The sequence below is a fragment of the Aquimarina rhabdastrellae genome, assembly GCA_947387485.1.
Taxonomy (GTDB): domain Bacteria; phylum Bacteroidota; class Bacteroidia; order Flavobacteriales; family Flavobacteriaceae; genus Aquimarina.
In genome coordinates, this window is sequence record CANDNT010000011.1 from 57,672 (window position 1) to 115,342 (window position 57,671).

65 protein-coding genes and 4 tRNA genes (2 of these 69 cut by a window edge) are annotated in these 57,671 nt (G+C 31.1%); 17 read left to right on the forward strand and 52 right to left on the reverse strand.

Annotation, left to right across the window (positions count from 1 at the left end; all coding sequences use genetic code 11):
* The 3 genes from ACYEKI_RS15360 to ACYEKI_RS15370 form a co-directional block, all read right to left on the reverse strand.
* Nucleotides 1–56, reverse strand: the beginning of a protein-coding gene (locus ACYEKI_RS15360) for a MipA/OmpV family protein (protein ID WP_459212085.1). It extends 727 nt beyond the left edge of the window; 56 of the gene's 783 nt are visible here — the first part of the coding sequence; the start codon lies at nt 54–56; its stop codon lies beyond the left edge, outside the window.
* 13 nt (nt 57–69) lie between these two features.
* Nucleotides 70–654 (reverse strand): SRPBCC family protein, encoded by a 585-nt coding sequence (locus ACYEKI_RS15365; RefSeq protein WP_459212086.1) that lies wholly within the window; start codon nt 652–654, stop codon nt 70–72.
* Between the two features lie 108 nt (nt 655–762).
* Complete coding sequence (locus ACYEKI_RS15370) at nt 763–1,035, reverse strand: hypothetical protein (RefSeq protein ID WP_459212087.1); 273 nt, start codon at nt 1,033–1,035, stop codon at nt 763–765.
* 378 nt (nt 1,036–1,413) lie between these two features.
* On the opposite strand from ACYEKI_RS15370, the gene ACYEKI_RS15375 reads away from it, so the two are divergent.
* Nucleotides 1,414–1,926, forward strand: coding sequence for a hypothetical protein (locus tag ACYEKI_RS15375; protein ID WP_459212088.1), 513 nt, complete (start codon nt 1,414–1,416; stop codon nt 1,924–1,926).
* 51 nt (nt 1,927–1,977) lie between these two features.
* Here the strand turns inward: ACYEKI_RS15375 and ACYEKI_RS15380 are convergent, their stop codons facing one another.
* The 14 genes from ACYEKI_RS15380 to ACYEKI_RS15445 all read right to left on the reverse strand — a co-directional run bounded on the left by ACYEKI_RS15380 (nt 1,978) and on the right by ACYEKI_RS15445 (nt 11,648).
* Nucleotides 1,978–2,592, reverse strand: a complete 615-nt coding sequence (locus ACYEKI_RS15380; protein ID WP_459212089.1) for a DUF4304 domain-containing protein — start codon at nt 2,590–2,592, stop codon at nt 1,978–1,980.
* 29 nt (nt 2,593–2,621) lie between these two features.
* Nucleotides 2,622–3,158 carry a DUF2199 domain-containing protein gene (locus tag ACYEKI_RS15385; protein WP_459212090.1) on the reverse strand — a complete coding sequence of 179 codons (537 nt, stop codon included), beginning with the start codon at nt 3,156–3,158 and terminating at the stop codon, nt 2,622–2,624.
* The gene (locus ACYEKI_RS15390; protein WP_459212091.1) at nt 3,155–3,406 is read right to left on the reverse strand and encodes a hypothetical protein; all 252 of its coding nucleotides are present in this window, start codon (nt 3,404–3,406) and stop codon (nt 3,155–3,157) included. The genes ACYEKI_RS15385 and ACYEKI_RS15390 overlap by 4 nt, the downstream gene beginning before the upstream one ends.
* 13 nt (nt 3,407–3,419) lie before the next feature.
* Complete coding sequence (locus ACYEKI_RS15395; RefSeq protein WP_459212092.1) at nt 3,420–3,944, reverse strand: hypothetical protein; 525 nt, start codon at nt 3,942–3,944, stop codon at nt 3,420–3,422.
* Between the two features lie 20 nt (nt 3,945–3,964).
* Nucleotides 3,965–4,525 (reverse strand): hypothetical protein, encoded by a 561-nt coding sequence (locus ACYEKI_RS15400; protein ID WP_459212093.1) that lies wholly within the window; start codon nt 4,523–4,525, stop codon nt 3,965–3,967.
* Nucleotides 4,526–4,631: 106 nt separating this feature from the next.
* Complete coding sequence (locus ACYEKI_RS15405) at nt 4,632–5,357, reverse strand: DUF2071 domain-containing protein (protein WP_459212094.1); 726 nt, start codon at nt 5,355–5,357, stop codon at nt 4,632–4,634.
* 61 nt (nt 5,358–5,418) lie between these two features.
* Nucleotides 5,419–6,867 (reverse strand): alpha/beta hydrolase family protein, encoded by a 1,449-nt coding sequence (locus ACYEKI_RS15410; protein ID WP_459212095.1) that lies wholly within the window; start codon nt 6,865–6,867, stop codon nt 5,419–5,421.
* Nucleotides 6,868–7,019: 152 nt separating this feature from the next.
* Nucleotides 7,020–7,907: a ketopantoate reductase C-terminal domain-containing protein gene (locus ACYEKI_RS15415; protein ID WP_459212096.1), complete on the reverse strand. Its 888-nt coding sequence runs from the start codon at nt 7,905–7,907 to the stop codon at nt 7,020–7,022.
* 31 nt (nt 7,908–7,938) lie between these two features.
* Nucleotides 7,939–8,814, reverse strand: coding sequence for a hypothetical protein (locus tag ACYEKI_RS15420; RefSeq protein WP_459212097.1), 876 nt, complete (start codon nt 8,812–8,814; stop codon nt 7,939–7,941).
* Between the two features lie 38 nt (nt 8,815–8,852).
* On the reverse strand, nt 8,853–9,203 hold the full coding sequence (locus tag ACYEKI_RS15425) for a hypothetical protein (protein WP_459212098.1): 351 nt from the start codon (nt 9,201–9,203) through the stop codon (nt 8,853–8,855).
* A 46-nt stretch (nt 9,204–9,249) separates the two neighbouring features.
* Complete coding sequence (locus ACYEKI_RS15430) at nt 9,250–9,774, reverse strand: GNAT family N-acetyltransferase (protein WP_459212099.1); 525 nt, start codon at nt 9,772–9,774, stop codon at nt 9,250–9,252.
* Nucleotides 9,775–9,853: 79 nt separating this feature from the next.
* Nucleotides 9,854–10,495, reverse strand: a complete 642-nt coding sequence (locus ACYEKI_RS15435) for a hypothetical protein (protein WP_459212100.1) — start codon at nt 10,493–10,495, stop codon at nt 9,854–9,856.
* A 25-nt stretch (nt 10,496–10,520) separates the two neighbouring features.
* A complete protein-coding gene (locus ACYEKI_RS15440; protein ID WP_459212101.1) occupies nt 10,521–11,270 on the reverse strand; it encodes a hypothetical protein in 750 nt (249 codons plus the stop codon).
* Nucleotides 11,271–11,291: 21 nt separating this feature from the next.
* Nucleotides 11,292–11,648, reverse strand: coding sequence for a winged helix-turn-helix transcriptional regulator (locus ACYEKI_RS15445; protein WP_459212102.1), 357 nt, complete (start codon nt 11,646–11,648; stop codon nt 11,292–11,294).
* Nucleotides 11,649–11,739: 91 nt separating this feature from the next.
* On the opposite strand from ACYEKI_RS15445, the gene ACYEKI_RS15450 reads away from it, so the two are divergent.
* Complete coding sequence (locus tag ACYEKI_RS15450) at nt 11,740–12,336, forward strand: NADPH-dependent F420 reductase (protein WP_459212103.1); 597 nt, start codon at nt 11,740–11,742, stop codon at nt 12,334–12,336.
* 48 nt (nt 12,337–12,384) lie between these two features.
* The gene (locus tag ACYEKI_RS15455; protein ID WP_459212104.1) at nt 12,385–12,750 is read left to right on the forward strand and encodes a YybH family protein; all 366 of its coding nucleotides are present in this window, start codon (nt 12,385–12,387) and stop codon (nt 12,748–12,750) included.
* Between the two features lie 19 nt (nt 12,751–12,769).
* Here the strand turns inward: ACYEKI_RS15455 and ACYEKI_RS15460 are convergent, their stop codons facing one another.
* Together ACYEKI_RS15460 and ACYEKI_RS15465 are read right to left on the reverse strand one after the other, a co-directional pair.
* On the reverse strand, nt 12,770–13,609 hold the full coding sequence (locus tag ACYEKI_RS15460) for an alpha/beta hydrolase (RefSeq protein ID WP_459212105.1): 840 nt from the start codon (nt 13,607–13,609) through the stop codon (nt 12,770–12,772).
* 30 nt (nt 13,610–13,639) lie between these two features.
* The gene (locus tag ACYEKI_RS15465; RefSeq protein WP_459212106.1) at nt 13,640–13,936 is read right to left on the reverse strand and encodes a hypothetical protein; all 297 of its coding nucleotides are present in this window, start codon (nt 13,934–13,936) and stop codon (nt 13,640–13,642) included.
* A 282-nt stretch (nt 13,937–14,218) separates the two neighbouring features.
* On the opposite strand from ACYEKI_RS15465, the gene ACYEKI_RS15470 reads away from it, so the two are divergent.
* The 3 genes from ACYEKI_RS15470 to ACYEKI_RS15480 all read left to right on the forward strand — a co-directional run bounded on the left by ACYEKI_RS15470 (nt 14,219) and on the right by ACYEKI_RS15480 (nt 16,542).
* Nucleotides 14,219–15,043, forward strand: a complete 825-nt coding sequence (locus tag ACYEKI_RS15470) for an MBL fold metallo-hydrolase (protein ID WP_459212107.1) — start codon at nt 14,219–14,221, stop codon at nt 15,041–15,043.
* Between the two features lie 75 nt (nt 15,044–15,118).
* Nucleotides 15,119–15,988, forward strand: coding sequence for a helix-turn-helix domain-containing protein (locus ACYEKI_RS15475; RefSeq protein ID WP_459212108.1), 870 nt, complete (start codon nt 15,119–15,121; stop codon nt 15,986–15,988).
* 125 nt (nt 15,989–16,113) lie between these two features.
* On the forward strand, nt 16,114–16,542 hold the full coding sequence (locus tag ACYEKI_RS15480) for a nuclear transport factor 2 family protein (RefSeq protein ID WP_459212109.1): 429 nt from the start codon (nt 16,114–16,116) through the stop codon (nt 16,540–16,542).
* 209 nt (nt 16,543–16,751) lie between these two features.
* On the opposite strand, the gene ACYEKI_RS15485 is transcribed toward ACYEKI_RS15480, so the two are convergent.
* The 6 genes from ACYEKI_RS15485 to nrfH form a co-directional block, all read right to left on the reverse strand.
* Nucleotides 16,752–19,685 carry an RNA-directed DNA polymerase gene (locus ACYEKI_RS15485; RefSeq protein ID WP_459212110.1) on the reverse strand — a complete coding sequence of 978 codons (2,934 nt, stop codon included), beginning with the start codon at nt 19,683–19,685 and terminating at the stop codon, nt 16,752–16,754.
* 176 nt (nt 19,686–19,861) lie between these two features.
* Nucleotides 19,862–20,620, reverse strand: a complete 759-nt coding sequence (locus ACYEKI_RS15490; protein ID WP_459212111.1) for an SDR family oxidoreductase — start codon at nt 20,618–20,620, stop codon at nt 19,862–19,864.
* Nucleotides 20,621–21,134: 514 nt separating this feature from the next.
* Nucleotides 21,135–21,935, reverse strand: coding sequence for a cytochrome c biogenesis protein CcsA (gene ccsA, locus ACYEKI_RS15495; RefSeq protein WP_459212112.1), 801 nt, complete (start codon nt 21,933–21,935; stop codon nt 21,135–21,137).
* The gene (locus tag ACYEKI_RS15500) at nt 21,932–23,182 is read right to left on the reverse strand and encodes a cytochrome c biogenesis protein ResB (RefSeq protein ID WP_459212113.1); all 1,251 of its coding nucleotides are present in this window, start codon (nt 23,180–23,182) and stop codon (nt 21,932–21,934) included. Before ACYEKI_RS15500 ends, ccsA begins: the two co-directional genes overlap by 4 nt.
* Nucleotides 23,183–23,381: 199 nt before the next feature.
* The gene (gene nrfA / locus ACYEKI_RS15505) at nt 23,382–24,878 is read right to left on the reverse strand and encodes an ammonia-forming cytochrome c nitrite reductase (protein WP_459212114.1); all 1,497 of its coding nucleotides are present in this window, start codon (nt 24,876–24,878) and stop codon (nt 23,382–23,384) included.
* Nucleotides 24,871–25,518 carry a cytochrome c nitrite reductase small subunit gene (gene nrfH / locus ACYEKI_RS15510; RefSeq protein WP_459212115.1) on the reverse strand — a complete coding sequence of 216 codons (648 nt, stop codon included), beginning with the start codon at nt 25,516–25,518 and terminating at the stop codon, nt 24,871–24,873. Before nrfH ends, nrfA begins: the two co-directional genes overlap by 8 nt.
* A 376-nt stretch (nt 25,519–25,894) precedes the next feature.
* Between nrfH and ACYEKI_RS15515 the strand changes: the two genes are divergently transcribed.
* The 6 genes from ACYEKI_RS15515 (at nt 25,895) to ACYEKI_RS15540 (ending at nt 34,058) form a co-directional block, all read left to right on the forward strand.
* Entirely contained in the window at nt 25,895–28,156 is a 2,262-nt protein-coding gene (locus tag ACYEKI_RS15515; RefSeq protein ID WP_459212116.1) for a tyrosinase family protein, read from the forward strand.
* A gap of 5 nt (nt 28,157–28,161) precedes the next feature.
* Entirely contained in the window at nt 28,162–30,348 is a 2,187-nt protein-coding gene (locus ACYEKI_RS15520) for a LodA/GoxA family CTQ-dependent oxidase (protein ID WP_459212117.1), read from the forward strand.
* 6 nt (nt 30,349–30,354) lie between these two features.
* Entirely contained in the window at nt 30,355–30,804 is a 450-nt protein-coding gene (locus tag ACYEKI_RS15525; protein ID WP_459212118.1) for a hypothetical protein, read from the forward strand.
* Nucleotides 30,797–31,954 (forward strand): NAD(P)/FAD-dependent oxidoreductase, encoded by a 1,158-nt coding sequence (locus ACYEKI_RS15530; RefSeq protein ID WP_459212119.1) that lies wholly within the window; start codon nt 30,797–30,799, stop codon nt 31,952–31,954. The genes ACYEKI_RS15525 and ACYEKI_RS15530 overlap by 8 nt, the downstream gene beginning before the upstream one ends.
* A complete protein-coding gene (locus ACYEKI_RS15535; protein WP_459212120.1) occupies nt 31,944–33,572 on the forward strand; it encodes a hypothetical protein in 1,629 nt (542 codons plus the stop codon). The genes ACYEKI_RS15530 and ACYEKI_RS15535 overlap by 11 nt, the downstream gene beginning before the upstream one ends.
* Nucleotides 33,573–33,638: 66 nt before the next feature.
* Nucleotides 33,639–34,058: a hypothetical protein gene (locus ACYEKI_RS15540; protein ID WP_459212121.1), complete on the forward strand. Its 420-nt coding sequence runs from the start codon at nt 33,639–33,641 to the stop codon at nt 34,056–34,058.
* Between the two features lie 13 nt (nt 34,059–34,071).
* Here the strand turns inward: ACYEKI_RS15540 and ACYEKI_RS15545 are convergent, their stop codons facing one another.
* The 9 genes from ACYEKI_RS15545 to ACYEKI_RS15585 form a co-directional block, all read right to left on the reverse strand.
* The gene (locus ACYEKI_RS15545; RefSeq protein ID WP_459212122.1) at nt 34,072–34,458 is read right to left on the reverse strand and encodes a VOC family protein; all 387 of its coding nucleotides are present in this window, start codon (nt 34,456–34,458) and stop codon (nt 34,072–34,074) included.
* 17 nt (nt 34,459–34,475) lie between these two features.
* Nucleotides 34,476–35,243 carry a hypothetical protein gene (locus ACYEKI_RS15550; RefSeq protein WP_459212123.1) on the reverse strand — a complete coding sequence of 256 codons (768 nt, stop codon included), beginning with the start codon at nt 35,241–35,243 and terminating at the stop codon, nt 34,476–34,478.
* Nucleotides 35,244–35,351: 108 nt separating this feature from the next.
* On the reverse strand, nt 35,352–35,912 hold the full coding sequence (locus ACYEKI_RS15555; RefSeq protein ID WP_459212124.1) for an ASCH domain-containing protein: 561 nt from the start codon (nt 35,910–35,912) through the stop codon (nt 35,352–35,354).
* A gap of 84 nt (nt 35,913–35,996) precedes the next feature.
* On the reverse strand, nt 35,997–36,410 hold the full coding sequence (locus ACYEKI_RS15560; protein WP_459212125.1) for a hypothetical protein: 414 nt from the start codon (nt 36,408–36,410) through the stop codon (nt 35,997–35,999).
* 12 nt (nt 36,411–36,422) lie between these two features.
* Entirely contained in the window at nt 36,423–36,920 is a 498-nt protein-coding gene (locus tag ACYEKI_RS15565; RefSeq protein ID WP_459212126.1) for a DinB family protein, read from the reverse strand.
* 99 nt (nt 36,921–37,019) lie between these two features.
* Nucleotides 37,020–37,613, reverse strand: a complete 594-nt coding sequence (locus ACYEKI_RS15570) for a CDP-alcohol phosphatidyltransferase family protein (protein WP_459212157.1) — start codon at nt 37,611–37,613, stop codon at nt 37,020–37,022.
* 42 nt (nt 37,614–37,655) lie between these two features.
* Nucleotides 37,656–37,784 carry a hypothetical protein gene (locus ACYEKI_RS15575; RefSeq protein ID WP_459212127.1) on the reverse strand — a complete coding sequence of 43 codons (129 nt, stop codon included), beginning with the start codon at nt 37,782–37,784 and terminating at the stop codon, nt 37,656–37,658.
* Nucleotides 37,748–38,743, reverse strand: coding sequence for a hypothetical protein (locus ACYEKI_RS15580; RefSeq protein WP_459212128.1), 996 nt, complete (start codon nt 38,741–38,743; stop codon nt 37,748–37,750). The genes ACYEKI_RS15575 and ACYEKI_RS15580 overlap by 37 nt, the downstream gene beginning before the upstream one ends.
* A gap of 98 nt (nt 38,744–38,841) precedes the next feature.
* On the reverse strand, nt 38,842–39,849 hold the full coding sequence (locus tag ACYEKI_RS15585; protein WP_459212129.1) for a hypothetical protein: 1,008 nt from the start codon (nt 39,847–39,849) through the stop codon (nt 38,842–38,844).
* Nucleotides 39,850–40,059: 210 nt separating this feature from the next.
* On the opposite strand from ACYEKI_RS15585, the gene ACYEKI_RS15590 reads away from it, so the two are divergent.
* The 3 genes from ACYEKI_RS15590 to ACYEKI_RS15600 are packed head-to-tail and all read left to right on the forward strand — an operon-like array spanning nt 40,060 to nt 43,997.
* The gene (locus ACYEKI_RS15590) at nt 40,060–42,333 is read left to right on the forward strand and encodes a TonB-dependent receptor domain-containing protein (protein WP_459212130.1); all 2,274 of its coding nucleotides are present in this window, start codon (nt 40,060–40,062) and stop codon (nt 42,331–42,333) included.
* A 59-nt stretch (nt 42,334–42,392) separates the two neighbouring features.
* Entirely contained in the window at nt 42,393–43,514 is a 1,122-nt protein-coding gene (locus tag ACYEKI_RS15595; RefSeq protein WP_459212131.1) for a PQQ-dependent sugar dehydrogenase, read from the forward strand.
* A gap of 42 nt (nt 43,515–43,556) precedes the next feature.
* Complete coding sequence (locus ACYEKI_RS15600; protein ID WP_459212132.1) at nt 43,557–43,997, forward strand: c-type cytochrome; 441 nt, start codon at nt 43,557–43,559, stop codon at nt 43,995–43,997.
* A gap of 9 nt (nt 43,998–44,006) precedes the next feature.
* Here ACYEKI_RS15600 and ACYEKI_RS15605 read toward each other — a convergent pair whose 3' ends face one another.
* The 6 genes from ACYEKI_RS15605 to ACYEKI_RS15630 all read right to left on the reverse strand — a co-directional run bounded on the left by ACYEKI_RS15605 (nt 44,007) and on the right by ACYEKI_RS15630 (nt 48,715).
* Entirely contained in the window at nt 44,007–44,465 is a 459-nt protein-coding gene (locus ACYEKI_RS15605) for a hypothetical protein (protein WP_459212133.1), read from the reverse strand.
* Nucleotides 44,466–44,601: 136 nt separating this feature from the next.
* Complete coding sequence (locus ACYEKI_RS15610) at nt 44,602–45,825, reverse strand: cytochrome-c peroxidase (protein ID WP_459212134.1); 1,224 nt, start codon at nt 45,823–45,825, stop codon at nt 44,602–44,604.
* A 155-nt stretch (nt 45,826–45,980) separates the two neighbouring features.
* Nucleotides 45,981–47,000, reverse strand: a complete 1,020-nt coding sequence (locus ACYEKI_RS15615; RefSeq protein ID WP_459212135.1) for a hypothetical protein — start codon at nt 46,998–47,000, stop codon at nt 45,981–45,983.
* Nucleotides 47,001–47,026: 26 nt separating this feature from the next.
* Entirely contained in the window at nt 47,027–47,152 is a 126-nt protein-coding gene (locus ACYEKI_RS15620) for a hypothetical protein (RefSeq protein WP_459212136.1), read from the reverse strand.
* Between the two features lie 36 nt (nt 47,153–47,188).
* Nucleotides 47,189–47,488 carry a 4'-phosphopantetheinyl transferase family protein gene (locus tag ACYEKI_RS15625; RefSeq protein ID WP_459212137.1) on the reverse strand — a complete coding sequence of 100 codons (300 nt, stop codon included), beginning with the start codon at nt 47,486–47,488 and terminating at the stop codon, nt 47,189–47,191.
* A gap of 276 nt (nt 47,489–47,764) precedes the next feature.
* A complete protein-coding gene (locus tag ACYEKI_RS15630) occupies nt 47,765–48,715 on the reverse strand; it encodes a hypothetical protein (RefSeq protein ID WP_459212138.1) in 951 nt (316 codons plus the stop codon).
* Between the two features lie 561 nt (nt 48,716–49,276).
* Here ACYEKI_RS15630 and ACYEKI_RS15635 point away from each other — a divergent pair.
* Nucleotides 49,277–49,358 (forward strand) — tRNA-Ser (locus tag ACYEKI_RS15635).
* Between the two features lie 18 nt (nt 49,359–49,376).
* Nucleotides 49,377–49,451 (forward strand) — tRNA-Pro (locus tag ACYEKI_RS15640).
* A 119-nt stretch (nt 49,452–49,570) separates the two neighbouring features.
* Here ACYEKI_RS15640 and ACYEKI_RS15645 read toward each other — a convergent pair.
* The 12 genes from ACYEKI_RS15645 to ACYEKI_RS15700 all read right to left on the reverse strand — a co-directional run.
* Nucleotides 49,571–50,251, reverse strand: coding sequence for a DUF4386 domain-containing protein (locus tag ACYEKI_RS15645; protein ID WP_459212139.1), 681 nt, complete (start codon nt 50,249–50,251; stop codon nt 49,571–49,573).
* A 272-nt stretch (nt 50,252–50,523) separates the two neighbouring features.
* A complete protein-coding gene (locus ACYEKI_RS15650) occupies nt 50,524–50,778 on the reverse strand; it encodes a phosphopantetheine-binding protein (protein WP_459212140.1) in 255 nt (84 codons plus the stop codon).
* 114 nt (nt 50,779–50,892) lie between these two features.
* Entirely contained in the window at nt 50,893–51,555 is a 663-nt protein-coding gene (locus ACYEKI_RS15655; protein WP_459212141.1) for a 4'-phosphopantetheinyl transferase family protein, read from the reverse strand.
* A gap of 2 nt (nt 51,556–51,557) precedes the next feature.
* Nucleotides 51,558–52,487: a phosphoglyceromutase gene (locus ACYEKI_RS15660; protein ID WP_459212142.1), complete on the reverse strand. Its 930-nt coding sequence runs from the start codon at nt 52,485–52,487 to the stop codon at nt 51,558–51,560.
* A gap of 7 nt (nt 52,488–52,494) precedes the next feature.
* Complete coding sequence (fabD, locus tag ACYEKI_RS15665) at nt 52,495–53,679, reverse strand: ACP S-malonyltransferase (RefSeq protein ID WP_459212143.1); 1,185 nt, start codon at nt 53,677–53,679, stop codon at nt 52,495–52,497.
* Nucleotides 53,680–53,714: 35 nt separating this feature from the next.
* Complete coding sequence (locus tag ACYEKI_RS15670; protein WP_459212144.1) at nt 53,715–54,989, reverse strand: beta-ketoacyl synthase N-terminal-like domain-containing protein; 1,275 nt, start codon at nt 54,987–54,989, stop codon at nt 53,715–53,717.
* Between the two features lie 52 nt (nt 54,990–55,041).
* The gene (locus ACYEKI_RS15675; protein ID WP_459212145.1) at nt 55,042–55,299 is read right to left on the reverse strand and encodes an acyl carrier protein; all 258 of its coding nucleotides are present in this window, start codon (nt 55,297–55,299) and stop codon (nt 55,042–55,044) included.
* A gap of 59 nt (nt 55,300–55,358) precedes the next feature.
* Nucleotides 55,359–56,084, reverse strand: a complete 726-nt coding sequence (locus ACYEKI_RS15680) for an MBL fold metallo-hydrolase (protein ID WP_459212146.1) — start codon at nt 56,082–56,084, stop codon at nt 55,359–55,361.
* 34 nt (nt 56,085–56,118) lie between these two features.
* A tRNA-Cys gene (locus ACYEKI_RS15685) sits at nt 56,119–56,193 on the reverse strand.
* 53 nt (nt 56,194–56,246) lie between these two features.
* A tRNA-Cys gene (locus tag ACYEKI_RS15690) sits at nt 56,247–56,324 on the reverse strand.
* A 54-nt stretch (nt 56,325–56,378) separates the two neighbouring features.
* Nucleotides 56,379–57,329 (reverse strand): acyltransferase domain-containing protein, encoded by a 951-nt coding sequence (locus ACYEKI_RS15695; protein WP_459212147.1) that lies wholly within the window; start codon nt 57,327–57,329, stop codon nt 56,379–56,381.
* Nucleotides 57,330–57,429: 100 nt separating this feature from the next.
* Nucleotides 57,430–57,671, reverse strand: the 3' end of a protein-coding gene (locus ACYEKI_RS15700; protein ID WP_459212148.1) for a DUF1302 family protein. Its footprint extends 1,156 nt past the window's final position; 242 of the gene's 1,398 nt are visible here — the last part of the coding sequence; its start codon lies beyond the right edge, outside the window; the stop codon is at nt 57,430–57,432.

The following is a 57,671-nucleotide window of genomic DNA, read 5'->3' on the forward strand; positions in this document are numbered from 1 at the left end:
TGGTGTATTGTAAAACCAAAACACACCAACATGATGATTAATTGTATCTTTTTCATTGTATTTTTTTTTTTAATTAAACCTGCGTTCTACTTCGGCTTTTAACTCACTATTAAAGGTTTGGTAATCCATTAGAAGTAAATTTGCCAGTCCTATTGCGGGTACATTTTCGTTATTCCCTACAAATTCATCTGTTTGGATAAATATAGTTTCACTACCGCAAGGTTCTATGGTATAAAAATGATTATCCACTATTCCTGGTAGCGTAAGAATTTCATCAGACCAACCAAAACGCAATCCTTCTTCATAAGTTAATTCATGCGGAAAACTAAGTACTTGTCCTTGATTTAAAAAGAGTGCGTTAATCTGTCCGCCATTTGTAATATCTCCCTCTAATCCTTGGAACGTTGAACTCCAATTAGGCATGGTTGTAAAATCCGTTAAAACTTCCCAAACTTGCCCTGGTGTAGCATTTATTACAATGGAGATATACACATGAGCTTCTGCATCGTTAATTGGAGTCACCGTTCCTGTTTCTAATATTGCAGTACAGGCAACAAAATCATTATTTTCTATCGTATCGTCATCATCACTACACGATACAATTAATACACTTATACTAACGGCAATAAACAATGTTCTAAATTTTCTTAGCATTTTTTTTCTTTTTTAAAGTTGAAATTGATTTTTAATATTTTGGATAAAAACATCTTCACCCATAGTCTTTCTAGCATCTAATAATTGATCTGTATCTTTGCTAATTCGTTAACTCATTTTATTTGTATTGTCTATGGCAGCATTGTAGATAACCTCGGCTACCACTTCTGGAATTGAAGCATTTTCACCAACACTCGCAAAGGCCTGAGGTACCTTTGTCACGATCTCTTGGTATTCGTACATAGTAGTGTCGCTTTGAAAATCAAAAGATCTTCCTATAAAAATTGTAGTTATCGTATTCCAATCTTGGGATTGAAATTTTTTGGCTGTAGTCTTGCCTATACCAGAACTTGTTCCTGTTGTACATAACGTTTTATTCATCCTCTTTCTTTACTATTTTTTCACATAGCAAAATTCTGAATGAATAGTTGTACGGATGTATATATTTTACGGAAGCTTGTATATATTTTGAAGAAAAGAGTTTTTTTGATAAGGTTTTTTACAGTATGTTATTTTATCTAATATAGTTAATTACTCTTTATACCATTTATCTTACCTCTAATAGCAAATTTATTACTGTTTAGTATCTTATCTATAATCTACATTAGATAATTCTTCAATTTTGAAATGTCAAAAAGCTAATTAGACACTAAAAAACAACCTAAATAACCATACGATTTTCATTTGATTAAGTAGCTACTTTCTTTGGTTATAAAGATGGAATCTAAATACTAATATTTAAAAAAAATAAAATTAATTATGGCAAAAGTTTTCACAACTCTTAATGAGCTCGGGGCAGAATACAGTTCTATTTATTATCTAGATACTGCTAGAAAATTACTTCTAAGATTTAAATATGCAAAAGGAAAAGTTTATGTAGAAGATAATCCCAATGTATTATTTTTTGAAGGTGTTGAGGAACGTTCTAAGAAACAACCTTCAACTAAGACGCATTACTACCGAAAATCATCTACAAATGGTGATTATGTTGCTTATTCTAAAGCAAAAACATCTTCTACTCCTAAAAAAGGAGCAAAAGTAATTGAAGTTGATCATAACGATTATGTTGTGCATCCAGGTCATAAGGTTGACCAAGTTGATATTTCATTAAATAATTTTGAAACTCCAGTTATCGAAACTTATAAAAGTAAAGGAGGTAACGGAATTATTACAATGAAAGATCTTAAATCTGGAAAGTCTTCTTTATCTAAAATCACAAGAGAAAATCAAAAAGGTGATCCTATCAAAAGATCTGATATCGTGAAAAATTAGATTCATTATACGTTATATTTATCATATTAATGCCTCTAGTTTATAGAGGCATTAGTTATTAAAATCTATTGTAAACACAGCTTTTTCTTCTTTGAGTATTGCCATAAATTGCTGTTTAAAAAAGTTATTCCATCTTTTTTCGTCTATATTCTTTTTACATAGATCTACTATGTTTTTAGCTTCTTTAGTCAATTCTTTTTTTACACAATATCTAAATACTTCTTCTTGTTTTAAGGTACCTTCTTTTGACATATGTAAAACGAATGAATTCGTATCTTTAATTGATTCAAAGTAACTCAACACATCATTGATCGATAATGTTATTTGTTTTTTTAAAGCTGCTAAATCAGTATCATGGTTAATCACAAATTTTTCCGAAGCATTATTAGATATACTTTCGATACGTTTCCTAAAATGACATTCGTATTCTTTGGGTTGTGTTATTGTTTCTTCTTTTAAGACTTCTTCTATGTTATTTGAATGGATACAACAATTGATATAAAAACCGAGTTCCTGACTTGTATTGCCGTGACTTTTTTGGATATTAATCAAATAGACTAAATCATTTTCATTTTTATAGAAACTCAGTGTTTTCTTCTTAAAACCAGCTGGTTTCATTATAGGTTTTACAACTTGGTTTATGATTTCTTTAAATGCATTTTCCATGATATATTATTCGTTTTTTGATTTTTGGATCAAGTCTTGTGTTCATTGCTAAGAATGCATTGTACTATCTCTTTTGCTCTAGCTAACTTAATTCCATTTTCTTGATCAAAAGTTAGTTGATGTCCTTCTTCTCCTATTTCTATTTTAACAATCGAACCTACATGTTGTTCTATTGCTCTAGATTTAATATTAATTGTATTCTCATATGTTGGAATCTGGTTTTGTAACCAACCAAAATATGGTTCATTCTCAATTCTTTTAGGATCATTCCAGTCCTCCTTTCTTTTTTCAAAGTTTTCTCGACTTATTGATGTCCAAATATCAAAACATAAATTCTCAGAATGATCTATTATAGGAATAGTTAATCTACCTCTATGAAAAAAATGTTTTTCATCTATAACACAGAGGCTTTTTTCAAGAATTATTCTTTCATCTCTTTCTTCAGGAGGAATTGAAAAATAATAATCAGGAAGAGTTGATCCAAAACACAATGGTATCTGATCATATTCAGTTCCACAACATTTACATTTAAACTTTTTCTTATTAAAAAAATTATTTAGTTTCATTTTATTTTCTTCCAATCAGGCTTGCCTTCATTTTTGTATTTTTCAAATGCTTCATTCCAATATTCTATCATACTATTGTCTGCAGGAACTTTAACTTTACTTCCATTCCAATCCATTGGTTCAATAAAACTTAACAAATCACTTATTTCTATTGTATTATTTGAAAGTTCATAATGCTTTTGTAAAAAATTCTTCATTACCCAAAAAGCATCTTCTACAGTTAAATTCTCTTTTTTAAACTCAATCATTATATCTCTCTTATTATATTTTATCTATTATCCTCAAAAACGCAAATATTTCATTTTTATGAATTTCACCACAATCAGTTGCAATCTCTTGTACTTTATTTAAAAAGTCTTGGGTAAAAAATAGATCAATGAGGTATTCTTTTTTACTGGTCATGAATACCCCTTTTAATTCTTCTTTATAAAATAGAGCATTGGTGACCTTGTCTCTTCCTGAAGTTACAAATCCAAAAGTAATTTTCTTAAGCGCTTCAAATGCTATTGCTATGGGTTCTGTTTTGATTATTTGGACTAACAATTCTAATTTTATTGCTATATAATCATCATCATTAAGATTGATTTGCCCTACGATAAGTGACTTTATATTAGTTGATTTATCCTTATAGTGCTGTTGTATTAGTTTCCAATCGTTTTTGGTAAACTTTTGAACTATTTTTTTGTCTATATCTTGAGCTGCCCATTCTGCCCAATGCATATCATCTGTTCCTTGATCTTCGTATTTTTCTAATGCAGTAAAAAATTGTTTAATGATTGAATTCATGTTTTTGATGATGATTGTGTTTATTTCACTAATATATCTAATTTAAAAATTACTATATCATCAAAAAGTATTTCAAGTTTAAAATCCTTTGTATATCTCATAAACCAACTACTTTGATTAAGGTCTTCACAAATCGCTTTTATATACTTTCCGATAACCATCATTAATACTACTTTTATTTCATTATGATAAATATCAAAATTCGAAAAAATTCCCTGCATATTCCATTCTGTATTTTCATCCTTAGTTACATCAGGTTTATATTTCATATTAATACTATTTCTATTTTTAGAATCATATATAACATCTATTAAAGCTTCATTAATATTAGTTTTGACATTAATTCTTGCTTTTTCGATGATTTCAGGCTCTTTTAAGAAAATAACCCCTCCAGCAAATGTATTTTGAATCAAATATCTTCCTTTAATTTTAAAGGACTCAAAATCATTTTTAATTAACAACTTATGATCTTCTTTTATTTCTTTCAAAATCAATTTTAATATCTCATCTAACGCTAAAAAAAGTGTTTCTTTATCTCGAGTTAAATCGATCTCTTTTATTTCATCAATTAATTTTTTCATAAACACATAAACTTCTCTATCTAATTTATAATCCAATGCATATAAAACTAATCAAACAACGCTTAACTATATTTTTATTAACATATTAATCCCTTATAAACGCTCTTTATTCATTCAACATATTCATCATTTTTCCCACCTTAATCCATTCATGTTTTATATTTTTCATCAAAAGCGCATTATCAAACTTTACTGACCCTTTGGGGAAAATATTTTCATTTTCAAAAAAACTCGATCGAACTGCTTTTACTTTTAATAATGATACATCCCAATTATAAGTTTTCAATTCTAAGCCTTCAAATCCATTTTTATCAGGAGAAAATCCTATTGAGCCATTTTCAAAAAACTCAGAAACACAATCTAAATTTTCAAATACACTTTCATTATTCCATTCATTAGTTTTAATTGCTTCTATAGCTAGAGAGGTATTATCATCACTTATAAACGAAACATTATATACCCCATTAGATTCCTTAACCGAAAAATTTGCTAAATGATGAATACCTGGAAAAACACTGCCACCAGCCAATGAGTTTAATTTTGACGACGTATCTCTCCTTGGAATATATACACCTTCTCTTAAAACTCCATTTTCTAACCATTCTACAGCTATCCTATGTGCCCCATTTTCTGATGATATTCCTATTTGTTTTGGCAAACCTTTAGGTCTAATTTCTTTTAACCTAATCAAACAAATTCCTGCTACTCCTTTTCCTTTAACTATTTTAGGCTTAAATGGCTTAGGCAAGTAATTTTCTAGAACTTCTTTTTCTATTTGATAATTGATTAAAATCCTTCGATCTATTATTCCCTTAATCTTAGGTATTTTCATTTTACGTATAGTATTACTAGTATCATAAAATTACTCAAATCTTTAATACCATCTCTTATCCCTACTTATTTTCTTTCTTTTCGATTAGCAATTCTGGATAATTTGCTAGCGTATTCATTAGATTTTTATCTGCGTTATTTAAATACTGATTAAAAAACGTCGTAATAAGTTTTGACGTAATTTCTATAGCTTTTTTAGGATTGATCGTTCCTGCTTCATTTAGCATAGACGAATTAATCATCAACGGAATATCCATAAAATTGGAATGTCCTGTTCCTTTTATTTTTACGATATACATATCATCAAGACTTCCTTTTTTGTATGCATAGGCATTAAAATCAGGATGCTCTTTAGGCCAGTCTGAAGAAACATATAAAAATGGTTTTGTAAACGGCAAATCCAATTTCTTTCCCCATTGTGTTCCGTCTAGATTAATCCCAGCACTGATTTTGGGATTATCCTCTAAAGCCAGACCTGCAGCAGCTCCTCCCTGTGAATGCCCCAACACTCCGATTTTTGTAATATCTATATGATTTGATAAAAATGTAGTCGCATTCCAATGTTCGATTTGATTTAGTACCATTTGGATATCATTTGCCCAACGTTCTGTGATAGTTGCTGCTATATAATTTTTTAAAGCATATGATACCGTAGCTTCTTTTTCTTTTTCGGTTATGGCATTCTTGTATTGCTGCATCGAAGTCCAAATCAATTGCGACATCTCCTTATTATTATGCTTTGCATTATATTCCCAATCATATAATTTAATCGCTCCTGAGGGAAATAATGAACCAACGCTCTCATATGTATGATTGATATTAAGTACGACAAATCCATGACTTACCACCTCTTCTATTAACGCATAATATCCCGTAGCATTAGCTTGATATCCATGAGAAAAGATCAGTATCGGAAACTTTCTGTTGGCTATAGCAGGTTTCACATAAGTATGAGTATCGACCTGATCTAAATAATTAAATAACCAAGACGGAATTCCGTATTTTGCAGCAAATCCTTTTCGCTCTCCTTCATCTAAATAGTATTCTTTTTTTTCATCCTTTATGTTAGCTGGATACCATACCTTGACCATGAGTTCTCGTTTGTCTGTAGGGTCAATTGTAATCGTTTCTTCTTGTTCTGATTTTATATAAAAATAAGTTGCTCCAACCTTATAATCTCCTTTGGGCACTGGTAACTCAAAAACAGCTAATGTATTGGCTAACAAAAATCCAAATCCTAGAAAGAGTACTAGAAAAATACCTTTTATAATTTTTAAATAGGTTTTTCCTTTAAAAAAACTAATACCTCTTAATAGCACTATGCAGATTGCTATACATATTATATATATTGAAAACATTTGCCATCTCAATCCTTCAAAAAGTATATGTAGCATTAAAATTCCTATGCTCCATATTAAAAGCCATAAGTTGTTTATTATTCTTTTTTTTGAGGTGTTTATAAAAGGTAAGAATACTCCTGATATGAGTAATACGATTTCAAAAAATCTCATGAATAAGCTTGCTTAAAGTTTAATACCTTAAAAATAAACTACCCTTATTCTGTCTTTAATTAATTGCGATTAACAAAATGATTATTGCGATAAATAACCGTTTTTATTCAGTATTCTGTTATTTATAGAATTCTAGATAACGAAGCTATATCTTATTTCTTTTTATTATTAGTTTTGGAAAGTATTACTGTAACCAAATCATTAAGCGGTGTCGCTATGTTATACATAGCTCCTAGCCTTGAAATAATCCCATTTTTAGCGCCTATTTCTATACTATTTCCGTTTAATCTATCAGTCAACATAGAACTTCCTTTTGTTTCTGGATAAGTACTGAGCTTAGTGATCATCTGTGCAATAAAATCAGTTTCAATTTTTGCCCCATCTGCTCGTGCTACGGCTAAAGATTCTTTCATTAAATTGATATAAAGTTCTTTGATTTTTTTGTCTTCAAAAACCCAACACGTTTCTCCGCTTAAACATAAAATAGCTCCTAGACTAGCACTCTCACATAGTTTTTTCCAACTCTCGGTTTTAAAATCCTTCTCTTGATTTATCTTGATATTCTCTTTATCAAATAAAGATTCAAATTCATTAGCTATCCCACTTTGTTGTAATGTTAGTACTGGCTTTTTTAGTTGCTGATAAAATCCATTTTGAACAGGTTGCGTAGGACAATCTATTGAGCATTCAACTATTTTAGATTCGTCTGTAAAAGGCAACAATGGCTCTTTTAAATTCAAACCATTTCTAATCACTACTACCTTGGTTTTGGAAGTTATTAAGGTCGAAAGTGTATCACTAGCTTCTTCAAATTGATGTTCTTTGATACAGATGATTAACCAATCTAATATAGGTACTTGATCTTCTATAGTATGAATACTAATCGGAATTTCAATCTTATCTTCTTCAGTAATTAACTTTATCGCTGTTCTAGATGATCTATTAAAATAATAAAGTTCGTTTAACGCATTCTTTTGTAATTCATACGCTATAGCGTTACCTATAGCGCCTATCCCAAATACTCCTATCTTCAACGACATCTTATTATTCTTTTATAAATGAATAACTTTATTACTTCTTTTTTCGGTCATATATCCCGAATACTCTAAGAAAATCCTGATAATCTTCGATCATCTTTTTACGAACTAATGCAGATCCTATTGTATTATTAAATCCTGTTATTATCCATTCTTTATTTTTATTCAATTCTAGATGAAAGATTCTATTTTCTTCATTATTCATTTTACATACTACCTTATTATCGGTAAACCTAGTATGACCTACCCAAGACTTATACAGTTTGCTTTTTCTTTCTATTTCTGATAAGGATTCTTGCGCTAAACTATAGGGTATGAATTCTTTTATAAAATCGATCACAGGCTTAGCACAATAGTCTTCTAGAATACTATAATTTTGTTCTTTATATAACCTGGTGATATCCCTTTTTAATCTCGTGATTTGCTTTAATACAGGACGCGACTTTAGTACATTTTCTGTGCTCTTTCTTTTCTCAATCAGTTGCTCCTTTCGTTCCTTAATAATTGCGTCTGTTATATATGTCCCATTTTCTCCGTGAACCAACCATTCTCCATCGGTTTTAACTAGATTTAATTCCATTATACTAAGGCTATTCATCTTACAAATTGCTGTATCTCCAGCGATTTTTATATCTGCTATAGTTGTTTCTTCATTAGATTTCACAAATCTTCTATTACTATAACCTTCGCTAAATAACAATGCTAATTCTTCTTTATAAATAGCATATAACTCGTCTAGTTTATCGCTATTTACAGTATTTAAAAGTGTTATATCTCCTGATCTAAATAAAGCAATACGACCTTTTATCCAAGTTTGACAAACAGTTCGTACCTCTTCTTCTTGAGCATATACATTACAAAGCTTTCCTAAAGAAAATACAATAACAACGATGGTTTTTAGACACTTCATTTTTGCTTTTTTATGAACGAAATCGTTTGTTTTATTTATTATTGATGAAACAATTTTGGTTTTCGTAGGTAAGCCGCAAAAACAGTACATATTCCTATAAGAATGACCACTTCATACGGTTTTCCTTTATACATATGTATCACAACAACACATGCCATGTATAATGCAAGAATAGCTGTTCCCCAGAGTACAGTCTTGTTTATTAAAAATAATAATGCTGAGATCAAAAGTATAATTCCCACACTCATAATTACCGTACTATTGGTAATTACTTTATCCAATTTATCGGCGTTCGCTATTTTATCTATAGCATTAGGAATATAAAACATTACGATGACTATCGATGGTAACCATGTTAGTATTGTCTTTGTTATTTTTTCTAGTTTCATCTTTTATTCGTTTTTATTGATTAATGTTAAGTTTAAACGGAAACAATTATGCTTTTATTTCGAGTTTCATCATGATGTCTGTTTGTTCATCATCACCTAACTTAAAAATATGTTTATCAAATGCTTTAAATCCATTTTTTTTATAAAAGCTAATGGCTCTATGGTTTTCTTCCCATACTCCTAACCATACATAATCAACCTTTTTTTGTTTTGCAATTGCAATTGCCTTTTCATACATTAATTGTCCGATTTTTTTTCCATAAAAATCTTTTAACACATAAATACGTTGTATCTCTAGCGTATTTTCATTTTGGATTTCGGTTTGAGCACGTCCAAGATTAACTTTTAGATATCCTATTACCTTGTTTTCTAATTCCACAAAATAGAATTCGGAATTCTTGTCTACTAGTTCTGTTTTAAGTTTATCTAAAGAAAATTCACGGTCTAGATATCGCTTCATATTTTCTTCTGTATTCATAGGCGAAAATGTATCAGAAAACGTTTGTATCCCTATTTTTTGTAATTGATCAACATCGTCTATGGTGAGTTTTCGTAGTTTAGTTTGCTCCATTATTTTAATCTCTAAATCCTAACTATTTTAGTTTATATCAATAATACTAGTAGGATAAAGTTAGTTAATATTTTAGAATCTAATTTTCTGAGTTGTTTTGAAGTACAAGTCCTCGTTCATTATCTAGTACTTTAAACACTTTTTTTTCTGATGCGTTCCAACTTTCTTGTGCTCTAAAATTAGTTCCTTTAGTCTTATAATTTACAGTGATCACATTTCCTGTAATTTCTAATTGAATCTCATCAAATGTATTTTGTACAGTAGCTGTATTAGGTATTCTAGGACAGTTTGAATTTTCTAATGTTTTTAAGACCTCTATATCAGTAGCAAAACTTTTCCTCAAAAAGCCTAAATGTTCAGCAGAACATTGACAACCTAATGCTAAGGCTGTGATTATTTTACATTCTAAATTTGTATACTCCTCATTAGGTTCATCATTTTTCCACCAGCAATCATTTCCTACAAACGTTGCTATATATCCTATAGCAGCTCGTTCTACATCTGTCATCGTTTTGATGTAGCTTTTATTGAGTACGATCTCGTTATATGTTCCATATAATGCCGAGTCATATTTCATTTCTCTCCATAGAAATCGCACCACAGTATCTTTTAATTTTACTGTCGAAAGATCTGGTGTAGTTCGTTTTTTAAATGTTGTTGTCTCTTCTTTACAAGCAGAAATAAGAGTTAGTAGTAAGATTGTCCAAACTATATTTTTCATTTTAATATGAAATTACATTTTACATTTACTTCCACCAATCTTTTGTTCCACTTATATTATAATCAGCCCATCCTTTTTCGTAGTATTTAGGATTAGGACTAAATTCTCCTGCTCCTATATCAAAATCTTGATTTGCATTAGGAACCCTAAAATCTGCCCAGTTACACATTTTTCCTTTATTAGTTTTATAACTTTTCCAAACACCTACAAATGCGTTATTAAAATACCCATCTGAAATAAGTTCTATATCATCATATTTAATTTGATTATTAGATGTCATATACCACCTAGAATATAATTTACCCGTAAAAAAGCCACTATGCTTTTGATTCTTATCTTCTTTAAAATCATATGAAGCAATAGCAACTCCTTGAGCTTTTATTCCTTTACTTTTGTATTCATCATCGATACCAAAATGAAACTCTTCTACTTCTTTAATTAATTTTAATTCTATTTTTCCTCTAAAATCACAAATTGTTCCTTTTACTAATGACTTGCCATAAACATCATATACATTTGGATCATTTGTATCTCTTTCAATTGAAATTATTTTTATTCTAATCCTCTGATGATTCTTGCCTATAATTCCTAATATATTATCATTCTTTGTATGCTTCCATAATGTTGAAAAATCAAACAAATTGTATGTTGTTAATACATTTTCATTTTTAAGCTGATCTCCGAGTAAAAACTCATTTAAAAACTTTTGATCATTTTGTCCTATTGATATCTTAGTTATTAATAAAACTATCCAAACTATACTTTTTACTTTCATATATTGCTTTTAATTGATGATTTATTTTTGAATTAATTCTTTTGTTTCTGTTCCCCAATTATTCATCGCTTCTAAAACTGGAATAATCGTTTTTCCAAATTCCGTTATCGAGTATTCTATCCGTAAAGGAACCTCTTTATAAATAGTCTTTTCAATGATACCATCTGCTTCCATTTCGCTTATCGTGTTGGATAGCATTTTATCACTAATATAAGGCAATACTTTTTTTAATTGATTGTATCTAACAACACCTTCATTTATTTTCCATAATACGGCAGGTTTCCATCTTTTTCCTATAAAACGTAAGGTCGTCATAAACGGACAATCATACTCAAGAAATTTTTCATTTTCAAAATTGGTAGATGTTAGTTTTCTCATAATAACCTTTTTGTTAGTTGCTTTCCATTTGGTAATCCATTTACAAACCTACAATTTTGCCTTGATTTTTAAACAATTAAATAGTATTAATATGAATATTAGTTTTATAGGTGCTGGTAATGTAGCATCTCGTCTAGGTACTTTATTTAGTAATGCTGGACATACTGTAAAATATGGTACGCAAATGCCAAAAAATAATGAGGCATCGCTTTCAGAGGCTTGTAATTTTGGTGATATTGTTTGTTTTGCTATTCCTTTTCAAGCAATGAAAAGCGTTTTAACCATGCATAAAGAGCGCTTAAATGGTAAAATTGTCGTTGACATTACCAATGCCATTAATCTAGAAGATTGGTCTCCTTTATTTTTGGGTGAAGATAGTGGCGGTGAACAAACATCACGTATGTTACCTAATTCAAAAGTAGTTAAGGCTTTTAATACCATTTTTGCTGATGTAATGTCCAAAGAACATCAAGAGTTTAACAGCCAAAAACTAACTGCTTTTATCGCTTCAGATCATACAGATGCTGCTACCACGGTTAAACAACTTGCTGAAGAAGCTGGTTTTCATGGGCTAATTGTTGGTGGTATAAAAAACGCTCGTCACTTAGAAGCTATGGCACATTTAAATATTGCTATTGCATTAGGTGGTGGCGGAACCGATGCTGGTTTTACGTATTTCCAAAGGTAAATACTCATGCACTCTTTTTTAATCTTAACAATTTTAACTTTCAATCTGATGATGGCTCAACAAACTCCCACTATGCAATCTTGGACAGACGCTTGGATGAAAGCCGAAGCCACAAGTTTTAAAGCAGTTTATGCTAAAAATGCTATACTTTTTCCGCCTAATAAACCAACAGTTCACGGAAATGATAATGTTCTAGAATTTATGAAAGGTGGATTAGGTAAAGTAGCTGTTTTATTTGAACCTACTACACTTGTTATGAGCGAAACACTAGCTTATGAGCAAGGTATTTTTAAAGATGTTGATCTTCTTACTAAAAAAACTTTGGGACAAGGAACTTATGCTGTTATTTGGATTCTGGAAGATGGGTTATGGAAAATTCAATGTCATACCTGGTCTATGCCTAGGAAATCTTAATTATATAAAAACCACATAATCATGTGGTTTTTGTTTTAAGCTTTTTATCTTTTATTTTTTCCAAAATATACTTTACAAAAAAGCTTTCTTTATCTCCTAATTTGTGAATAATCTGATAATGATTTAATTCTTCATAGGCATAATACGCTAGAGTTGCTATAGTTTTGTTTTTAGTGTATAATCTTTTAGATTCATGAATAAACAATTCAGTTTCTTTAGTTCCAACACTTAACAGTACTGGACACTTAATTACCGATAAATTTTTATTTATAACACTAAAACTTTCTACATCATTTTCACTTAAATCTAATACATCATTTAGGTAACTATCCTTTATAGGTTGCAAATCAAAAAGTCCACTTAAACTACACATAGCTTGTATATGTGGTCTTAATGTTTCATTCATTAAATAGGTCATCAATGTCAAATGACCACCTGCTGAATGTCCTGTAAGAATTATTTGATTCGAATCCCCATTATATGTAGCAGCTTCTTTTATAATCCAATGCATTGCACTTTTTATATCCAGCAAAACTGTTTCCATATTTACTTTTGGGATCAACCTATAATTCACAATACATACTGTAAAATTATGTTGTATATAAGGCTCTGCTATAAAACTATAACTCGATTTATCTAGTCCTCTCCAATACCCACCATGTATAAATATCAATATCGGAGCGTTTTTTACTTTTGACGGAAAAATATCTATCGTTTGTAATTCGTCCTCACCATATTTTTTATTCAAAAAACAGGTATAGGTATTACGTACTCTTTTAGATTCTTTTTCATTAAAATCTAAATAACGTTGGTATTCGGGATGACATTGTCTTAGGTTTAATTGTTTATGTGGAGTCATAACTTATACTATTATATAGCTCTTTAATTTTCAATCACAATATGCTATTATTCCTTCATTACATAAAATAGCCCTATCAAGAATCTTCTGTAAAACATCGATTTCATCACCTATAAGATTACTCTCCATTATTTTTGAATACATTTGCTGTATCATTTTGGTACTCCATCTAAAATCTGAATAATAATCAAACCTTGCAGCTATAATTCCTTTCTTAATAAGCTTATTAAAGCTAGTTTCGTCAACTCCTGATAAATACATCAAATCAGCTTGTTTAGGTGAGTTGGGTTTTGATTGATTGTCTTTTATTAAATAAAAATCAAGCATGTTGTAATTTTAAATTAAGCTTTTACATCATTTGTTATAATGCTTATGTTCTTATCAGTTTATTTACTTTAGACTGAATAAACTATATTCTAATCTAATTCATCGTAAACAAATATAACGATACTACATCAGCTAACAAACTTTGGTTATCGTTCAAAAAAGTAAGCCCATTTCTAAAACAAAAAAGACTACGTTATCAAAATGGTATACCTTTATTTATGATTGGTAGGTCTCTATCGCTCCAAAAAAATCACCTTTGCATTATCAAAAAAGTATAATACAATGAAAAAAATATTTTTATCCGTAATTGCTATAATTACCTTGTCGTCATGTATCATTTCGCAAAAAACAGATACAAAAAAAGTACGGCTTCAATTTATTAGAAATGCTACTTTAAAACTTGATTATAATGGTACTACATTTCTTGTAGATCCTTCTTTATCTCCCAAAAACAGTTTTATGTCTTTTGTAGTACCTAATAAAAACCTCAACCCTACCATTGATTTACCCTTGCCTATTGATAACATCACAAAAGGTGTAGATGCGCTATTGGTTACACATACTCATCTTGACCATTTTGACGAAGGTGCCAAAACCCAATTAAATCCCGAACTTCCGTTATTTGGACAAGCTTTTGATAAGAAAACTTTTGAAGAAAGCCCTTTTAAAAACATCACTTTAATTGATCATAAACAAACGTATAAAGGCACTACTATTATAAGAACCAAAGGGAAACACGGTCCAGATCAACTTATCGAAGCTCTTGGTGAGGTTTCTGGTTTTGTTTTACAAGCAGCAAACCATCCTACTGTATATATCGTTGGTGATTGTTTATTTGATGACGAAATTAAAAATACAATCAAGACCTATAATCCTGATATTATCGTCATGAATACTGGTGGTGCTCAATGGGGTGGTGCAAAAATCCTTATGGACGAAATGGATGCTATAGCTTTGGCTAAATTTGCTCCAGAAGCTCAAATCATTGCGGTACATATGGAAGCACTAGACCATTGTAAAACTACTCGTGAAGTTTTAAAGCAAAAAGCTAAAGAAGCTCATGTTGCTATAACAATTCCTAAAGATGGCGAAACCTTATCGTTATAACTCTTTATAAAAGAAGCTTTAGTACCTATTTTGGTTATCGTTAAAAATAGTTTATCTTAAATAAAAGTATAGAAAATGCATTATATCAAGTTTGATAAAACTGTTTGCGGAGTAAACTTTTTACTCAATGTTATTGATTTTCAGTCAGGTTGTGCTTTTGAATTTAACTCAGAAACGCAATCTGCCGATTACTTTCAAATTTACTTTATTAAAAAAGCTAGTGGTTTTCTAAAATTAAATGACGAAGTCATTACCCTAGAACCTAATACTGTTGTTTTTATCTCCAAGCATCAACATCATTCATGGCATGGTGATTTTTCAACTATAGAAGGACAACTTCTTGTATTTCAAGATGACTTCTTAAACAACTTTTTTTCTGATCAGTATTTTATTTTTAGATTACTCTATTTTTACCAAACAAAATATCCGTTAACCCTATCTATATCTGCATCTTACTTAAACGATACTTTAGTAAAACTAAAAGAAATAAAAAGAGAATTGGTTACACCCAAAAATGATAGCGTACATCTAATTCGTTCGCTTTTATATTATATTCTTATAGCCTTAAATCGTCATTATTCTGAAACAAATGCATTAAAAGAAGCTATTGCTTTGGATAATACGGCTTATCAATTCAGAAAATTGGTCGAAGAAAATATTTCTTGTCATCAACGGGTCGAAGATTATACTGCTTTAATGAATATTAGTCGAATTTCTATTAATAAAGCTGTCAAAGCGCAGTTTAATGTAACTGCTACAGAATTTATCAAATCGAGATTATTATTCGAAATTAAAATGAAGCTTATTCATTCTTCAAAAACCATATCCGAAATTGCACATGAATTTCATTTTTCTGAAGCCAATCACCTTTCTAGGTTTTTTAAACAAAAAACTGGGCTTACTCCTATAGCGTATCGATTAGATTATCAAAATGGTACATCTTAATAAAGAGTTGGTAGGCAGTTACTAGCGTAATCACAGCATCTTTGTAGTAACATTATAATTGATAAAATTTTAAATCAATGACACGTTTACAATACGCTTGTTTAATACTACTAACATTTTTTACCATGATGAATACATCTAACATACAAGGACAATCAAAAATGCATACAAAAGAAGCTATACGTCAAGCCATGGATCATCTTATAGATCGTGCCACCAATTTTGATATCGATGCACTAGATACGATTTATCACAACGATTTTCATACAACACTAGTAATGCCAGATGGAAAAGTAACTACCTATACTAAAGAGGAATTCAAAGCTCATTTTGCAAAGCAAGCTCAAGAAGGAAAAACACAACTTAACACCTGGGCAGATTGGCATGATTTCCACATATTGGGTAACTCGGCTGTTTGTGTATTGACTAGAAAACACAGCGGAATGAATGGTGAGGAAATGCTACTCTTATGCAATATAGAACTCCGTTTTGAAGATGATCGCTGGCAAGTGATACGTGAAGCTATTTTTTTAAGACCATTATCTGAATCTTAATATTGATTTTGATAGTTTTCTATTTCTTGGCTTTGGAATATCCTTATTAATTATAAAATACGGAGTTCCAAAGCCGGAATAGTTTTTATTAGTAATTGTTAGATTTTATATTTTTGATTGAATGTAGATTTAACCCAATCTTGAATTTCTTTAACTGATTCTTTTACCTTTTTTAAGAGAACTATTATTTAATAGCATAATATTTGATTTTATCTTTTGTTAACATTTTCTTTATTAAATAGAGGAGGTGTAGGCTTAAAAGTTTTTAATTCTTTCTGTTTAAAATATTCTTTTTCTTGAAAGTTTCTTAATTTATCAATGTCTATTGTTCCTGTAAGAACAGAACTTTTATTACCTCCTTTTAATCTCAAAATATCTTTATCATTTGAGTTTGTAGGCTGAATTATTCTACTATCTCCAATATCTGAAGTATTTGATTGAATATAATAACAATGTACATCTCTTGATATTGATTCAGCAATATTTGAAAAATATTTCCAATCTTTATTAAATTCAGAAGCAAAAATTGCATCTACTTTAGATACAAATAAGGATCTATCTTGAACAGAAGCTAATTCATAACAATTAAACACAGTAAAACTTAATCCTTTCCATTTAAAAAGATTATAAAAATTCATATTATTTGAAGGTACTCTATGTCTAATACTTTTAATTAATAAATCCTCTTCGGGAGAATAATAATTTTTTAATCTAGGTATAATAATACATTCCTTAACATTATTAATTTCTATAGGTAGAATAGTAATTAAATAATTATAACAATATCTATTAATTGAAAAATGTTCTAAACCACCAATAATAGCGCGTTGCTTCCTTCTAGACTCATCTGAAATTCTAATAAGCCATTTAAAGGGAACTGTTATTTCAGGTAGTAAAAGAATATCTGCTTTTTCTTCTTCTGTTTGATTTAATATTCTTACTAGATTATTTTTTTTAACATTTGAAAAAATAAGTTTATTCTTAATTGAATTTTCAATTTCTGTATTATGAATTTTATGATTAGCTACTGCTATTGAAAATCTATTTTTTGGTATAGATTTTAAATTAACTCCAATTATTCTTTCATTACCCTTATTATCAACAATTTCAAATAATTTTGATTTATGTTTCTCTTCAAAATCATTCGTTAAATCAGTTCTATGCTCATAATTGATTTTGTAATATAACTTATAACTTTCTTCTAAAAGATGTTGTGAAGAATTAGGTTCAATTTCATCTTTAGTTATGAGAGATGAGAAAAATTTATGAATATTGCATTCGAAAAAATTTATATATCTAGGTGAATACTCAGCTTTATGTTTATCTATAGTAATATTTTTAAGATTCAATTCTTTCTCTATTAATTTTATTTCATTCTTAAAAACTAATGGTTTATAAAATGGAGAATTAAATTCTGATGAATATCTAGTGAAATTCAATAATGGAAAACTAATATAATTATGTCTAATCAAATTGGATTCTCTCAATAAATTAGTTTTATTAATAAGATACTCAATAATATTCTTTTCAAAAATTAATTTGATCTTTTTCTCTAGATAGGAATCCTTTTCAAATAAAAAACTGGGTATTAATGCTACAGAAATTGAAATACAATATTTCAAATGATTCAATAAAAACTCTTTTACATCTTCTTTCCTATTTTCAATAAAAGATTCATCTATTGCTTTTTTACATAAATCTATAAACTTAAAAAACTCTTTCTTTTTGTAATTTATAACGAAATAAGTAGAAACTTTTTCCCATAACTGATAAAACTCTAAAGATAATTTACCCTTAAAAAAAGTTAATATTTGCTCGTCAGTTTTTTCATTAGGTTCCTCATCTGCTAATAGGCTACTTAAAATTCGTTTAGCAAGAAAAACAGAAGCTCCAAACTTACTAGGTAAAATATTATTTAAACTTCTTAATTTATTTATTGAATCTGTATAAATCAAATCATTAGCGCTTTTATCAAAATCTTGACTATCCTTCTCGTCTTCTGGCAATAACCAAAAAATAGAACTTGTCTCTTTTAATTTTTTTACAAAATTGTTTAATGCTGCGAAAGATTCCTTATGATTAAATTCAAGAATAGATAATTTATTTTCTTGAATATATAAATTATCAGTTTCAAGATCATTATTTTGACAAAATTTAAGTAAATACCCTTCTTTTTGAATAGGTTTAAACAAATCTTTGTCAATAAAATATTCCTTAATAAAATTATTTAAATCTTCATTTTCATCATGACCTCTTTGAATTTGCGTATTAGCTAAAACTATTATTATATCATCAACATATCTACCATAAAAAGCAGGAGATAGTTTTTTTGAAACTTTTTTATCAAAATTGTCTAGATGCCAATTACCCAGAATACCAGAGGAGAGTAATCCTATTGGTAAAGGATATAATTTTTCTTTTTTAGAGGAAAAATCTTGCGTTTTTAACTTGAGTAATTCAAAATATTTAATATGAATTTTTTCAAGTAATTCAGTAAAAAAAATATTCTTAGTTGAAATTTTTTCTTTTATATTATTAAAATCTAAAGAAACATTATGAAAATATTTTTTTACATCTAATTGAATTATTGTTACATCTTGCTTTTTTGTTAATAATGATTTTGCTGTTTCTATCGAGTTATCTCTCCATTTCTGATAATTATTAAAGTATTTATCGTATAATCTTAATCCTTTAGTTACTTCACCTCTATCATCTAAAGATAATTTATAACCATAATTATATCTATCATATGATTCTTGTAATTGATAACCTTCTTTTATAATCCATAAAATAGAAATTAAATGAATTTCAATTGGCGCATCTAAAATGAAATTCGTATCCTCTAGTTTAAATGGTAAATTTGCTGAACGATTAGAAATGATCTGATTATTTGTAGAATAAGTATATTTATTCCCATAAGACTTCGGAATCTCAATAACTTTCATTTCATTTAAGAATTCACTTATATCACCTTCAGTCGAACTGTTAAGTTTTTCTTGTAATCTAGTTAGTTTATTTTCTATACTTTCTTTATTCTCAAACTCAGCTAATTTTATTCTTACAAATGATGAAAAATTATCATAATAATAATAACTCTTCAACTTACGATAAGCTAATTTTAAATCTACAAGTTCTATTTTCATTCACTTTTTTATAATTATAAGTAAAGTAGTTAATGAATTCACATTCTTAAAATATGTTTATATCTCTTTACTTAAAGGTATGTCCCATACCTAAAATATTTTACATTAATAGTTTTAATAAAACTATTCCTTTCTAGACTCTCTATTTTACGGTTTTCCGTAAACACCTTATTTTTTTATGGATTTGTTGCCCAAACTGTAACGGTATTGACAAAACCTACATCGTTCATTGCTAACATCGATAATATGGTATGTGCTATTTCTGTAGGTTTTAGTTTGGTTTCGGGATTTTTTGTGGTATAGTCGATTTTTTCTAGAAAAGGAGTGATGACTTCACTAGGATTAACCTGCATGACACGTATATTGTGTTTTCTTAATTCGGCTTGCCAACTTTGTGTCATTCCGGATACGGCAAACTTACTTGAGGCATAACTTGTTCCTCCTGCAAATCCTTTTTGAGCGGCTGTAGATCCTATATTAATGATATTTCCATAGTTATGTTGGATAAAATGTTTTGCTGCATATTTGGCAACCAGAAAAGATCCTAAAACATTGGTTTGCCATACTTCTTTAAAATCGGCTATGGTAGTATCTGTCAAGGATGCCATTCTCCCTATTCCTGCGTTATTGATAATCACATTGAGTCCATCCATTTTTGCAATGGCTTCATCTATTAATCGCGCTACATCTTCTTCGTTTGAGACATCGGCTACAGTACCATAAACATTAAGTGTAGTTATTGCTTTTTCTAGAGATTGAGCTGTACGCGAACAAATAAAGACTGTTGCTCCGTTTTCTTTAAGTAATTTTGCAGTTTCATAACCTATTCCTGTACTTCCTCCAGTAATAAGTACTTTGGCTGTTTTGATTTCCATTAATGTAATTGCTATTTTGTTTTTATACTCTAATTTAGCAAATGCATCTTGTTTGGACACTTTCTTACAAAACTTTTTTACCAGTTTTTTTAATTACTTTTTCTTCATATTAAAAATCTGAGCCTGATATACTGCATTTCTATTATAATAACTAAAACCTCAAAAAAACCATACATCATCAAACTCAGATTCTTTTATGTTGTTTTTAATTCGATACTTAAAGTTACTCATTTCTTATGACATCTTATAGTGTATAAACCTTTGATTTTATACGGGATTTGTAGTTAGTGATAAGTCGTAATTAAAGAGTATTGAGTCTTCAGTGAAGAGTGGAGAGTGAAGAGTGATAGCCTTCGATAAACTCAGGCTACAATTATATTCGTTATCCAGTTTAGATTAAGAATCCTTTTAAATTTTAGATTTAGCGTTTTACATTTTTGATTCAACCCAACTTATCTCTCGTTACTAATCACTCTTAACTTATAAACTCATTAAAAAAGAAGAAGCAGTGCAAAACATACTTCTTCTTTTGGGAAAGGATTATGAAATAGCTATGTTTATTCTTTTGTTAGTTTTATTGTGTATAGGTATGTACACTGGTATTTGCTACTGGCAAATAATTAACGCCAAACCAGCATATAATTAAGACTACAAAGGCTAAAGCCAATATACGTATCGCTTGTTTGCTTTTATGCGGATGAAAATACCTATAGTGTATGTATATCAAATATCCCATCCAGGTTAAAAACGCCCAAACTTCTTTTGGATCCCAGGTCCAATAATGTCCCCAAGCTTCTTTTGCCCATAAGGCTCCAAAGAGTAATCCTAAAGTTAAAAAAGCAAATCCTATATAAACTAGATTGTCTGCAAGACGTAATGCATTCATAGAGAATGTACCTTTATACATATCCCACATTGCTTTAAGAGCTACTATACTAGATGCTGCTAATACTGCATAAGAGAATAAGTACACTAATACATGAGGGATAAACCATGGACTTTGTAATGCTGGCATTAAGGTTTTTGAATACGTCTCTGGATTGAGGTAATTGATAATCAAAAACATTCCTGCCATACCTATACTATAGCCTAAAAACCATTTGTATTTCCATCTATAATAAGTTACTACTCCTACCAAGGGTAAAAATACGGCATACCACAATCGAGTTTCGCCTAGAGTACGCATAGGTGGTCGTTGTAACTCTATCCATAATTCTTTTACAAAATATAATAATACTCCCCATCCTGCTACAAATGCAAGGATAGCTACAGTTGTTAATTGCTCTTTTTTATAACTAGTTGCCAAAAATACGAACCCAATAAACCATAGTAACACTATGATAATACTGTATAAAGGAAAATCTATCCAAGTCATAAGGCCTCTTCTTTATTAATTTTACTTCCTGTCCAAAACATATATACCGCTCCTATAATCATCATAAAAATTCCGATATAAATAACGGGTAACCACGGATCTCTTACCAGTTCGATCACACTTAAATTTGACCATTTACCCATGCGATCATCATAACTCAATTGATAGAGTTTATACCCTTGATATGCTAGTGGTTTGTTTACTTCGAGTACAGCTTCTTCTCTACTTCCATCCGGATTTAAGAGCGAAATATCCGATGCAAATTTCTTAGCTTCGGGTATGGTCATCACTACAGAGAGTTCGTCATTAATTTTTAAAGCTTCATAAGGATGTCTAAAACTTCCGCTACAAATCCATCCTGTTATTTCTTCTTTAGTTTGTTTATTGGTTACTTTAATTTGAGCCGAAGGAGGAGAACCTGCTTCATTTACAAATTGATACCCATTAGCAACTCTTCCAGACGAAGACAAAAACGTTAAAACTTCTATTTCGTATGTTTCAAAAGGATATGTAATTCCCTCTTCTATTAGGTATAAATTCTTTCCGTTATTGTGTACTATCTTTCCTTCTTCATTATCTACCAAAGCCAACTTAGGTAGGTATTCTTCCATTTTAAAATCTTTAAGATATACAGCAAAAGGCAATTCGACTTGTTTCCCGTCTATATCATAAGCAATTAAACTAGGTTTTCCTTCATACGTATCTAATGTTAATCGTTGTAAATCACCTGTACCTACCATTCCGGCTACTAGAGCTAGAAAAAGTCCTAAATGATTTAAAATAAACCCTGTATTCTTCCATTTAAATTGCAATACGCGTTTAATAGTTACCAATCCTAAACAGCTTAAAAACAACATTAGGATTAAAATAAAGCTCCAGTGTGTGGTGATATGGTTTAATCCTAAAGCAGTAATCCATTTATTTTCTGAGGGTACTTGCGGAAAAGTTCCCATGAGCATCACCATAACGGTGACTAAAACTATGCTGCTAATAGATGCTGGAACTTTAGTCATCCAGCGTACTAATTGTAGGTTTGAACACCATTTAAATGCAATAAACAAAATGGCAACATAACCTAAAACTGCATATAAATTATACGGAAATTTAAGTATTAAAGCATTATGAGTCGGGATCATCAGTTCCATTAAAAAACCCGTAAAGATCAGTCCTAAACCTATGATAAAGGATTCTGAGTATCCCCAAGGAGTTTCCCATAATGCTTTTTTATTATGGGGTAGTGTATTCATATTCAATAATTTCTTTCGTGTAATCTTAGTATCTCTTACAGCATTTATCATCTTCTTTCTTCAACTACACTATGCTATTCACTTCTTCTTTCTTTTAAAATATAGGGATTGTCACAGCGTTAAATAAACAATCCCTATATAAACTAGCTCCATTTAAATAAGCTAAACGGTCGTTAACCCACCAGAGTCCGTCTATGTCTTATTTGTCATAAGTAGCTTCCCTCTTTGCTGCTTCTGCAGTCCACTGAGGTAATAGTTCTTTTTTAAATTTTTCTTTCTCTGCTTCAAGTTTCTCCATAGGTAAGCCTATAAATTCTTGAGCTTCTTTTTTGGTTTTAATTGGTGGATAAGGTACCTCTCCTTCAAAACCAAGTGCTATTAATAATTTAGCTAATTTGATACGCCCTTCTTGTGTCACTTCGATACCTTTAGAAATCACACGTCCAATCTCAACTGGTGCATGAAACGAACCACCGTGTGATGCAGCAGCATAATCCCATCTCCATTGCCCGTGACGTATGTCTTGTAAAATGTCTTTCATCTGCTCTTCTGTAGCTCCTAGATCCCAACATTGTTTTGCTTCTACGTGAGCTCTTACTAATAATTCTTCAAGTTTATCTCTGTTTTCGATAATCTTATCTTGATTATCAAATACATTAGCCATCAAAGTTTCTGATTCTTCTCTATGACAAACCTGGCATGAATTTGCTACATTGTTTAATGGAGACTGGATGTGGTGATCTGTAAATTTTTGTCCACCTTCTGTCTTATATGGCATATGACAATCTGCACATGATACGCCACGTTTACCGTGTATACCCATTTTGTATACTTCATACCCTGGGTGTTGTGCTTTAAGCATTGGTGCTTTACTCAATTTGTGTGTCCAATCTACATGCTGGATACTATCGTAATATGCTTCCATAGCTTCTACATTCTGTCCTCCATCCCAAGGGAATACTAAGTATGGAGTACCTTTTTTACCAGGCAACTTCTTATCAAAATAGTACTCTACGTGACACTGTGCACATACTAGTGAACGCATTTCGTTATGAGAAGCTTTGGTGATATCTTTTCCTTGACGCTCAAAAGCTTCTATCAATGCAGGTCGTGTAATTTTTAAGTTCATTGTTTCAGCATCATGACAATCTGCACAACCTATAGGGTTTACAATCTCGCTACCTAATCGTGACCACTTTCCTTTGTAAAACTCTTCGATACCATGCTCATTCATTACTCTAGGTACATCTGGAGATTTACACGTCCAACATGTCGCTGGCATAGGGCCATCATCTGGCCCAGTAGGGCCTCCTGTACGTAATGAGTTTTGTAGATCTTCGATAGCATAATAGTGTCCTCTACCTTGGGTATAATCTTTGGAGAAACCATATCCTGCCCATAATACCACCAAACGTGGATCTATTTCTAGCATATCGATAACAGCATTACCATTGTATTTTGATCTAAAACTCGTATCTGCTGTTTTATAATACGATTGAAATTCTCTTGGGAAATTCTTTCCCCAAACTTCGTTTCTTGGTTCTAATTCATTAATTTCTACTTGAGGGGTATAGGCAAATTGAGCTTCCATTTTACGCTCAGTAATAGAAGATACCATTAACCCAAGTAAAAACACTACGACTAAGGAGACTAGGAACAACATCCAATTCATCCAGGGTTTTCTTTTACTACTCATGATCTTCTTGTTTCTGTTTATTAGTTTCAGTTTTCTGTTCTTTTTCTTCTTGCTCTTCGGTTAGCATATTGGTTAGCCATTCTGGTAACGTCTCTTGATGTTCTGAAGGTATCTTACCATAATACTTGGTAGAAGAAAGGCTATGTACACTACCATGTGGTACTTCTTGATGACACTCCCAGCATTTGCGAGTAGTTCTACTCTCTTTGTGATTGGCTACCCATCCAGATAGCTTTACATCAGTCACCTGATTTTGATGGCAACGAATGCAATTGTCTTGCACTACTTCATTTCCTGCTGCTTTCATCTTGATTACCTCTGGCTCATTGCGCAGTAAAAAAGCACTTGCATGATTAAATCCATCTTGGGCTTTAAAAGCGTATTTTTTTACAACATTATCTTGCGGTACATGACAATCGTTACAAGTTGCCCATTCTCTATGCGAACTATTACTCCATGTCGTGTACTGAGGTGTCATTACATGGCAATTAGCACAGGTCTTAGGATCATCTGATAAATACGATACCGCTTTGGATTCAATAAGCGTATAAATAGAAAGTCCGCAGAAAGCTCCTAATAATACAAAGGCTGGTACTCGCCATTGTTCTGGAGGGGTCAGAAATTTGATCAGCTTTCTCATATCAAACTATATTTTGTTACTATTCAAGTTCTGAATTTTAACAAGCGATAACTATACTATCTACTCCTATCCTCGCCTTCTTTATCGGTTTTCTTTGTTAAAATTTTATAGTACAAATGTTCACTTATATTCCCTCTTATAAAATGATATTTATCAATTGCTTAATTTTTTCTTAAAATTTTTAATGGTTAAAAAAATGGGAAATCCACAAGGTGATTACGCTTTTGTTATAGCTTAATTATCAATCCACTTACAAACAAAAACAATAACCTAAAAAACAGGTATTTATACGCTTATCCATGCTTAAGCTTTTTTGGATATTTGAGTAAGAAGCAAATCTCATACTCTTTTCTAATAAAGAAAAACTCTTATTATTATGTCAAAAAAAGGTAAACAAAAACCATTGTATGAGCAGGTAAAGGATATCTTAAATACTTTACAAGGTAAAAATGTACCTAGTTACCAAGGATTACATGCCTTCTGGCTTGATCCTGATACCTTTCAAACTGCTTATTTATATGGACAACGTTTAATCGCTCCCAAAGAGGATACAACCACAACACAAACTACAAGTTGTTGTGGTTCAAAAAACACGGCTCCACCTCAACCCACAACTCCTTCAAATTGTTGTGGTGAGGATACAGATGCTAATACGATACAGGCAGTTCCTATAGCTCCAGAAGGTATAGCTGCTAGTCCTAGATTATCGCAAAGTGATCCCAAAGATTGCTGGCCATCTGGTGGATCTGGAGGAAGTAGTACTCCTATAGAAACTTCAAAACGCAGTGATCGTTCTGCTATTATTAGAGGACTAAAAGGATTACCTCCTTTTGATGGTTCTATTTTCCCTAAGTTATTATGGGATGCTGCTTATGAAGCTACTCCTGATCAAATTGCAATAATAGCGAGTTGGATTGATGCAGATTGCCCTGTTGAGGAGGACAAAAGCAAAGACAAAGAAAAACAACAAATACAGATAAAAGCAGTACAACTTTCTAATCTTAAAGCGTCACTAGCTCGAGGCGAAAGTTTACATACGGTTTCTACCGAAAAAACTAATTTTAATACCCAACGTTGTAAAGATTTACACGTGCGTAAAGAAGTTAGTTCTCTTACCAAAGAGGAATTGGATACGCTTAGAGAAGCGATCAATTGTATGTATCAATACAACAACTTTTTACAAGACGAACGCAGTTATGATCATTGGGCTCGTATACACACCGATTCTTGTCAGCATGGTTGGGAACAATTTTTACCTTGGCATCGTTTGTATCTTTATTTCTTTGAACAAACATTACAAGATTATGATCCTAGTATTACCTTACCGTATTGGTCATGGACAGATTATAGTGATGTTAATCGTACTTCTTTTAATAATTTACAACCTGATCTTGGGGTCTTACCTGAAGCTTATGGTTGTTATTTAACACAAAAAGGCTTAGATACTCTAAAAGATGATCCTAATGCTAATCTTAATACCAAAGAGATTGCTGCCTTAGAAAAAATCGTTAAAAAAGGAACTATTTATAATTCTGGAATACGGTTTTTAAAGGCTGCAGGCATTCCATATGAAATCATTAATCTTAATGGTGTCGCTACGTGGAGTAATAAAATTAGAGCAATCTACAGAGTATTGAGAAAAACCAATCCATTGTGGTTTCCTAATCGATGGCCTGGTGCGATGATGTCTCCTACTCAATATCCTACTCCAGGAGATATAGATAATTTATTGGCTCTGGATAATTGGTCAGACTTTGGAGGTGGCCCAACTTATGATCACCATTTTGGCGCTTTAGAAAAAGTACATAATGGTATGCATAATTTTTCTGGTGGAACAAATCCATTTTTTCCTAATCCTAATGCGACTTTCGCTTCAGCAAAAGAATGGGTTGCAGTCTACGAAAAGTTAGGATTAAATCCGCCTAATCCACAAAGTATAGAAAATCCTCCTTTTGGATGGATGACTGATAATCGTATCACTGCTTTTGATCCTATTTTCTGGGCACATCACTCTAATGTGGATCGTTTATGGGCAAAATGGCAAGAGCGCCATAATGGTACTCCTCAACAAATGAATGGTGCATTGGCACCATGGTCACTTACGGTACAAGATACTATGAGTATACAGCAATTAGGATATACCTATATGAGAGATACTGTCTTTTATGATGTACATAATGATGTAGGTTTACAGAAATTTAATTCAGATAAAAAGACTTTTTCTTCAAATACTTTAGATTTACATCGCAAAGCCGAAATAAAAATTCACCGTGTACGTAGAGGTAATCTTCACAATGTATATATACGCATCTTCATTAACACCCCTGAAGCTTCAGTAGATACACCTACATTAAACAATCCAAATTTTGTTGAAGAACTCAGTACTTTTCACGGTACTTGCTATGGTGGTCCTGGTCATTGTGACCTTCCGTTAAGCAAAACAAGAGCCAACGATTTACGTCCATTACATCATCACGAACCTCGTAATTATAAAATTGATGCTACAGCTGCAGTAGCACGTGTTTTAAATGCTGGTGCCAAAGATATTACTATACAATTAGTTGTTATAGGTATCGACGGACAAGCTGTTGATAATGCTTTATATATAGATGGCGTATCCCTAACCTTTTTTGACTAAATATCATGAGTACACATAACACTACTTTTAAAATACATCCTAGTATAGGTATTGCTCGATTAGGTAATGCCCAAGATAATTTTTACTTAGCGCCAGAACAACCAGGAGCTCGCCCAATTGAATGTGACGAAATGGGACGCGAAACCTTTGATAAAGATGGTAATCCTGTGCGTGTTGCTAATTTTAAAGATGAAAATGATTTATCCAAAATAAGAAAACAAGCCGCTCGTTTTAAAATCTTTGCCTATAAAGATGAAAATGATACTGAAGGGACAGAGGTTTTAAAAGGACATACCTATAACTTTGTTAATATCTCTTCTATCACCGCTCCTACTACAGTTCAAGGGACTGTTACCGATATCAATTGGACTGTACATCTTGCCAACAAAAAGGCGTCTTGGTATGCGTTTAAACAAACTCAAGGATTACATGGCTATGCTCCTGATCATCCTTTACGAAATCCAGAAGTAACACAACCTGATCTTCGCAGACAACTTATTATTGATCCAGGTCCTTTAACAGTGAATTTGAAACATCATTTAGGGCATTTTGCTCGCTTTGATTCTGATCTTAAGCAAAAGGATAATAGTAAATTTCGTAAAGTTAGTTATCCGCAAACATTTCCGCCCAAAGACATCAAACCTAATCCTATTGATACACTAGGAAGCGTTATGGTTAACGAACAGGATAATCACATTCGTTTAATCGTATTGGGAGGTGAAGGTAATTCTGGTTCTACAAAACAACCTGTTATTACCAATTTTGTAAATAATGATGGTTGGTTTGACGATATTTCTGATGGTCCTGTAACCGCTTCTATTGAGTATGAATATGAAGAAACCATATTTGACGGTGATAAACCCATTGTCAAAAAACAAAAAGGAACTATGGATGTACAGGTTCCTGCGTGGGTAGTCGTAGGATATCCTAGGTATGCTCCAGAAATGGAAGACATGATTACTATGGACGAAAATATGTTTGACCTCTTTGTTAGAGAAATGGCTTATAGACCTACTATTTATGGAGTCGCTCCTTTTGACAAAAAATCGAATAGTCCTAGTAATCCAGAAGAGTTAAGGCTCTGGAAAAATCAAGCGCATTTTAATCCAGATTACTTTCCTAAATTTTATAGAGACATCTGGCCTATTTTCCGTAGACCTAATGATTATCGTTTTTCTTATGATTTTGATAATTTCTCTGGAAGTGATCCACATAACAGAGGTACTGGAGGTAATCTCAATGCTGCTGTTCTAGGGCAAGTACCTATAAACGGAAAAGATCCTTGTAAACGCTATAGAGAATTTGTTTATAGCATTATGAGACAAACACATCAACGCAATGTTTTTGAAGTACAAAACAATACCAATAAAAGCTTTAACAAACCTAGGTTAATGCCTATGCTCTGTGGTAATAACCCATTAGACAACACGGTGCCTGATAAGTTTTTATCGATGACTCCTACTCAACTTTTCTTTTTAAAGCAATGGGTAGATGGTAAGTTTGTTAATGAATGTGATGAATGGGGCGAAGAAAATCCTAATTGTAATAATCCTTGGGCATCTCCTCCTACTACTGGTGTAGGGATAGATCGTGGTGTTTTGGGCAATGTATTAGGTGGACCGTTTTGTCCTGGAGGTGAATTGTCATGGATTGTAAATAATCCCGCTATTTATAGCGAACCTTATCGCATCAATCACGCTAATTATATTCCTGGACAACTTAGTTTACCTATAGTCGTAGATCCTAATAACTCTCCTAATCTTGCTCAAGGCTTAGAACCTGGTGATTTAACAAAGTATATCGGTATTCCTTGGCAAGCAGATTTTCATGAGTGTACAGTACAAGATATCAATATCACTTATGATGATTGGGTTAATATTCATTTAGACTCTGTGGGAGATCCTGCTCAAGAAAAGATTGCGTACAACGTACCCTGGTGGCCTGCTCATAGACCTATAGTGGTATTTGAATCTCCTCAAGGTCCACAAGTATATTGGGCTTCTGGAATACCTGGGAATAATGCAGGGGATTTGCAAATGGTACAAGCATGGAAAGATCTTGGTTTTTTAACTACACAAGGAAGTGGTAATGATCGTGTCTTTTATCAAGTAGAACGCAATAATGAAGCTTTGGGGGAACCAGAACAGCCTGGTGATCGTATAAAAGGACATACGTTTAACGAAGAAAATTAAATTCTTATGAATACATCAAATATACAGGTTCCAGAAATCTTAGTGGGTAATTGGACATATCGCAGTTTTTTAAGTGATCCTGATCTTAAAACTGAGTTTAATGCTCTTGAGTTTGGTAAAGGTACTATCGAAATAAAACCTGAAGCAATGCAAACGCTAAGCGGACGAATCTATGGTCCTGGATGGGAATTAAATTTAAAAGGTAGTATCGCTTATGGTAATCCTTTTACGCTACAGTTTCAGGGCAAAGGTATCGTGGGTGGTGCACAATGGTTTTATAACTATCTAGGGTATTTTGTTCCTAATTGGGTAGATGGTGTTGAGCAACGTCCAGCATTAGTAGGGTCTATTGTACGTGTAATTCCACATCCTACAGGTGCTAATGGTAAATCTACAGCTCCTGCCGGAGTTGTCGCTCAATGGATAGCAGTAAAACAAGATGATATAGATGGATAAATCTTCTCATACATATGATGTAGTTATTATAGGGGGAGGCATAGCTGGTTGTGCCACAGCCATTGCGTTACAAAAACTAAAACCAAGTTTACAAATCGCAATTATTGAACGCAATACGATACATTCTAGCGCAACTGTTTTTCGTATAGGAGAAACCTTGCCTCCTCAATCATCATCTTTATTAAATACTCTAGGGCTATGGGATGATTTCTTAAACTGCAACTTTATCCGCTCTTATGGTACGGCTGCGGCTTGGGGATCTGCTACACTTAGACATAATGAATACCTATTTTCTACTGCTGGTTATGGTTGGCATCTAGATAGGGCTACTTTTGATCAATTTATGTATTTACAAGCTACTCGTAGAGGAATTACTTTTATTGAAGATACTACAATACTTAATAGTAATTATACAAATGATCAATGGCATTTACACTGTAATCGAGAGCGTAAATTGACTGCTCGATTTGTAGTTGATGCTACGGGTAAAAAAGCAGTTTTTGCATCACAACAACACATACAAAAAATAAAAGATGATCATCTAGTTGGTATACATCGTTTTTTTAGAATAAATACTGCTACGACTCCATTAGGAAAAGGAACTTGTGTAGAAACAGATATTCATGGTTGGTGGTATAGTGCTACTCTACCTAATCAAACCTTAGTAGTTTCATACATGACCGATGCAGATATAGCTAATCGCTTTTTATATAAAAAAAGTATCTTTTTTAATACTGCGTTGGAGAATACCAAATATACTTCTCAACGAATTTCTAATGCATCTCCGTTGACTCCGATCAAATTAGTTGCTGCCCATACACAACGACTCAGTTCGTGTATTGGTAAAAATTGGTTAGCTGTAGGTGACGCTTTATCTAGTTATGATCCCATTTCTTCTTTAGGAATATATAAAGCCTTGCATTCAAGCATTTATGCTTCTTATGCTATAATCGATCATTTTAAAGGCGACTCGATTGGTCTTCAAAAATACAAACAATTACATCAATTGCTTTTTGACAATTATTTACAGAAAAGACATGCTTATTACAAAGAAGAACAACGCTTTGTAGAAGCTCCCTTCTGGAAACGTCGACAGTTTGATCAAACAACAATTTCAAATCATAAAAAAACTCTAATTCATGAACTTTAAATTACATTATATACTCGCTGCTTTTCTATTATTAAATGTAGCTTGTAAAAAGACTCCTAAAGAAATAGCACAAAACAATGATGATGCTACTTATATAGAAATTCCTGCTCCTATTCGCATTTCTCCAGATATTCCTGTTGATGTGAATCCCGAATTACAAAAGAGTTTAAAAAAAGAAAACAATATTTTTGAGCTCAATCAAGAGTTTAATAAATATAGCTGGGAAGCTTTTCTTGCTATTAATTGGCCTACTGATGATCAAGGTAATCCTAAAAAGTATTTTTATGATAAAGGAATTCCTGCTTGGCAACAATGGAAAGAAGCTTTTCAAGTGTACCGAAAAAACGGAGAAGCACCTACTCCATGGGGCAGTACTCCTAGTTTATCTGATCAAGATTTCCCTAAAAATATAACAAACACTCAACGCGTAATAATACGAAACACTACACCTACTCATCCTGCTACTGTAGCAGATGAGGTTGATCAAGCTTTTGCTGGTAAGCTATTTGATCAATGGGGTAATGTCGTTGTTTATGAAGCTTTAATGAATAAACCTGAATTTGATTATATCGTTGAGAATGAATTGTACAATATCAACGGACAAATTGCTTATTACCAAAAAAATAAAAATACTGATGATGGGAATGTCAATTTCCCAAAAGGAGATTATGCTTCTAATACATTAGGTGCTATTGAGATAAAATTTGCATGGCGCGTTTTTCCAGAAAATTACCCTCATAAAGATCGTTATTATATAGAAGAGGGATATGTACAGGATAAAGATGGTAACTGGAAACTAACTGAATTAGGTATGATTGGTTTTCATATCAGTCAAAAAACGCCAACAGGAAAGCAATGGGTATGGTCTACTTTTGAACATATTGATAATCTAGATCAAAATATCATTACCAAAGAAGTTACTAAAGATGGTAAAAAAGCAACAGAAGTGACTGTAATTCACCCTACACTTACTGATCCTAATTGTGCGATTTGTCCGGTAAATGTAGATGTTTCTAACAATAACACCACATATACTCATCACAAAGGTGAACATGGTAACTATTGGACTATTTCTGGGGATTTAACCGATAAGTATTTTACCAATACCGATGTCATGAAAACTCAGGCTAAACGCATGGTTGATATTCCTATACGTGTACAACAGCTCAATACGCAAATGCAAGCTTATTTTAAAAAACATAATAGTGTTTGGCAATATTACCAGTTAATTGATACACAGTATCCGTTACATCAAAATGTCAAACCTGCCTCGCATCAAGAAGCGTCTTATCATTTACCGCAATCTGTACATAATAAATCTGGTGGACAACCTAATATTACTTTACTTACTAATATCACTATGGAAACTTTTTTTCAGGACGGTAATCAAAATGCATCTAACTTAATGGAAGATAATCCAGTAAGTGATCTTACCATTTTTGGTACAGAGAGTTGTATTGGTTGTCATTCTAGTGCTAGCGCTTATCAAAAATATTCTTTTGATCCTAATTCAAACAATTACAAACTCATATCTGGTGACCAACTTTCTGGAGATTTTAGTTGGCTATTAGGTAGAGCTTCATGGAAAGATAATAAACCATTGACCAATTTAAATTAATACCACAATACCTACTTGAGCTTAGTTTCAAGTAGGTTCTCTTTTCTTTTAACGCAACACTACATTATGAAAACATCTTGCTCTTGCCATAATTCGTCAAAACCTACACTAAAAAATAAAGGTTTAAGTGGTCTTAATATCATTTCTGCTATCGTATTCTTTTTATTTCCTAAATGTCCGATATGTTGGGCTGCTTATGCTTCTTTTTTTAGCTTTATAGGCTTGGATACACTGTCTTATAATCCTAGTTGGAAGTATGCATTATTTGCTATTTTTTCTATCGGTAGTCTTTTCCTATTGTGGAAACATTACAAACAACGTGCATGGATCAATATCATCGTTTATAGTAGTGGGTTAGCTATTTTTGCTATTACTTACCTTTTAAATACTTCTCAAAATTGGTGGTTGTATATCGTTGTTATTTTAATGTTATTGAGTAATCTATATTGGAATGCAAAATCTTTAAAATTATGGAGTCGTTTATGATTATAAAATAGGTTTATTCATCTTCTTTTAATCTCCATGGTGGATTCAGTCTATTTTCTCCTGCATAATATAAAATAAGCTTGTTATCGTCTTTATCTCTTAGTCTAGCTTCTCTCCAAAGCCATCTTTTATCATTTGGCATTTCGTCAAAAACAACTCCCTGATCTATTAATTCTTCTACTTTTTTATCTAAATCTTCACACTCAAAATATACAGTTATTCCTTCTCCATTAGAGAGTTCTTCAACTTCATGGATAGAAAACGTTGCTCCTCCATCTAAACATTCAAATCGAGCATAATGTGGTAATGCTTTGATAATTAATTTTAGTCCCAATTTTTTATAAAAATGAATTGCCTTTTCTACATTTAATGATGGAACAGTTATTTGATTTAAATTCATAAATATGAGTTATTATACTATTTAATTAATGTAGCGTTTTGTGATAAAATCTCTTTACCACTTTTATATACTATTAGATTAGCTGGCGGTGTATCACTTGTACCAAGTACATTGATATAACACTCATAATTGTATTTTCCATTTTTAAATACATACTTATGGTTTCCTCCTGATCCTTCTGGAACAAAAGTCCCATTATATAATATCAAAGAGGGTTTATCAGTCATTTTTGAGGTAATAGGCCATGAAGCATATCGATACTTACGATCTTTCAACTCATCAATCCTAACTCTAAATTTTGATGTTTCTAGAATCAAAACAGGTCTTTCAAAATTTTTTAATGTTTTATATACGCCTTCTTTATCTTGAGTTATTAATTTGTCTTCTATGTCTACTTCTACTTTTGTTTGATAATTCAACGCGATTAAGATTCCATCATAATCTAGCCATAGTTCTCCGTTATTAAACATTATTCCTCTCCATCCCACAGTCGACCAATCAGCATTTAAATCAGAATTGATAATTTTATTTTCTAAATCACTATCAAATAATTGCTTATAATTCTTAATAAAATCTTTTTCATCTTTAATTGCTGCAATTGGATATTTTCGCCTTAATGGATAGGTAACATTTTTGGCTATAGCATCAATATCTTTATTTTTAAAATTCTGAATAAAAGTCGTGACGTGTTCTTTTTGATTTGCATTTAATTCTTGAGCTTCAGTTACTTTTATATTACATACTAGTATCAGAATACAGAGTACAACTTTGATGTTTAAATACATATTTGTTTTGTTAGTTCTTTTATTCTTTTAAAGTCAAATATCGAGTTTTTAACTTATATCTTTTAATTAAAACAAAAGCCATGCCTATCTACATACTTCAATACAGCTCTATCTGAGATATATCGTCTTAAAATATTCACAAACAATAATCATATGCTCATCAAATTTATCTCCATAAGGTTCCATTTCTCTTTTATAATACGCCTCATGTACTCTTTTCCAATAAGCAAGAGATTTATCTCCTTCTCCTTCTGTTCTAGCAAAGTCAGCAGTGATTTTATTATAAGGTACTTGTTCTACTCTTGTTGTTTCGATAATAGCTTTGGCGTTACCATCCCAATCGGTTATTACATATTGATCTCCTATTCTAGGTAATGGCTCTTGATGTTTTTCATACCACCATAAAGAACTGGCTGTCGCCTGTTTTATACCCTCAACAACTAATGTAGCACACTCATCTGCATCCTTTTTATTATCACAGAAATAGAAAGATAATGGTATTTCTTTAATTTTATTATCAGGTGTTTTTTCTAGAAAATCATTCCATAATTTTTCTACTGACTTATAGTTTTTCTTAACTGTTTCCATATGTTTATCGTTACCAGATGTACAACTAGTAAATCCGCATATAACTATAAAAATGATTAGTTTCTTTAAGTATTCTTTCATGAGTAAAATTTAATTGTATTACTACGTACTCTAATTAAATTAATTGTTACCCAGTTTTTTGATTTTAGATAATGCCCTAATTTATTATTCCCTTTTCATTTCTAATTTCATTCCTGGAATAATGAAATATGTTTTTCCTTTTACCCTTTTAAAAAGAATATGCATTAATGTATACTCATCTTCTGGAGTTCCTATTTTTATTTGATTCTGCTCTACCTTCCAATTTTTATCATTTAGAAAGACCAATTCTTTCATAAAAAATGGTTGATCATATGGAAACTTGATATAAAACTTTCCATTTTCTCTAAAATCAAACTCAGATTTAAGAAAGCCTTTTTTTAATTCTTTTAGAACATTTTCGTCTTTTGATTTTGTGTTACCAAAATCAATTACTAAATCTTCTGTTATCCACTTACCTACTACTTCTCTCTTTTCTAAACTTTGCCCAAAACTCATAATGCACATTCCAAGCATTATCAATATCAAAACTGCTCTCATTTGCTTTATTATTTATTCTTTAGATAATTCTTTTTTAAACTTTTCTATTTGTCTTTGATGTCGTAATATATGCATAATTGCATGCTGCATTAGTTGTTCAACATCATATATTTGTCCCCATCTTACATATATTTTTTTAGATATATCATAGGTTACAAGTGCTATATCAGGATATTCAATAAATAATTGCTCTGTAAAATCGAACATATCATCCAAAGCCGATTTATAGGCTTTAACTGTAGTTAACCTCTTTTTTTCTTGATACACTATATCTTCTCCTAACCATTTTCTTATTTCAATTACATAAGTATATCCACTTTGAACAATATGCGTAAGAATTGTTTGTATAGACCTACAATCTTCATCATTTGTTTTTGTATCTATACTATTAATTAACTCTTGTTGGGATAGCCCTTCTATTGTATTTTTAAGCTCGTTTAATGATTTTTTATAGATATCTAGCAATGCTCCTATAACTCCATTCTCTCTATACATAATTGATGAATTCATGCTGTTTTATGTCTTATTTAGTATTATCTCCAATTATACGTATGGTAATAGGCATAAGTGTTACCTTAATTAATACTTTTTGACTTACAGATTGTATGCTTAACTATTAAATAATTTACTTTTTTTAATAGGTATTCCTTTATTAATCTTTGAAACTGCAAAAATGGAAGGTACGTCTGTTGTCCATTTTTTTAATTTGATTATTATCAAGTTTATTTCTATTCTCAATATTATCCCTAATATTATACAAACAAAAAATGGTATTTGACTTGTAGCGTTAAGAGTTAAATCAATTAAAAACCATAATAGTGAAATCGTCCAAAACTTAGCTAATATTGAATGTGTAGCAATTGTCTTTTTGAACTTAATGTAACTAATAACATAAGACATTAACTCTAATCCGATTACACTTCCTATCCAAAGCATATGTGCTAATACAAAATCAATTCTTAAATAGAAAACTGAAACGATAATCACAATCCAAAAAAATTGATCTACATTTGAATCCCATACACGAAGCTTCTCTGTCGAAATATTCATTCTTCTGGCTATAATTCCGTCAAAAATATCTGTAATTAATCCTAAAGACATTAATATTACAATCCATATTGGATAATTTTCAATTTTATAGATTGCTAATATTCCTATCAATATTCCAAATATTATTCTGTTATAAACAAGTAAAAAAGGTATGCTTCGCGTTTTCTATTATGAGGTTTTATAAACTATAATTACTTATTCACGATTATATTCGTGTATTCCAGCAATAACACCCAAAGCCATAAATACTTCATCTTGATTCGTTTTTTTATTCCAACCTTTATTTGCTAATTCAGCTCTAACTTCACTTTCCAATTTTCCCATTTCAAAAAGATAAATTGTGTATTCAAGCACTTTTTCTGGAACTTTTTTACGATGTAATTCATCACTATTCCTACTACTCTAGCTTGTGCTATCAAAAAAGAAAAAACAGTTTGAAATACCCAACTCAATGATAGTCCAATCCATCCCAAATTTGTTTCTTTTATTTCTAATCCGTTCTCTAGACTTAATAGTATAAAATCAAAAAAAACTAATCCAGAAATATTACTCTCTAGTATCACTATTAAGTATTGAGAAAATAGATTAGCCATCAGCATTACTAATATCATTCCTCCAAGAATATAGTTAATTGATTTAAGGTTAGTATAATTGGTTTTCTTTATAAGTTGACCAAAAAGATATCCCATACCTATACCTATTCCCAACTCATAAATTCCAATTATATACAGGAACTTCATTGTTATATAGCCAATTAGTATACCAAATACAATTGAAATTATTACTCCTCCAATAACTGTCTTTGTTATATCGGGCTTTTTATATTCTTTTGGTCTTGGTAAAGCTAAAGGAATCTCATAATCTGACCAACTACGATTTTTCTCCAACTCTTCTGCTAATTTGCCAAGTTCATCACTTTCTTTATATTCTTCAGCTAGTTTCTTAAATAATGTAATAAATAACCCCGTTCTTAAAGAGTTCTTCCCAAAGTCAAAGAAATTACCTTCAAGTGTTTTACTATGAACTTCTATTCTCCCAGATGCTTTTTGTCTAACTGTAATTTTTTCTGTTAGCTTATTTACATCACCTTTTCTTTTGGCTTCTATACTATTTTTAGAAATAAAAACAATTGGCCATTCTAATTCTTCAAAAACTTTTTTTGCCAAGGGAATAACCTGGCTAGCTGCTATTTCTATTTTAAATGATTCAGAGAATTCTGGTTTGTATTTAAAACTATATTGTCTTTTTATAGTTGACTGGAGATTTTCATATTTTATATGCATTGTTTGATTTGATTGTGAATTATTGGATAAATATTTTAAAATAAAAGCGAAACTCAATATATCGAATTTCGCCTACACTATTTTTTAGTTTATCAAAACTATTTTGATTCTAATTTTTCTAATCGTGATTGAAAACTAGAAAGCTTTTTATTTAGTATTTCTAATTCTTTATTTTTTTCTTCTAGCTTTTCTATCTTCTTTTCTTGCTGAATCGTATATAATGTTAATTCTTCGATTTTTTGAAGAAGCCTGGCATCCATTTTACCTAAGAATATTCCGTTTTCTTCAACATCTTTGGCACTAGGAATATCTTTTAAATGCCCTTTTTCTTCTATGTATCTTTCAACTTCTTCTAGTGTTGGTAATTGATAATCATCATAGAAAACAAAATCGGACCATCCTGTTTCTACCTTTATTTCTTTTGCTCTAATTTCACCATTTACAGCTAATTTCCAAGAACCAGGATTATTTGTACCTATACCCACATTTCCACTATTATAATATATTTTAGAGCTATTATGCTCCCATAAACTATTACCTGATGAAGAAGAGATTAAACCTTGATAAGGACTTACTGCTTCAGGATGAATAAATACTAATTCAGATACTCCTAATCTACCATTTGCTCCAACTGCCGAGTAAAATGTATATCTTAATTTTGTGTAAGCTCCCGGATTAGGAATCTTCTTAAAAAATTTTCTGCTAGTATAATCTTGTGTAGAATAATCAGCAATTACCCTCCAAGTATTAGCTGATTCATAAGTATCATATCCTTCAATTTTAAACCTACTAGCTTGCCAATATCTAGTAGTCCACCCAACCCATGCTCCTAATTGAGTATGTTGATAAGGTAAATTTTCTATCAAAATTACTGTTGGATCAGACGGCGTTGGTGCCGTTGTGGTATATGACGGTACATATCTACCATCAAATAATAGTCCTAAATCTAATCGTGCAGAACCTGTTTGTGTTACATTAAATGAATTATTTGCATTAAAAAGAACATTATGTTCCATTCCTACAGGAAATTCGTTACTTGTAAATGTTTGTGCGTTTGTTGTAAGGGAAATCGCTATCGTAAAGATAGTTAATAGTAGCTTCTTCATTGCTATTGTTAATTGATTTGACGAATTGTTATAAGATACAAAATCTAATAGATTACAAATATACGTTTTTACCATAATAATTAATACTATTCATTTTAATATTTAGCATACCCTATCATTATTCATCAATCCTATCTATTAATTCACATTATTTTGATATTTCTTTAAGAGTTAAAGCATAAAAAACTTTCGATATTTGGCAAAAAACTCTTGAAAACACTTTTTACAATTCTTTCATTTTTAGCTATTCAATTTGTTGTTGCCCAACAAATAGATGGTAAATTCATCGATCAAATCACGCAAATTCCCATCATTGATGTTACTCTTGTCAATACTACTACTCAAGATACCATACCAGTTTCTAATGGTTACTTTTCTATAAATAAAATAGAAGTTGAAACTACTTTTATTGCTAGCGCAAAAGGATATTATCCAAAAAGTTTTGTAGTTACCACTTCTCCATATCTTATCATCAGTTTACAACCACAATATCAACAATTAGAAGAAGTCGCTATACAACAAGCTACTATTCCTAAAAAAGTAAAACAAAGCGCTAAGGCTATTCACATACTTTCTGCAAGTGATTTACAACAAAACTCTGGTGTAGATTATGCTACTATCTTAAATACTGTTCCAGGTGTTTTTATGCAAAGTGGTGCTTTAAATACGAATCGAATAAGTATACGTGGTATTGGGGCTCGTAATCTTTTTGGTACTGCTAATATACGTGCATATTTTGGTGATATTCCTTTAACCGATGGTAATGGTGCTTCGGCTATAGAAGATTTAGAATTGGAATCTATTTCGCAAATTCAGATTCATAAAGGTCCATCTTCTAGTAGTTTTGGTGTTGGTTTAGGAGGTACGATTTTGCTTTCGCCCAAAAAAACTTCATATCAAAATACTCAACTTTCTTCTACTTATACTATAGGTAGTTATGGCTTACAAAAAACTAGTTTAGGTTTTGCTACTCATAAAAACAATGCCGATTTCAATCTCCTATATAGTAATACGCATCAAGATGGTTATCGTGAAAACAATACCTACAATCGAAACACTTTTACAGGAAGCGGTACATTTAGCTTAAGTGAAAAAGATGAACTCACTTTTCTTGCTAGTTATATTGATCTTAAAGCTTTTATTCCCAGTTCGCTTAGCCAAGAAAACTTTGAAAACGATCCTAGATCTGCTGCTTTTACTTGGGGTCGAGCCAAAGGATTTGAAGATGCTCAAAATTTCTTATTAGGTAGTTCTTGGCAACATAAATTCAATGATAAACTCTCGGTATACACTAGTATATTTGGTCGACATCATAAGAATGACGAGCCTCGTCCTTTTAATATTCTTACAGAAGAAGCTACTTCTTATGGAATTCGTTCACGTATCTTAGGTAATCATAAACTTAAACAAATAAAGGTAAAGTGGACGGTTGGTGGTGAATTCTTTAATGAGCATTACAACGGACAAACATTTGAAAACTTATATCAAGATTTTCCTGTAGGAACTGGTAGTGTTCAAGGTACTATCTTATCAGACCTAGATGAAACCCGTAGTTATTATAATTTGTTTGCCGAAACTCAAATCCATCCACATTCACAATGGTATATTACTATAGGTACTCATCTTAATCAAACTCAATACACCATTACAAATCAACTGGCAAATACTCCCAAAACAACATTTGATTATGATCCTATCCTTTCTCCTAAACTAGGTGTTTCCTATATTTTGAATGACCAATTTAATTTTTATGGAACAATTGCTCACGGTTTTTCGACTCCTACAGCTAGTGAAACACTATTACCTGATGGTCTTTTTAATCCGGATTTAGCCCCTGAAACTGGATGGAATCTTGAATTTGGTAGCCGTTTTAATGCTCTAAATAAACAAGTTCAAGGTAGTTTTGCTATTTATCGTATGTGGGTAAATGATTTATTAGTAACTCGCCGTACTCCAGACGATAACTTCTTTGCTATTAATGCTGGAAAAACTATTCATGATGGTATTGAATTAGATCTTAATTACCTACTCATTCAAACAGATGACATAACACTAACAGCAAATATGAATACGGCTATTTATAATTATCGTTTTGACGAATTTATTGATGATGATGAGGATTTTTCTGGTAATGATCTTACAGGTGTTCCTGATTGGGTACGTAATTTTGGAGCATCTCTACAATACAAGAATTACTATGCAAACGCCAACTTTAGACAAGTAGGTCAAATTCCGGTTAACGATCAAAATTCATTGTATAGTGATGTTTATGAATTATTAAATGCCAAAATAGGTTATCGACATATCTTATTTAAACATTTTAATCTGAATGCTTTCTTTGGTGTAAATAATATTCTAGATAAACGTTATGCCTCTCAAATTCAAATTAATGCTAGAGGTTTTGGCGGTAATGCTCCACGCTATTTTTATCCTGGATTACCTATTCATGTTTATGGAGGTATTAACATAAATTATAATTTTTAATCTATAGATTCTTTGTATTTTTCTTTCGAAAAGGAAATACGTAAATAAATTATTTGATTATGAAATCTATTTTCTCTCTTGTTTTCTTGTCTATCATAGGGTTGAGTTCATGTGCTCAGCAACCTAAAGCTAATGATATTCCTGTTGAAAATGATCCAAAAAATTATACTACAGCATTAGTAGTATCAGACTTATCTATACCGTGGGGAATGACTTGGCTACCTGATGGTAGTATGCTTATTACTGAAAAAAGTGGTTCTTTGATTCATTTTAAAAATGGAAAAAAGATCGAAATCAGTAATGTACCTGAAGTATATTTACGTAATCAAGGTGGTTTACTTGATATAGAAATACATCCAGATTATAAAAAGAATGGATGGTTATATCTTACGTATTCCTCTAAAGAAGGTACTGAAAAAGGTGGAAATACTGCTTTGATTAGAGCTCAACTGAAAGATAATGCACTTGTTAATATAGAAACTTTATATAAAGGAAGTCCTAATACGACCAAAGGACATCATTTTGGTTCTCGTATCGAGTTTGACAATCAAGGGTATCTTTATTTTTCTATTGGAGATCGTGGTGCTCGTGATGTTAATCCACAAGATGTTACTCGTGATGGTGGAAAAATCTATCGTTTACATGATGACGGACGTATTCCTAAAGACAATCCTTTTGTTGCTACTCTTAATGCAAAAAAGGCTGTTTTTTCTTTTGGACATCGCAACCCTCAAGGAATGGCAAAAAATCCAAAAGATGGTACGATATGGGTTCATGAACATGGTCCTCGTGGTGGTGACGAAATCAATATTATCCAGAAAGGAAATAACTATGGTTGGCCTGTTATAACGTATGGTATAAACTATAGTGGTACCAAAATCACTGATGAAACCAAAAAACTTGGTATGCAACAACCGCTATATTATTGGGTTCCATCTATAGCTCCTAGCGGAATGGCTTTTATCTCTAGTGATCGTTACCCTCAGTGGGAAAATAGCTTAGTGGTAGGTTCTCTTAAATTTCAGTACTTAGAACTACTAACCTTAAAAAACAATACTGTAGTAAAGCGTCAAAAGTTATTAGAAGATATTGGTCGTGTGCGTAATGTTGCTCAGGGTCCTGATGGTTATTTATATGTAGCTGTTGAAGGTAAAGGTATTGTAAAAATCATTCCTAATTAATTTTTTTCATAATCTAGGTATTTTTATTTAACAACAACATTTATGAAATTTATTCTATTTATTTTTTCTACATTTTTTGGCTTTGCTTATTGGAATATCACTACTCCAACTACAACACAAACATATACCATAATAGATACACAAGATGTATTAAAAGAGAGTGTTGCACGTGGTGCCGAAGTCTATGCCGATTTTTGTATGCAATGCCATATGGCCGAAGGTGAAGGTGTTCCTAATTCTTTTCCTCCACTAGCTAAATCTGATTGGATAAAAAACAAAAGAAAAGCGAGCATACAGGCTATTAAATACGGTCTTAAAGGAGAAATTACTGTAAACGGAAAAACATATAACAATATCATGACTCCTATGGGGTTAGAAGACGAAGAGATTGCCGATGTTATGAACTACATCATGAATAACTGGGGTAATACTCAAAAAAACATAGTCACGCCAGCAGAAGTTGCAAAGGTTAAAAAGTCTTAAATCAATATATTATTCAGCAATAGTAGTGTGTTTATCTTTTCTATGATATTCAAACATTTCTATTGCTGTTTTTAACATTCCTATAAATCCAATACCTAATACAATTATACCTATAGATAATTCTTGAAGTTTAGCATTTGTCTCTCCTAGATAACCTATCATTCCATAAATAATAAATACAGCTGTCATTATTGACATAAAAATTAAGAATAATTTTCCTTTTGTAGGACTCTCCCATATTTTTCTAGAAAGCTTGTTCTGTGTTTTTGTCGTATCCTGAAGAGTAGAAAAGCTTATAGCTAACCCCATAAATATCAACATATTATTTAAACTCTTAAAAACCATATCAATACTTTCTTTGTCTCCTTCAATTCCCTCAAAATGAGGTTTAAATGCAAAGTATAAAGCAACTATCATTAATGGATATTGTAAATAACTGATATAATGGAAAAATAGTTTAATGTTCATTTTTTGAATTTTATATGCAGCTAAATATACTATTTATCTCATATTATCAAGTATTTAAAGATTAAAAAGACTCTTAACTACTATTGCCAAGAGTCTTTTTTGCTTTCCCCAAAAAGCATTCCCCCAAATATTTATTTTATTTAAAAGGATCAGACCACTTTTCGTTTATATATACATCTGTTCCTGATAGCGTTCTTAAAAAAGCGGTAAGTTGTTCCATTTCTTGAGTCGTCATATCCAGAAATTGAGGATTCCCTCCTGGTGTTAATCTTCTATCTAGATTAGTGTTTCCTGTTACTCTAGAAATACTATTGTAATGTTCTAAGGTAGCACTTAAATCTCCTCCTGTTTCCATTCCGTTATGAAACAATCCACCGTTTAATGTACCATCAATTTTCATGATATCTCTTAAACTAGGCGAACGTGTAACGTCTATATCTATTCCTATTCCTGTTAATGTTTCTACCATTCCGTTATTACGTGAATCTGGATCTATATCAAATTCTGGAGCACGATGACATACCATACAATTTACTCCTCCACTTGTTCTTCTCGATACAGTAACTCCATTAATTGTTGTAGTTTCAAATTCAAAATTTGTGCTAAACAATAATTTTCCAGCATTTTCATCGGCAGTAAAATTGGGGAAATCCTGTCTATGGTTATTTACTTGACTTCGTCCTATATCATATTTGGAATCAAAGGACTGAATACTTCTTATAAATTGTGCTAAAGCATTTTGAATTCTAGTTTCTGTAATCTCTTCATCTCCAAAAGCACTTCTAAATAATACTTCATAATAAGGAAGCTCTCCTAATTTTATAATCATATCAGTTAAATCTGGAGCGCCATCTGTACCACTAAAGCCCATCTCTGCATGATCTTGAATTGGCATGGTTGTTTGTTCTTCTAGTGTAGTAGCTCTTTCGTCCCAAAAGAATCTAGTTTCTTCTGCAAATCGCGTATTAATTAAACGCATAGAATGTCTTCCTGTCTGTCCATTAACACCTGTACTTGCTTGTGCTATATCTCCAAAAGCATTTGTTTGTTGATGGCAACTTGCACAAGAGATTGTATTATTTGTCGATAGGTTTTTATCATAAAAAAGGACTCTTCCTAATGTTGCTGCTTCATCTGTAATAATATTATTTGTAGTATTATCTTTGGTTATATATCCAGGTACAGTTTGATTTTCATAATTTAATAACTCACTCAAATCAATATTTAATACTTCGTCTATAATGTTTTGATCACTATTAATCTCTTCATTAGTTTCATCTATAGGAATATAATCGGTTGTTTCGTTGTCTGAGCATGAGAGTAATATAATTGTTATTAAGGCTAAAGCAAATCTTTTCATATAAAAGAATTTAGGAGTTATATAGCTTTAGACTTCAAAAATGTTAAAAAGTTTAACACCATCATAAAAAAAACAAAAATATTTTAGCCCAAAATAAACAAAAGCCCCTGTAAACTATAGATTTACAAGGGCTCAAAATTTTATAAAATAATTCTTTATTCTATACCTAAATATGGATTATATGTATAAGTTTTACTAAAATTACCCAAACCATTAAAATAAACATCCACAAGGTGAGCAGGATATTTTGCTAAACCACCGGCTAATAATCCTGTTCCTCCACCATCATTTTTATCATCCCAATTCCATGGTGCATTTGCTGTTCCTGAACCATATGATTTTCTAAATGAGTTGCAATTATTAAATAATCTACTATTGCAACGTTCCTCCCACATTCCTTCAGACTTGTATATATCAACCAATTGATACTGTACAAATCGATCGTATACATCGTTAGGCACTTCGCTTGTTGTTTTACTAGGGTAATAAATTACATAATCGCTACCTCTTGGTTTTAACTTTGAATATGCTTTTATTCCATGGCCTTTGGCTTCTGCTGCTGTCTCAAAACGCTGTACACCATCATATTGTTTTAATGATAATGTTCCATCTATATCCTCATTACCATCTCTTAATCCAGAATTTGGTGCTTTAAATGAGAAAAAATCACTGTGAAAAACAGTTACTATTCCTAACGCTTCTCCATATGTCGAGTTGTCTTTTTTTACAATTGTTAACACGCCTTCTAAATCATTTTCATGTTCATCTAATCGATATAAAAAGAAAATATCTGTCCAATCTCTAGGGTGAAAAAATGCGTAAATGATGAAATAGTGTGTTGTTGTTTCTACTACAGAATAATAACTCACAGCTTCTGCGGCTTTTGTTTTAATATTATCCCAATTATTGGTCGCATTTAAGTCACCATCAAAATCATATCTTGTGATATAATCTGCTTTTCCACTTAATCCATGCGAACCTGTTTTGTCTACATCTTGATAATGAATTGGAGCGTGGTGATAAGCTAAATCCAAATAGAATTGCTGTCTATTTTGTTGTTTTGTTGTCCTTGTTAATTCAAGCTGTTTGTGTTCTAATTCTTCATTTAATACATTATCTTCCTCACACCCCATTGCTATGATACTTATAAGCAATATTAGTAATAACTTTTTCATGTTTACGTTAATTTAGTTTTGAAATTTTATTTTGATTCTAGAATATTTGATTCATCTTTTAAAACCCAATTACTTCGTTTGGGTAATGCTATACTTATGATATAATTTTCTTTAATCTCACTTATGATTTGATACTGAGAAAAATTATTCATTAAAAAGTGATACTGGAAAATCTTATTTTTATTATACTATACTTTGGTGATTTCAAATAATTGAAAAGAGGTCATCAATCCTGTTTTTAGAACTTTGGAAATTGCTTCTTTGGCTGTCCATAATAATCCGTATCGAATATTTTCAGGTATAGATTGTGTTAAACTTAATTCTCTAAGTGTACATTGTTTAGCTACGACTTCATAATTTAATTTATCTCCATTAATTTCGATATCAATAGCCATAGGATGTCCTACTTCACAAACTACTACTGCTGCACAATCATTTTTATGACTTATACTAAGTTGAATCTGTTCGTAACTATTTAATTGTAACAAAGGCTGTCCAAAAACTCCTGATTTTACTTCTACAGCCTTGTAATCTATCTGACATAGGGTCTGTACAGCAATTTTTGAAGAATTCTACCTAAAAGAAATTGGTGTTGCTTATTTTTAATTTTATACGTGTCGTACTGTAATAATTCTGACGATGTTAAATATGTTTCTTTTACTATTTCGCAACTTTTAAAATCAGCTTGAAGCACTATAACTTTCGCTTTAAGTATAATTTCTTCTCTATATAAAACGAGATATTTTTGCTCTATTTTAAACACTTTATGTTTTTGAATACGATATTTTTCGTGTTTTTGCTTTAAGATTTCTTATTGATATTGCACTTGCAATTAACATTGCATATATCGCTACTAATACTATAAAATTAAGCATGCATGTTAGCGTTACTTGTTCGGATTTTACCATGCTTGTAATCCATAACTCTGAGATGTATGAGGATGGAACTATTTTTGCAATATATTGTGCCAAGACTGTCATATTATCTAATGGTAATATCAAATTACTCAACAAGATATCTGGAAGTATCATAACCATAATCTTTTGCAAACGCTTTTCTTTACTCTTGGTTTTAAAAAACATCAATCTGGTTATACATAAATTGACCAAAATAAATAACAACATTGTTCCTGATGCTACTACAAAATTCTGTTTCATTTGTAAAACACCTAGTATTTGTGCCAAGCCAGTATACATATAAAATAATATCAAGCTTACCATAAATGACAAAAGAAAGCTCTTTTTATGTTTTTTCGTTTTTTGATATATCCAGAAATATAAAAGCTTTGATAAGGTTCCTAAAAAAATAATTAAAAACCCACTCAACAGGTATTTTTGAAACCAATTTATAGCAGTTATTCCATAGACTGTTTTGCTCTTGTCTACTTCTTTTTTGACATAATCATCAAAAAGAAAAAATGATAACATATTATCTTTTTGAAACACTAACGTAACCTCTTCTTCTTTTTCTTGATGAGCATGTATTTCTGCCAAAAAAACTTTTTGTTCTATCTCATAATCTCCTGCTACATGCACCTTCAGTTTTTTTACTACCTCCTGAGCTTCTATATATTCACGGATATATTCTGTTTGATATTTTTTTTGAATAAATACATCTATAGGTTTTTCATATGATTTTCCTGCATTAGAAAATAACACTAGTAATAATGGAAAAATAAATAGCCAAAATCCATATTTTTTAATAATATATTTCATGAGTATCTTAAATATTATTTTGATTATTATATTTCAAAACATTCTTATCTTATACGTTTTGGAATCTTTGTAAGTTTATCAACTATCATTAAGCATTGTTAAATTCTTTTATTGATATATGAAATACTTCAATTAGATATTTTAAAAAGTTTCATTTCTCCGATCTATAGAACCAAATACAAATTAAAAATCTCTTTGTCAGGCTATCTGTTCTATAATTTAGAAAACATTTCACTTTTTTATTGCGATTTATGTCCTACTTTTTATTAGCTAACTCTCGTGATTTAAAAATGTAAATGCTATTTTTTAATGACAAACATAGTTTTTATCATATTCACATTTATTCATATAAAACGACTAATTAACAAACCTTTACATCTTATTCATTTATTATTGAATTAAAACTTTCATTTGTTTAATAATTAATCACCCTTTATCCTATTTTCAATTATGTTATTATTTAAAAATAAAAAACACATAATCGTTGCATAGAATATTCATGTTATTTATATTTGCACCCGCATTACGATAAGAGCAATGCCAAGTTCTGAAATTAATTATGGAGAGGTGGCAGAGTGGTAATGCAGCAGCCTGCTAAGCTGTCATCCTTAGGGATGCCCGGGTTCGAATCCCGGTCTCTCCGCTCTTTTATTTCACACCTCGGGGTGTAGCGTAGCCCGGTCATCGCGCCTGCTTTGGGAGCAGGAGGTCGCAGGTTCGAATCCTGCCACCCCGACAAAAATAAACCGTTCATTTTTAACTAAGAATGATCGGTTTTTTTATTTCTAGTATATTTATCTCTATATATTACATAAACTTAAAACTATAAAAGGAAAATTTCCATTCCTATCTAGTTTATGATACATTTGTTTTAGAACTATTAAAGCCATATAATATTAACCATATACCTAGAACTAACTCCAGTATTGCTGTTGGTATATTTAAAATTATGTACTCTGGTGTAATAATGTCAATACTTTGAAAGAGAATCAAGATACTAGCTATTCCCGAAAACAAAGTACCTAATAATCCCCAAATAGAGAGCCATATAGGTACTAGATTTGATTTTATCAATAATACATATAGCATAAGATTGCCTATACATAAAACCAAAACCATGAATACATGATTTATATAATCTCTCTTTATTTTTAGTACATTCCCTAAAGCTTTTAAATCCAAGGCACTCTGCGGTGAGTTATATACAAATTCATGACTTAGAGCTAAAATTGATAATAATAGTATAGTTCCAAAGATAACAAGTGTTGCTGCTATTATTCTAAAACTTAAAAAACCGATAGCTAAGCTACCATCAAATTTCTTGAGAATAGGATATAATAAAATAGCAACACCTAAATATGCAAGTGACATCATAAACTGAAAGAAAGCGTCTACTATTACATTGTTTGAATTAGCCGCAGCCTCAGTTAAATATTTTGTAGAATCAATTGATGGAGCTACACTTAAAATCCCTGCAATCATAGCTGCAATGAATAATAAGCCGGCATATCTTATTTTGAGTTGTCCTTGATACATAAGTCACTTTTTGTGGTAAAAACCTTTTTTATAAATAGAAAAAATTAATATTCCTACAAGTACAAATGACTATTCCCTTCTCAAAAAGCATATCAATTAATTACTAAATTATTTTTATTAAGAGATAATTAATAAAGTTTTGCTTTTAGTTCAAAATTAATGAATTAGCATCAATTTTAGATAACTTTTTTAGAGTAATTTCAACTTAACACACAACTATCTAGAAATAAAAGTTTTATATCTTTATATTTGATGTTGATACTATAAAAGAACTATTTTTCTTTAAGTTTTTTAACAAACAGAAAAGCAAGTTCTCCGAGATTATTAGCTTTATAAAATTCTTCAGCAGCTACATTTAATGACAGTTCTTCCTTCATTCTCGCTATTAATTCTGCACGTCCGATGGAATCCATTCCAAGAGGAGACAACATTGATGAATGTTTAATCGTTTCGAAATTTACATTTGTAGTAATATCGACTACATGTGTAACGATTAAATCAAAAATTTGATTTTCAGTTTTATTCATAATCATATATTTTAGTTTGAATTAGTTTTGAAGTAATATACTAACTAAAGAAGCTTAATAAAGACCTACTTTCGATAACTATATAGAGAAGATGGAAGAATACAGCAAACTCTATTATCTTACCATTTCTGGATTGTAAAAATTTACCTCGTGAATTTTATATGTAGCTATTACACTTGTAGTCAAGGATAAACTATATCCATCAATAAATTTAATATTATTAACAAACCACAATTTATCATCCAATAATACAGTATTATTTTTCACTTCCAACTTATCTAGAGGTACAAAAAAGCCTCGCCCATCAGCCTTAATAACACTTTCTTTTATTGTCCAATATTTGTAGAACGTTTTTATTGAACAACTTGAATTTTTAATTTCATCCCACTGATTCGAAGTCATTATATTTCGGAAATTATTAAAGTTTCTTTTTTGATTTTTTTCAATATCAATCCCTAGTTTCATATTTTTACCTATTGCACATATCACAAAATCTCCCGAATGTGATATATTAAAATCATACTCTTTTATCTTCAAATAAGGTCTTTTATAAGGTGTATAATCGATAAGACTCCAAATATCATTTTTTATTTGGTATCTTCTTAGTGCCTTATCTAGCAACAGTTTTCCTAACAAATGAGCATGTTTATCTTGCCAACGGATAAATTGTGAATTCTTTTTTCTTAAATCCGGAGGTAACCAAGATAAATATGTAGAGAAACAACTTTGTTCCAGTGGTTCTCTGAACGATGTTATAAAAATATCTACAGAATCCATTTTTATATCTTTTCAAATTTGGGAACTGGTACTACATTAAACAATTTGGAAAATACAATATCAAATATTTCATCAATTGCCCTAACTTTTACAAAATGTTGTGCTTCTTTACCCATAAAAATCAAAGGTACCTGATTTGTACTATGACCTCCAAAAGACAGATCCTCAATGTTTCCATGATCACTGGTAATCAATACGTGTATATTTTCTTGTTTATTATGGATAACCCCCTTAAAAAAATCATCCAGCATCTCTAAAAAAATAAGTGCTTTATTCATATCTTTACTATGTCCAATCATATCTGGCATAAAACATTCATAAACAACTAAATCATATTTTTTTGTAAGATTTCTTAAATTTTCTCCAGCTTTAAACGGGGTTATCAAAGGTATTTTGTTATCAGATTCATCTTGTAAAGTAAAATTCGTAATATCCCAGTGTACTGCTTTTCCTTCTTTTAGATCATTAAGAGTATTTAAGCTATTTTTGGCAGCCAATACACAACGTGTAGTTACACTATAATTCGTTGAGGCTATATCAAAAGATTTAAAAAAACCATCGGTATAAGAATTTGCAAATACGTTTTTAATACCATTTTCATTAGCATATTTGAAAATTGACCTTTTATTTATCATTGAAATCAATTGATCATTGGGATATGCCATCAAATGATATCCTAAAAATGCCTGAGCATTACACCCTGTAAATAAAGATGTTTGACCTGTCGCGCTTTGGGGAATTCCTTCTACCTCAAGACAAGCATCTATTCCTTTGATCAAAAAATCTTGCTTTACAATATTTGTAGTGTTGGTTAATTTTTCCCCAATCAGATTAAACATTGTTGGCATATTGGCTAGGGTAAATGGATTAAAACTCTCGTTTTTTCCTAATCCAATTCCATCCAAAAAAATAAATATTAATTTATTTTCCATTCAACAATTATTGAATAGCTTTTATTTCTCTCAAATCAAAATATCCATTATATCCTTTCATATACACTGCAGCACGATGTCCAAATAGAATTGTTGCCTCTGATCTGGTTTCCAGCTGATTTTCATAAAAATCTGAAACTACTTTTGTTCCTATCGGGTATTCATTATTCCATTGTTCAACTAGTTTTTTAGGGTCTAACAATATCGCTTTTGCTATTGTCTTTATCTTAGATTTGTCATTTTTCTCCGTTTTAATAGCTTCATCTGTACTTTTCGGTATTGTTTGAGTTTCTTTCTCCTGAATTGTTTCTACTTTTGACTCAGACTTAACATTAGTATTTCTTTCGTAATCCCGTTTAATGTATCTTGTTAATTTGGTAAGTACATCCCCTACTCCAAGTTCTTCTATCTTCATCTCTCCCTGATCTAACAGATATGTTATACTTTCTGACCATCTTACACTATTTGATAGTTGATCTACAAGGTGTTTAACTACATTTTTATGTTCATAAGGTTTCCCGGTGACATTAGCTATAACATCAATTTTTGGTTTATAAAACCTTGTTTTTTTTACAAATCCCTCAAATTCTTTAGCTGCTGCTATCATATGACGTGAATGAAATGCACCACTAGTATTTAAAGGAATAAACATAATATTTGCCTTTTCAAAAAATGGATGTGCTTTATTAATCTCATCTTTCAATCCTGAAATAACAATCTGAGAGGAAGCATTCAAATTAGCAATATCAATAGTATCTAATCCTGCCTCCTTCAATATTTTTTGAATTTTTTCTTCCGAAGAATTTAAAATTGCAGCCATTCCTCCATTTTTAGCCTGGCTCATTATTTCTCCTCTTTTTTTAACCAGCTTAAGGCCACTTTCAAAACCAAATACTCCTGCTGCATGTAATGCATTATATTCTCCTAAACTATGTCCCGCTAAAAAATCTGGTTGTCTTTCTCCTTCCTTAATTTTCTTTTTATACGATAAGGCATTCACAACGTATAAAGCAGGTTGTGTATATTGTGTTTGATTTAATTGTTTATGTGGATCTTCAAGACAAAGTTCTTTAATAGAATATCCTAATATCTTATCTACCTTTTTGATTAAAGTAGGAAATTCATCAAAAAGCTCTTTTCCCATTCCTTTTCTTTGAGACCCTTGTCCCGGAAACACATATGTTTTCTTCATTTTTATATTATTTTTTTATTAGTTATTTATTATTTTTATCTCTTTTTTAATACGATAGAAGTATTTATCCCTCCAAATCCAAAAGAATTACTCAATGCTATATCAATCTGATAATCAACATATTTTCCTCCACAAAATTGTAATTCATTACTAATTGGAGTTTCCAAGTTTTTATTTGGATGTAAAAACCCGTTTCTCATCTGTTCTACTGTAGCAATTGTCTCTACAACACCTGCAGAATACAAACAATGTCCTGTCAATCCTTTGGTAGAATTTAACCGCAAGTTCATAATATCCTTTTTAAATATCTTGGTAATAGCTTCTACCTCTGTTTTATCACCTAGAGGAGAAGAACTGCCATGAGTATTAATATAATCGATATCAGAAGATGATATTTTAGCTTGATTCATTGCTGAAAGCATAGCTTTTGCCTCACCATTTATATTTGGGTTAGCAGAACTATTACTATCTATATTAAACGAATAGCCTTTAATTTCTGCCAGAAACGGAACCTCTCGTTTAGAAGCACTTGTTTCTGATTCTAAAATTACACAAGCACTTGCTTGTCCATAAATAAATCCTTCATGCTTCTTATCGAAAGGGCGACAAGCTCTTTCTGGTTGATCAATAAATTTCTTACCTCCCATAGCTCCAATATTGATAAATCCCTGAATATCCATTGGAGAAAGATCAGCCACAACACCTACTACCAAACACACGTCAACCAAACCTGACTTAACAAGTTGATACCCTTTTATAACACCTACATTTCCAGTTGCAGATGCGCCTCCTACAACAAATCCTTCTCCTTCTATACCAAATAATTCACTTAAAACCCCTACTTGATTTGTTTCCAAAAATTCAAGCGCATATCTTGGAGAAAGATATTCTGGGTTCTTCATAAATTTTGAAATCAAATCGTATTGATAATTCTGAGTACTGTTTTGCCCAGCTACAATTACACCTATTCTTTCTGGTAAGGGTTTATTATAATGTAACCTGGCATTAAACCATGCTTCTAAGGCAGAAACAATAGACGTTTGAATGACAAAAGGAGCTCTTCTACCTAATCGTTTCGCATGTTGATATTTATCTTCTGATATTCCTTGAACATAATCTATAGAATCAACAAAAGAAAAATCTTCTATCCTAGCTGAAAGATCAACGGATATCTTAGGTTCTTTTAATATAGTAGCTTTCTTTATACCAGATTTTCCAGTTTTTAAGGAGTTACTAAATGATGGAATATCATTACCAATAGAAGAAACAATCCCCATGCCTGTAATTCCAACTTTATTTGTTATTAACATTCTTTATCGTTGTGATTAAATTAGTTTTTGGAAGAACCTATTGCTGTTAATATTAACTTTGAACAGACGTAACATAATTTTCAATCAATACATCTACTAACCCCTGTATATTACTTGCGTGAGCAAAACTCATTAAAGGTATTTTCATATTTAGTTCCTCCATTGACATGGTGACCACCTCCATTCTATCAATTGAGTTAGCGCCTAATTCTTTCAAACTTTTTTCTATTTGAATCTGATTCGAATCTAAATCTGGAAGTACTTCTATAATAACATTTTTCACTACTTCTAATACGTGTTCTTTTGACATAATTTTTCTTATTTAATTTAAATTTTATATTGTATGGTTCTTATTTTTCATGATGTAACCTATTGAAAATCGAAAAAACTTAGTTTATTCTGTCCTTTTCTTAATCGATAAGCAGTAAAATCATTTTTGTTTTTAAATTGTAGATAAATATTATTCTTCAATATTTGAGAAAATATTTGACCAGGAGATTTCCCATAACTATGTCCCGGAAAAATAAGAGTTTCTGGCATTATTTTTTTCTTAAGAAACTCTATACTATCATACATACTATGTGCTCCTTTTATATCAGGACATAAGCCACAACCTTCGGCAAATAATGTGTCTCCTGTAAACAGACTATTCCCTATTAAATAACACATACCACCTGGTGTATGTCCTGGAGTTAACAAGGGTTCAATTTGTATTTGACCAACTGACCAAGGTGTATTATCAATTCCTTTTAATTGTTGGTCATAAAAACCAGAATAAGTAATTTCTTCATTAGACATCCATATTGGACAATTATATTTTCTTGAAAGAGGTCTAGCTAAGTGAACATGATCTGGATGAGAATGTGTAAGTAAAATCCCACTTAAAATCGTTTTTGTTTTTTTCAAAGCTTGATCTACTTTTCTCATATCCCAAGCTGGATCTACAATCACTGCCTGATTATTAATATGGTCTACTATTAAATAACTATAGTTTACTATTGACATATAAGTCATTCTTAGAATAACAACTTGCACTACACCACTGTGATAAGCATCGGTATATCCGATATTCATTATTGCTTCTTCAAATTTCATTAATAAATTAATTATTACATTTTGGCATTTATAGAGGCGCCGAGTGGATTCGAACCACTGAAATAAAGGCTTTGCAGGCCCTTCCCTTTGACCACTTGGATACAGCGCCATTATTATACAAATCAGAGTAACTACCTTACTATACAATCATTATAAAGTTTTTGGAGGCGCCGAGTGGATTCGAACCACTGAAATAAAGGCTTTGCGAGCCCTTCCCTTTGACCACTTGGATACAGCGCCATTTCTTCTTTTTTTACAGATTAAATTTTTATAGATGTTATTTATAGGTATTGATTAACATAAACAGACTCTCAATTTCTGAATCACATTCAAATCTTTTCCAAATTGATTCATCATCTGCATTGAAATAGAATCAGAACCTGAAGGAAGTATATATTTAACAAAAGTTGATAACGTTCCACTAGGTCCGATATCTATAAAAGTATAATCTCCAGTCTCAACAATTCTTTCTATTGTTTGTTTAAAATTAACTGGATTACGAATAGCTTTCCATATATAGTCTGCACTCAATTCCTGCACTATTCCGTTTTTCAATGAAGATATTATAGGGGTTTTTGGAGACTCCAACTGTATACTTTCAAAAATTTTCTGGTAAGTATTTTTAATGGAATCTATATGTTTTGTATGGAATCCATACTTAACTGGTAATATCTGTGAGATAACATTTTCTTCATTCAATTTTCCATGAAGTTTCTCTATCACAGTTGGTAAGCCACTGACAACAAAATTATCTTGAAAGTTTTCTGCAGTAAGGTCGCAATTATTAAATAAATCCGAATAACGTCTCATTATTAATTTTGATCCTACAATTGCTAGCATCCCTATAAGTTGTGTACGTTCTTGAGTAAGTTTAGCTATTTCAACAGATATCTTGATGCCATCTTCAAGTGAAATCCCTTCTGAAACTACAGCTGCATGAAGTTCTCCCATGCTATATCCCAAAAGAAAATCTGGATGAATATTCATCTCTTTCAGTAACTTGAACATACTATATTGAATACTCAGTAAAGCTGGATTAGTATAAACAATATTATCAAAAGCCTCACTTTTTTTCTTTCCTCGATATAAAACATCAATTAATGAAATACCAATTAATGGATAAGCGATTTCACTACAATGATCCATCCAATTTCTAAATTTCTCATTATTCTCATAGAGTTCTTTACCCATCTCATAGTATTGTGATCCCTGACCAGAGAACATACATATAATTTGTTTATTCATTTGTTTTTTTGTTTGGTTCTTGAATTTCTATAATTAATTACAGTCTCTTATCACCAAATAATGTGTAAGTTATAAGCTTAACTTACTTTTTTAATAAGTTTTAAAACTGATATAAAATCCTAAAAGCTATTTGTTTTTGATCTCGATAAGGGTAAAGTCCACTTCTTACATCATCTACAATAGGAATAAGACTATCAAAATTCAAAGTAATATGATCGTTCCAATCATAGGAAGCTGATAATATGTTAAAGAAATTAGTATATGGCCCATTATACATAGAAGCCCAACTTAAAGACAAATCATCTTTCATCAATTGTTTACTTAAAGCCAATAATACTGTGT

Coding starts and splice junctions, on each gene's coding strand:
- ACYEKI_RS15365 (WP_459212086.1), bottom strand. CDS start 654: ATGCTAAGAAAATTTAGAACATTGTTTATTGCCGTTAGTATAAGTGTA.
- ACYEKI_RS15370 (WP_459212087.1), bottom strand. CDS start 1,035: ATGAATAAAACGTTATGTACAACAGGAACAAGTTCTGGTATAGGCAAG.
- ACYEKI_RS15375 (WP_459212088.1), top strand. CDS start 1,414: ATGGCAAAAGTTTTCACAACTCTTAATGAGCTCGGGGCAGAATACAGT.
- ACYEKI_RS15380 (WP_459212089.1), bottom strand. CDS start 2,592: ATGGAAAATGCATTTAAAGAAATCATAAACCAAGTTGTAAAACCTATA.
- ACYEKI_RS15385 (WP_459212090.1), bottom strand. CDS start 3,158: ATGAAACTAAATAATTTTTTTAATAAGAAAAAGTTTAAATGTAAATGT.
- ACYEKI_RS15390 (WP_459212091.1), bottom strand. CDS start 3,406: ATGATTGAGTTTAAAAAAGAGAATTTAACTGTAGAAGATGCTTTTTGG.
- ACYEKI_RS15395 (WP_459212092.1), bottom strand. CDS start 3,944: ATGAATTCAATCATTAAACAATTTTTTACTGCATTAGAAAAATACGAA.
- ACYEKI_RS15400 (WP_459212093.1), bottom strand. CDS start 4,525: ATGAAAAAATTAATTGATGAAATAAAAGAGATCGATTTAACTCGAGAT.
- ACYEKI_RS15405 (WP_459212094.1), bottom strand. CDS start 5,357: ATGAAAATACCTAAGATTAAGGGAATAATAGATCGAAGGATTTTAATC.
- ACYEKI_RS15410 (WP_459212095.1), bottom strand. CDS start 6,867: ATGAGATTTTTTGAAATCGTATTACTCATATCAGGAGTATTCTTACCT.
- ACYEKI_RS15415 (WP_459212096.1), bottom strand. CDS start 7,907: ATGTCGTTGAAGATAGGAGTATTTGGGATAGGCGCTATAGGTAACGCT.
- ACYEKI_RS15420 (WP_459212097.1), bottom strand. CDS start 8,814: ATGAAGTGTCTAAAAACCATCGTTGTTATTGTATTTTCTTTAGGAAAG.
- ACYEKI_RS15425 (WP_459212098.1), bottom strand. CDS start 9,203: ATGAAACTAGAAAAAATAACAAAGACAATACTAACATGGTTACCATCG.
- ACYEKI_RS15430 (WP_459212099.1), bottom strand. CDS start 9,774: ATGGAGCAAACTAAACTACGAAAACTCACCATAGACGATGTTGATCAA.
- ACYEKI_RS15435 (WP_459212100.1), bottom strand. CDS start 10,495: ATGAAAAATATAGTTTGGACAATCTTACTACTAACTCTTATTTCTGCT.
- ACYEKI_RS15440 (WP_459212101.1), bottom strand. CDS start 11,270: ATGAAAGTAAAAAGTATAGTTTGGATAGTTTTATTAATAACTAAGATA.
- ACYEKI_RS15445 (WP_459212102.1), bottom strand. CDS start 11,648: ATGAGAAAACTAACATCTACCAATTTTGAAAATGAAAAATTTCTTGAG.
- ACYEKI_RS15450 (WP_459212103.1), top strand. CDS start 11,740: ATGAATATTAGTTTTATAGGTGCTGGTAATGTAGCATCTCGTCTAGGT.
- ACYEKI_RS15455 (WP_459212104.1), top strand. CDS start 12,385: ATGATGGCTCAACAAACTCCCACTATGCAATCTTGGACAGACGCTTGG.
- ACYEKI_RS15460 (WP_459212105.1), bottom strand. CDS start 13,609: ATGACTCCACATAAACAATTAAACCTAAGACAATGTCATCCCGAATAC.
- ACYEKI_RS15465 (WP_459212106.1), bottom strand. CDS start 13,936: ATGCTTGATTTTTATTTAATAAAAGACAATCAATCAAAACCCAACTCA.
- ACYEKI_RS15470 (WP_459212107.1), top strand. CDS start 14,219: ATGAAAAAAATATTTTTATCCGTAATTGCTATAATTACCTTGTCGTCA.
- ACYEKI_RS15475 (WP_459212108.1), top strand. CDS start 15,119: ATGCATTATATCAAGTTTGATAAAACTGTTTGCGGAGTAAACTTTTTA.
- ACYEKI_RS15480 (WP_459212109.1), top strand. CDS start 16,114: ATGATGAATACATCTAACATACAAGGACAATCAAAAATGCATACAAAA.
- ACYEKI_RS15485 (WP_459212110.1), bottom strand. CDS start 19,685: ATGAAAATAGAACTTGTAGATTTAAAATTAGCTTATCGTAAGTTGAAG.
- ccsA (WP_459212112.1), bottom strand. CDS start 21,935: ATGACTTGGATAGATTTTCCTTTATACAGTATTATCATAGTGTTACTA.
- ACYEKI_RS15500 (WP_459212113.1), bottom strand. CDS start 23,182: ATGAATACACTACCCCATAATAAAAAAGCATTATGGGAAACTCCTTGG.
- nrfA (WP_459212114.1), bottom strand. CDS start 24,878: ATGAGTAGTAAAAGAAAACCCTGGATGAATTGGATGTTGTTCCTAGTC.
- nrfH (WP_459212115.1), bottom strand. CDS start 25,518: ATGAGAAAGCTGATCAAATTTCTGACCCCTCCAGAACAATGGCGAGTA.
- ACYEKI_RS15515 (WP_459212116.1), top strand. CDS start 25,895: ATGTCAAAAAAAGGTAAACAAAAACCATTGTATGAGCAGGTAAAGGAT.
- ACYEKI_RS15520 (WP_459212117.1), top strand. CDS start 28,162: ATGAGTACACATAACACTACTTTTAAAATACATCCTAGTATAGGTATT.
- ACYEKI_RS15525 (WP_459212118.1), top strand. CDS start 30,355: ATGAATACATCAAATATACAGGTTCCAGAAATCTTAGTGGGTAATTGG.
- ACYEKI_RS15530 (WP_459212119.1), top strand. CDS start 30,797: ATGGATAAATCTTCTCATACATATGATGTAGTTATTATAGGGGGAGGC.
- ACYEKI_RS15535 (WP_459212120.1), top strand. CDS start 31,944: ATGAACTTTAAATTACATTATATACTCGCTGCTTTTCTATTATTAAAT.
- ACYEKI_RS15540 (WP_459212121.1), top strand. CDS start 33,639: ATGAAAACATCTTGCTCTTGCCATAATTCGTCAAAACCTACACTAAAA.
- ACYEKI_RS15545 (WP_459212122.1), bottom strand. CDS start 34,458: ATGAATTTAAATCAAATAACTGTTCCATCATTAAATGTAGAAAAGGCA.
- ACYEKI_RS15550 (WP_459212123.1), bottom strand. CDS start 35,243: ATGTATTTAAACATCAAAGTTGTACTCTGTATTCTGATACTAGTATGT.
- ACYEKI_RS15555 (WP_459212124.1), bottom strand. CDS start 35,912: ATGAAAGAATACTTAAAGAAACTAATCATTTTTATAGTTATATGCGGA.
- ACYEKI_RS15560 (WP_459212125.1), bottom strand. CDS start 36,410: ATGAGAGCAGTTTTGATATTGATAATGCTTGGAATGTGCATTATGAGT.
- ACYEKI_RS15565 (WP_459212126.1), bottom strand. CDS start 36,920: ATGAATTCATCAATTATGTATAGAGAGAATGGAGTTATAGGAGCATTG.
- ACYEKI_RS15575 (WP_459212127.1), bottom strand. CDS start 37,784: ATGGGAAAATTGGAAAGTGAAGTTAGAGCTGAATTAGCAAATAAAGGT.
- ACYEKI_RS15580 (WP_459212128.1), bottom strand. CDS start 38,743: ATGCATATAAAATATGAAAATCTCCAGTCAACTATAAAAAGACAATAT.
- ACYEKI_RS15585 (WP_459212129.1), bottom strand. CDS start 39,849: ATGAAGAAGCTACTATTAACTATCTTTACGATAGCGATTTCCCTTACA.
- ACYEKI_RS15595 (WP_459212131.1), top strand. CDS start 42,393: ATGAAATCTATTTTCTCTCTTGTTTTCTTGTCTATCATAGGGTTGAGT.
- ACYEKI_RS15600 (WP_459212132.1), top strand. CDS start 43,557: ATGAAATTTATTCTATTTATTTTTTCTACATTTTTTGGCTTTGCTTAT.
- ACYEKI_RS15605 (WP_459212133.1), bottom strand. CDS start 44,465: ATGAACATTAAACTATTTTTCCATTATATCAGTTATTTACAATATCCA.
- ACYEKI_RS15610 (WP_459212134.1), bottom strand. CDS start 45,825: ATGAAAAGATTTGCTTTAGCCTTAATAACAATTATATTACTCTCATGC.
- ACYEKI_RS15615 (WP_459212135.1), bottom strand. CDS start 47,000: ATGAAAAAGTTATTACTAATATTGCTTATAAGTATCATAGCAATGGGG.
- ACYEKI_RS15620 (WP_459212136.1), bottom strand. CDS start 47,152: ATGAATAATTTTTCTCAGTATCAAATCATAAGTGAGATTAAAGAAAAT.
- ACYEKI_RS15630 (WP_459212138.1), bottom strand. CDS start 48,715: ATGAAATATATTATTAAAAAATATGGATTTTGGCTATTTATTTTTCCA.
- ACYEKI_RS15645 (WP_459212139.1), bottom strand. CDS start 50,251: ATGTATCAAGGACAACTCAAAATAAGATATGCCGGCTTATTATTCATT.
- ACYEKI_RS15650 (WP_459212140.1), bottom strand. CDS start 50,778: ATGAATAAAACTGAAAATCAAATTTTTGATTTAATCGTTACACATGTA.
- ACYEKI_RS15655 (WP_459212141.1), bottom strand. CDS start 51,555: ATGGATTCTGTAGATATTTTTATAACATCGTTCAGAGAACCACTGGAA.
- ACYEKI_RS15660 (WP_459212142.1), bottom strand. CDS start 52,487: ATGGAAAATAAATTAATATTTATTTTTTTGGATGGAATTGGATTAGGA.
- fabD (WP_459212143.1), bottom strand. CDS start 53,679: ATGAAGAAAACATATGTGTTTCCGGGACAAGGGTCTCAAAGAAAAGGA.
- ACYEKI_RS15670 (WP_459212144.1), bottom strand. CDS start 54,989: ATGTTAATAACAAATAAAGTTGGAATTACAGGCATGGGGATTGTTTCT.
- ACYEKI_RS15675 (WP_459212145.1), bottom strand. CDS start 55,299: ATGTCAAAAGAACACGTATTAGAAGTAGTGAAAAATGTTATTATAGAA.
- ACYEKI_RS15680 (WP_459212146.1), bottom strand. CDS start 56,084: ATGAAATTTGAAGAAGCAATAATGAATATCGGATATACCGATGCTTAT.
- ACYEKI_RS15695 (WP_459212147.1), bottom strand. CDS start 57,329: ATGAATAAACAAATTATATGTATGTTCTCTGGTCAGGGATCACAATAC.